This window comes from Saccharothrix sp. CB00851 (assembly GCF_001905065.1).
GTDB lineage: Bacteria > Actinomycetota > Actinomycetes > Mycobacteriales > Pseudonocardiaceae > Actinosynnema.
On record NZ_LWLC01000031.1, the window covers coordinates 1 to 57,400 of the forward strand.

General features: G+C 71.8%; 48 protein-coding genes and 1 pseudogene. 23 read left to right on the forward strand and 26 right to left on the reverse strand.

Annotation, left to right across the window (positions count from 1 at the left end):
• Positions 1-392: 392 nt before the first annotated feature.
• A complete protein-coding gene (locus tag A6A25_RS27450; RefSeq protein WP_241828946.1) occupies positions 393-1,700 on the reverse strand; it encodes a YncE family protein in 1,308 nt (435 codons plus the stop codon).
• A 139-nt stretch (positions 1,701-1,839) separates the two neighbouring features.
• Here A6A25_RS27450 and A6A25_RS27455 point away from each other — a divergent pair, with 139 nt between their 5' ends.
• From A6A25_RS27455 to A6A25_RS27465, 3 genes are read left to right on the forward strand one after another with little or no spacing between them, the layout of a single operon-like run.
• Entirely contained in the window at positions 1,840-2,121 is a 282-nt protein-coding gene (locus A6A25_RS27455) for a YbaB/EbfC family nucleoid-associated protein (protein ID WP_143193456.1), read from the forward strand.
• 21 nt (positions 2,122-2,142) lie between these two features.
• Positions 2,143-3,267, forward strand: coding sequence for a WXG100-like domain-containing protein (locus A6A25_RS27460; RefSeq protein WP_073895001.1), 1,125 nt, complete (start codon positions 2,143-2,145; stop codon positions 3,265-3,267).
• Complete coding sequence (locus A6A25_RS27465) at positions 3,264-3,596, forward strand: hypothetical protein (protein WP_073895004.1); 333 nt, start codon at positions 3,264-3,266, stop codon at positions 3,594-3,596. Before A6A25_RS27460 ends, A6A25_RS27465 begins: the two co-directional genes overlap by 4 nt.
• 4 nt (positions 3,597-3,600) lie before the next feature.
• Here the strand turns inward: A6A25_RS27465 and A6A25_RS27470 are convergent, their stop codons facing one another.
• Positions 3,601-4,836: a hypothetical protein gene (locus A6A25_RS27470; protein ID WP_073895006.1), complete on the reverse strand. Its 1,236-nt coding sequence runs from the start codon at positions 4,834-4,836 to the stop codon at positions 3,601-3,603.
• Entirely contained in the window at positions 4,833-5,681 is an 849-nt protein-coding gene (locus A6A25_RS27475) for a glycosyltransferase (protein ID WP_241828947.1), read from the reverse strand. Before A6A25_RS27475 ends, A6A25_RS27470 begins: the two co-directional genes overlap by 4 nt.
• Before the next feature lie 94 nt (positions 5,682-5,775).
• Between A6A25_RS27475 and A6A25_RS27480 the strand changes: the two genes are divergently transcribed.
• Genes A6A25_RS27480 through A6A25_RS27490 form a run of 3 tightly spaced genes read left to right on the forward strand, consistent with a single transcriptional unit; the run spans position 5,776 to position 9,511 of the window.
• Complete coding sequence (locus A6A25_RS27480; RefSeq protein ID WP_073895009.1) at positions 5,776-6,825, forward strand: glycosyltransferase; 1,050 nt, start codon at positions 5,776-5,778, stop codon at positions 6,823-6,825.
• Positions 6,810-8,297 (forward strand): lipopolysaccharide biosynthesis protein, encoded by a 1,488-nt coding sequence (locus tag A6A25_RS27485; protein WP_241828948.1) that lies wholly within the window; start codon positions 6,810-6,812, stop codon positions 8,295-8,297. Before A6A25_RS27480 ends, A6A25_RS27485 begins: the two co-directional genes overlap by 16 nt.
• Positions 8,294-9,511, forward strand: coding sequence for a rhamnosyltransferase WsaF family glycosyltransferase (locus A6A25_RS27490; RefSeq protein WP_073895011.1), 1,218 nt, complete (start codon positions 8,294-8,296; stop codon positions 9,509-9,511). Before A6A25_RS27485 ends, A6A25_RS27490 begins: the two co-directional genes overlap by 4 nt.
• A gap of 11 nt (positions 9,512-9,522) precedes the next feature.
• On the opposite strand, the gene A6A25_RS27495 is transcribed toward A6A25_RS27490, so the two are convergent.
• Positions 9,523-10,482: a TolB family protein gene (locus A6A25_RS27495; RefSeq protein ID WP_073895155.1), complete on the reverse strand. Its 960-nt coding sequence runs from the start codon at positions 10,480-10,482 to the stop codon at positions 9,523-9,525.
• A 93-nt stretch (positions 10,483-10,575) separates the two neighbouring features.
• Between A6A25_RS27495 and A6A25_RS44285 the strand changes: the two genes are divergently transcribed.
• A complete protein-coding gene (locus A6A25_RS44285) occupies positions 10,576-11,598 on the forward strand; it encodes a hypothetical protein (protein ID WP_073895013.1) in 1,023 nt (340 codons plus the stop codon).
• Positions 11,599-11,600: 2 nt separating this feature from the next.
• Entirely contained in the window at positions 11,601-12,941 is a 1,341-nt protein-coding gene (locus A6A25_RS27505; RefSeq protein ID WP_083668738.1) for an O-antigen ligase family protein, read from the forward strand.
• 675 nt (positions 12,942-13,616) lie between these two features.
• On the opposite strand, the gene A6A25_RS27510 is transcribed toward A6A25_RS27505, so the two are convergent.
• Both A6A25_RS27510 and A6A25_RS27515 read right to left on the reverse strand, forming a co-directional pair.
• Complete coding sequence (locus A6A25_RS27510; RefSeq protein ID WP_073895015.1) at positions 13,617-18,458, reverse strand: DUF4082 domain-containing protein; 4,842 nt, start codon at positions 18,456-18,458, stop codon at positions 13,617-13,619.
• 276 nt (positions 18,459-18,734) lie between these two features.
• On the reverse strand, positions 18,735-20,228 hold the full coding sequence (locus tag A6A25_RS27515) for a sugar transferase (protein WP_073895017.1): 1,494 nt from the start codon (positions 20,226-20,228) through the stop codon (positions 18,735-18,737).
• Positions 20,229-20,800: 572 nt separating this feature from the next.
• On the opposite strand from A6A25_RS27515, the gene A6A25_RS27520 reads away from it, so the two are divergent.
• The gene (locus A6A25_RS27520) at positions 20,801-21,328 is read left to right on the forward strand and encodes a hypothetical protein (RefSeq protein WP_073895019.1); all 528 of its coding nucleotides are present in this window, start codon (positions 20,801-20,803) and stop codon (positions 21,326-21,328) included.
• Between the two features lie 21 nt (positions 21,329-21,349).
• Here A6A25_RS27520 and A6A25_RS27525 read toward each other — a convergent pair whose 3' ends face one another.
• Positions 21,350-21,571 carry an RNA-binding S4 domain-containing protein gene (locus tag A6A25_RS27525; protein ID WP_073895021.1) on the reverse strand — a complete coding sequence of 74 codons (222 nt, stop codon included), beginning with the start codon at positions 21,569-21,571 and terminating at the stop codon, positions 21,350-21,352.
• A 290-nt stretch (positions 21,572-21,861) separates the two neighbouring features.
• Here A6A25_RS27525 and A6A25_RS27530 point away from each other — a divergent pair, with 290 nt between their 5' ends.
• Positions 21,862-22,377, forward strand: a complete 516-nt coding sequence (locus A6A25_RS27530; RefSeq protein WP_073895023.1) for a DUF742 domain-containing protein — start codon at positions 21,862-21,864, stop codon at positions 22,375-22,377.
• A gap of 38 nt (positions 22,378-22,415) precedes the next feature.
• On the opposite strand, the gene mug is transcribed toward A6A25_RS27530, so the two are convergent.
• Genes mug through A6A25_RS27545 form a run of 3 tightly spaced genes read right to left on the reverse strand, consistent with a single transcriptional unit; the run spans position 22,416 to position 24,207 of the window.
• The gene (mug, locus tag A6A25_RS27535; RefSeq protein ID WP_073895025.1) at positions 22,416-22,946 is read right to left on the reverse strand and encodes a G/U mismatch-specific DNA glycosylase; all 531 of its coding nucleotides are present in this window, start codon (positions 22,944-22,946) and stop codon (positions 22,416-22,418) included.
• 23 nt (positions 22,947-22,969) lie between these two features.
• Complete coding sequence (locus A6A25_RS27540) at positions 22,970-23,623, reverse strand: copper resistance CopC family protein (RefSeq protein ID WP_073895027.1); 654 nt, start codon at positions 23,621-23,623, stop codon at positions 22,970-22,972.
• Positions 23,624-23,634: 11 nt separating this feature from the next.
• Positions 23,635-24,207: a hypothetical protein gene (locus tag A6A25_RS27545; protein ID WP_073895029.1), complete on the reverse strand. Its 573-nt coding sequence runs from the start codon at positions 24,205-24,207 to the stop codon at positions 23,635-23,637.
• 212 nt (positions 24,208-24,419) lie between these two features.
• Here A6A25_RS27545 and A6A25_RS27550 point away from each other — a divergent pair, with 212 nt between their 5' ends.
• From A6A25_RS27550 to A6A25_RS27570, 5 genes are all read left to right on the forward strand, one after another.
• The gene (locus tag A6A25_RS27550) at positions 24,420-25,160 is read left to right on the forward strand and encodes a response regulator transcription factor (protein ID WP_073895031.1); all 741 of its coding nucleotides are present in this window, start codon (positions 24,420-24,422) and stop codon (positions 25,158-25,160) included.
• Positions 25,138-26,586, forward strand: a complete 1,449-nt coding sequence (locus A6A25_RS27555) for a sensor histidine kinase (protein ID WP_073895033.1) — start codon at positions 25,138-25,140, stop codon at positions 26,584-26,586. The genes A6A25_RS27550 and A6A25_RS27555 overlap by 23 nt, the downstream gene beginning before the upstream one ends.
• A gap of 69 nt (positions 26,587-26,655) precedes the next feature.
• Positions 26,656-28,443: a glycosyltransferase family 39 protein gene (locus tag A6A25_RS27560; RefSeq protein ID WP_073895035.1), complete on the forward strand. Its 1,788-nt coding sequence runs from the start codon at positions 26,656-26,658 to the stop codon at positions 28,441-28,443.
• A 38-nt stretch (positions 28,444-28,481) separates the two neighbouring features.
• Positions 28,482-29,690, forward strand: coding sequence for a bifunctional glycosyltransferase family 2/GtrA family protein (locus A6A25_RS27565; protein WP_241828949.1), 1,209 nt, complete (start codon positions 28,482-28,484; stop codon positions 29,688-29,690).
• Positions 29,691-29,719: 29 nt separating this feature from the next.
• Positions 29,720-31,516, forward strand: a complete 1,797-nt coding sequence (locus tag A6A25_RS27570; protein ID WP_073895039.1) for a glycosyltransferase family 39 protein — start codon at positions 29,720-29,722, stop codon at positions 31,514-31,516.
• Positions 31,517-31,520: 4 nt separating this feature from the next.
• On the opposite strand, the gene A6A25_RS27575 is transcribed toward A6A25_RS27570, so the two are convergent.
• The 5 genes from A6A25_RS27575 to A6A25_RS27595 form a co-directional block, all read right to left on the reverse strand.
• Positions 31,521-32,345 carry an SGNH/GDSL hydrolase family protein gene (locus tag A6A25_RS27575; protein WP_241828950.1) on the reverse strand — a complete coding sequence of 275 codons (825 nt, stop codon included), beginning with the start codon at positions 32,343-32,345 and terminating at the stop codon, positions 31,521-31,523.
• A gap of 51 nt (positions 32,346-32,396) precedes the next feature.
• Complete coding sequence (locus tag A6A25_RS27580) at positions 32,397-33,596, reverse strand: hypothetical protein (protein ID WP_073895043.1); 1,200 nt, start codon at positions 33,594-33,596, stop codon at positions 32,397-32,399.
• A gap of 112 nt (positions 33,597-33,708) precedes the next feature.
• Entirely contained in the window at positions 33,709-34,650 is a 942-nt protein-coding gene (locus tag A6A25_RS27585) for a DUF389 domain-containing protein (RefSeq protein ID WP_073895045.1), read from the reverse strand.
• Positions 34,651-34,654: 4 nt separating this feature from the next.
• A complete protein-coding gene (aspS, locus tag A6A25_RS27590) occupies positions 34,655-36,430 on the reverse strand; it encodes an aspartate--tRNA ligase (protein WP_073895047.1) in 1,776 nt (591 codons plus the stop codon).
• A gap of 65 nt (positions 36,431-36,495) precedes the next feature.
• Complete coding sequence (locus tag A6A25_RS27595) at positions 36,496-36,927, reverse strand: GtrA family protein (protein WP_073895049.1); 432 nt, start codon at positions 36,925-36,927, stop codon at positions 36,496-36,498.
• Between the two features lie 49 nt (positions 36,928-36,976).
• Between A6A25_RS27595 and A6A25_RS27600 the strand changes: the two genes are divergently transcribed.
• From A6A25_RS27600 to A6A25_RS27620, 5 genes are read left to right on the forward strand one after another with little or no spacing between them, the layout of a single operon-like run.
• Positions 36,977-38,320 (forward strand): FAD-binding oxidoreductase, encoded by a 1,344-nt coding sequence (locus A6A25_RS27600; protein ID WP_073895051.1) that lies wholly within the window; start codon positions 36,977-36,979, stop codon positions 38,318-38,320.
• A complete protein-coding gene (locus A6A25_RS27605) occupies positions 38,317-39,072 on the forward strand; it encodes a decaprenylphospho-beta-D-erythro-pentofuranosid-2-ulose 2-reductase (RefSeq protein WP_073895053.1) in 756 nt (251 codons plus the stop codon). The genes A6A25_RS27600 and A6A25_RS27605 overlap by 4 nt, the downstream gene beginning before the upstream one ends.
• Complete coding sequence (locus A6A25_RS27610; protein WP_083668739.1) at positions 39,069-40,769, forward strand: hypothetical protein; 1,701 nt, start codon at positions 39,069-39,071, stop codon at positions 40,767-40,769. The genes A6A25_RS27605 and A6A25_RS27610 overlap by 4 nt, the downstream gene beginning before the upstream one ends.
• A 44-nt stretch (positions 40,770-40,813) precedes the next feature.
• The gene (locus tag A6A25_RS45840; RefSeq protein ID WP_380735089.1) at positions 40,814-41,317 is read left to right on the forward strand and encodes a phosphatase PAP2 family protein; all 504 of its coding nucleotides are present in this window, start codon (positions 40,814-40,816) and stop codon (positions 41,315-41,317) included.
• Positions 41,314-42,213: a decaprenyl-phosphate phosphoribosyltransferase gene (locus tag A6A25_RS27620; RefSeq protein ID WP_073895055.1), complete on the forward strand. Its 900-nt coding sequence runs from the start codon at positions 41,314-41,316 to the stop codon at positions 42,211-42,213. The genes A6A25_RS45840 and A6A25_RS27620 overlap by 4 nt, the downstream gene beginning before the upstream one ends.
• 75 nt (positions 42,214-42,288) lie before the next feature.
• Here the strand turns inward: A6A25_RS27620 and A6A25_RS27625 are convergent, their stop codons facing one another.
• Positions 42,289-43,473 (reverse strand): S8 family peptidase, encoded by a 1,185-nt coding sequence (locus A6A25_RS27625; RefSeq protein WP_083668740.1) that lies wholly within the window; start codon positions 43,471-43,473, stop codon positions 42,289-42,291.
• Positions 43,474-43,705: 232 nt separating this feature from the next.
• Here A6A25_RS27625 and A6A25_RS27630 point away from each other — a divergent pair, with 232 nt between their 5' ends.
• Positions 43,706-44,191: a GNAT family N-acetyltransferase gene (locus A6A25_RS27630; protein ID WP_073895059.1), complete on the forward strand. Its 486-nt coding sequence runs from the start codon at positions 43,706-43,708 to the stop codon at positions 44,189-44,191.
• A gap of 4 nt (positions 44,192-44,195) precedes the next feature.
• Here the strand turns inward: A6A25_RS27630 and A6A25_RS27635 are convergent, their stop codons facing one another.
• Both A6A25_RS27635 and A6A25_RS27640 read right to left on the reverse strand, forming a co-directional pair.
• A complete protein-coding gene (locus tag A6A25_RS27635; RefSeq protein WP_073895061.1) occupies positions 44,196-45,320 on the reverse strand; it encodes a S8 family peptidase in 1,125 nt (374 codons plus the stop codon).
• Positions 45,321-45,355: 35 nt separating this feature from the next.
• Positions 45,356-46,474, reverse strand: a complete 1,119-nt coding sequence (locus A6A25_RS27640) for a S8 family peptidase (RefSeq protein WP_073895063.1) — start codon at positions 46,472-46,474, stop codon at positions 45,356-45,358.
• 491 nt (positions 46,475-46,965) lie between these two features.
• On the opposite strand from A6A25_RS27640, the gene A6A25_RS43380 reads away from it, so the two are divergent.
• Together A6A25_RS43380 and A6A25_RS27650 are read left to right on the forward strand one after the other, a co-directional pair.
• Positions 46,966-47,193, forward strand: coding sequence for a hypothetical protein (locus tag A6A25_RS43380; RefSeq protein WP_143193457.1), 228 nt, complete (start codon positions 46,966-46,968; stop codon positions 47,191-47,193).
• Positions 47,194-47,229: 36 nt separating this feature from the next.
• Entirely contained in the window at positions 47,230-48,192 is a 963-nt protein-coding gene (locus A6A25_RS27650; protein ID WP_073895067.1) for a hypothetical protein, read from the forward strand.
• Position 48,193: 1 nt separating this feature from the next.
• On the opposite strand, the gene A6A25_RS27655 is transcribed toward A6A25_RS27650, so the two are convergent.
• The 8 genes and pseudogenes from A6A25_RS27655 to A6A25_RS27690 form a co-directional block, all read right to left on the reverse strand.
• Positions 48,194-49,354 carry an acyl-CoA dehydrogenase family protein gene (locus A6A25_RS27655; RefSeq protein WP_198932890.1) on the reverse strand — a complete coding sequence of 387 codons (1,161 nt, stop codon included), beginning with the start codon at positions 49,352-49,354 and terminating at the stop codon, positions 48,194-48,196.
• Entirely contained in the window at positions 49,354-51,219 is a 1,866-nt protein-coding gene (locus tag A6A25_RS27660) for an acetyl/propionyl/methylcrotonyl-CoA carboxylase subunit alpha (RefSeq protein ID WP_073895069.1), read from the reverse strand. The genes A6A25_RS27655 and A6A25_RS27660 overlap by 1 nt, the downstream gene beginning before the upstream one ends.
• Before the next feature lie 7 nt (positions 51,220-51,226).
• Entirely contained in the window at positions 51,227-52,822 is a 1,596-nt protein-coding gene (locus A6A25_RS27665; RefSeq protein WP_073895071.1) for an acyl-CoA carboxylase subunit beta, read from the reverse strand.
• A complete protein-coding gene (locus tag A6A25_RS27670; protein WP_073895073.1) occupies positions 52,819-53,970 on the reverse strand; it encodes an acyl-CoA dehydrogenase family protein in 1,152 nt (383 codons plus the stop codon). Before A6A25_RS27670 ends, A6A25_RS27665 begins: the two co-directional genes overlap by 4 nt.
• Positions 53,967-55,525, reverse strand: a pseudogene (locus A6A25_RS27675) (acyclic terpene utilization AtuA family protein). The gene A6A25_RS27670 and the pseudogene A6A25_RS27675 overlap by 4 nt, the downstream one beginning before the upstream one ends.
• Positions 55,522-56,274: a TIGR03084 family metal-binding protein gene (locus A6A25_RS27680; RefSeq protein ID WP_073895075.1), complete on the reverse strand. Its 753-nt coding sequence runs from the start codon at positions 56,272-56,274 to the stop codon at positions 55,522-55,524. The pseudogene A6A25_RS27675 and the gene A6A25_RS27680 overlap by 4 nt, the downstream one beginning before the upstream one ends.
• Positions 56,271-56,870, reverse strand: coding sequence for a TetR/AcrR family transcriptional regulator (locus A6A25_RS27685; RefSeq protein ID WP_073895077.1), 600 nt, complete (start codon positions 56,868-56,870; stop codon positions 56,271-56,273). Before A6A25_RS27685 ends, A6A25_RS27680 begins: the two co-directional genes overlap by 4 nt.
• Positions 56,871-56,933: 63 nt before the next feature.
• Positions 56,934-57,314, reverse strand: coding sequence for a hypothetical protein (locus A6A25_RS27690; RefSeq protein WP_073895079.1), 381 nt, complete (start codon positions 57,312-57,314; stop codon positions 56,934-56,936).
• Between the last annotated feature and the right edge of the window lie 86 nt (positions 57,315-57,400).

Genomic DNA, 57,400 nt, shown 5'->3' on the forward strand with positions numbered 1-57,400 from the left:
GTTAAAGATCAAGGTAAGGGGCCCCATGTCAAATCGAGCCGGACTTGAGTGGCGTGCTGGTAGTTCTTAAGTGCAACAACCAAAAGCAAAAGCATGTCCTCGCCGGACGGGCAGATCAACAGGATGACATCCCCTGGTCCCGCCTCGCTCTTGTTGCATCGGGAACTCCCGACCCAGCGTGGTCCCGGACTCCGTGTCATCCCACCGACCTCCCTCCGGGTTACCACACGTGTCAAGGGCGGCGCGAGGTCCCAGTGAAGTAGCGGGCAAAGCCGCACGCGCCGCCCTTGACACGTGCGGTAAGGCTGCGCCAGGTCGGCGGGATGACACGAAGCCCTCCTATATGCGGAAGGGCGTGCCAGTGGAGGTGGAGGTGGGGTGGTGGGGTGGAGTTAGAGGAGGCCGATTGGGCCGTGGGCGGTGGAGCGGCCGTGGGTCAGGTCGCCGGGGTGGCTGGCGGTGTAGCCCTGGAGAAGGGTGGAGAGGCCGACCAGGAGTGGGACGTTGGCGTCGCATTGGGCTTTGCCGTAGGCGTTGGTGGTGGCGGTGCAGAGGGGGTGGCCTTTGATGGTGCGGAAGGCGATTTGTTTGCCTGCTACCGGTTTGCCGGTGTGGGATTCGGTGAGGGTGGCGTCCAGGCCTCGGGCGGTGAAGCCGAGGAGGCGCAGTTGTAGTTGGGCGTGACCCGCGGTGAGCTTGGTCGGTGCCGGCGGGACGGCGTGGATGGCGATGCCGACCGGGTTCTTGCCGACGGGGACGGTGTTAATCACGGCGAGGGTTGTGGTGTCCACAATGGACAGCGTGCCGCTGTTGTAGTTGGTCACGTAGGCCTTGTGGCCGTCGGGGGTGAGGGCGACGTTGATCGGCCTGCTGCCCACTGGGACCTGGGCGATCGAGGTCAGGGCGTCGAGGTCCACGACGGAGAGGCTGTGGCCTTCGCTGTTGGTCACGTAGGCGCGGTGGCCGTTCGGGGAGATGGCGATGCCGTGCGGGATGAAGCTCACCGGGATCGTGCCGGTCACGGTGTTGGAGGTGGTGTCGACGATGGCCACGTTGTTCGAGAACTTGTTGACCACGACCAGTTTGGTGCCGTCGGGTGTCACGGCGACGGCGGTCGGAGTGTTGCCGGTCGGGAGGTCGGCGAGCTCCGTGTTGGTGGTCGTGTCCACGACGGAGACGGTGCCGGCGCCGACGACGTCGTGTGCCACGTAGAGCCGCTTGCCGTCCGGGGTGATGGCGATTCCGTCGGCGTTCGCGCCGACCGGGATGGTTTCGGTGGTGGTCAGGGTTGCCGCGTCCACCACGGACACCGTGCCCGCCGCGTAGTTGGACACGTACACGTGGCCGCCGGATGGTGAGACGACGACACCGGCGGGGCCGTCGCCGACCGGTACGGCCGCGTCCACGGTGTTGGTCGGTGTGTCGATGACGGTCAGCGTGTCGTCACGGACGTTGGTCACGTAGGCGCGGGTGCCGTCGAAGGCGACGCCGACGCCGTAGGGCGAGTCACCGGTGGAGTCGACGAGGGTGGTGGTGACGGCGTTCGTCGCGGTGTCCAGGACGGACACCCCGCCGCCGTTGTTGGCGACGTAGCCGAGCACGCGCACCGGGTCCTGGGCGACGGCCGTTCCGGGCAGCAGTGCCGCGCCCAGCGCGACCGCGCCACCGACGGCGAGCACCTTGCGGATCTGTCTGCGCACCTTGGCCTCCGTGGGGTCGCCGGTCGCGGTGGGGTTCCGCACTGCTCCCATCGCCGGGTACGGGTGGGTCGTTAGCGTGCCGGTGGCCTGAACAGGTCACGGGTCTCCGCCAGGGGTGGTGCCGGTCGACACTGACGCCATGGACACCGCTCATGACCGGCTGGTCGAGGACTTGCGCGCGGCGCACCGGGAGATCACCGACGTCCGGGCCGATGGGGTTTCGCCGGACGGCCTGGTCGCCGCGACGGTGAACGGGATCGGGGACCTGGTCGCGCTGGAGGTGAACCCGCGGGTCTACCGGGAGCACGACAGTCGGGCGCTCGCCGCGCGCGTCGTGGCGGCGGTCGCGCAGGCCAATGCCGAGGCGCGGCGGCAGGTGACCGCGGCGGTGGAGCGGTTGGTGCCGAGCGGGCCGCGCTGAGGCTCGAGAGGAGTTCGACCCGTGGCGATCCCGGAGCCCGAGGGTGTGCTGTGGCAGTTGGTCAAGCCGTTGAGCGGTTGGCCGCAGACCGACGAAGTGGCCGCGGGTGGTCTCGCCGACGGCTGGCGGGTGGGTGGTGAGGCGCTGCACGCCGCGAGCCGGTTCGACTCGACGCCGCTGGCGACCGCGTGGCCGGATGACGCCGGAAAGGCGTACGGTGCGCGCCTCGGCGAGCACCTGGGGTGGGTCGACCGGACTTCGGTCGGGATGGGCGGGCTGTCCCGGCAAGCCGGCCGGTTGGCCGAGGTGGTCGGGCAGGCGAAGACGTCGATCCGCACGCTCATGTCGGCGGGCGAACAGCTGGTGTTCGGCAGACCGCCATCGCCGCTGGACCCCCTGGTCATGGCGAGGATCGTGGTCCACCTAGCCGGTGAGGTGAACGACATCCTCGCCCGGGCCGCGTCGACCGTGGGCGCGCCGCCCGACCTGCCACCGCCGCCACCACCGCCCGCACCCGATGCCGGCGCGGGTGAGTTCGGCTCCGACGCCTCCTGGCTCGACCAGTGGTTGCTGGAACAGGGCTACACCGAGGGTGCCAAGGGCTCGCACGTGCTCCTGCCGGACGGCGCCAATCACCTCGCGCACTACTTCGACGGCACCGGGACGCCGATGGACATCAACCCGGACAACCTGTTCGACGCCGTGCCGCGGTTGCGCGGCGCTGTCGAGCTGCAGCTCGGCAACGCGGCGCTGCCGCACATCAACCAGGCCATCGAGAACGGCGACTACGGCCGGCCGATCCCCTTCCAGTCCGGCTGGCAGACGTTCAACGTCACCCCCGGCGACAACGTGAACTGGCACCTGGGCGTCGGCGCGGGCGACCACTCGGTCACCGGTCTGGTGACCGTGCACCCGCCGGACGTGCCCGGCGGCGCGCACCGGGTCGAGGTGACCTACCAGTCGCACGTCTTCGACCACTACAACTGGACGGCGGGCGACTACGACAAGGGCGTGAAGTTAGGCCCGCTCAAGGTTCCCGGCACCAGTGACGGCTTCATCAGCGAGTTCCACCGAGCAGGTGTGGCGCAGGAGTACCAGACCAGGGGCAGCTCCGTGGTGCACACCGAGACCTGGGAGGTGCGATGAGCTTCGTCGAGATGGACACCACGGTGGCGGAAGGGGTGTTCGACGCGCTCGAGACAGCCGGCGCCACGCTGGAGACCGACTGGACGCGGGCCCGGCAGGCGGTCTCGGCCGGTGAGGCCGGCATCGGCGACGACGAGATCGCCCGCGCCTTCCGCACCCACTACGACCCGGCCCGCGACCTGGCCCTGCGCTCCGCCGACAACGCGCCCAGGATGTTCACCGCCCTGGTGGTCAACGGCCGGGCCATCGCCGCGGACTACCTCGCGGCCGACGCGCGCGGCGCGGCGGAGGTCCGCCGCGGCCTGCCACCGATCCAAGGACCGCGGTGACCGCTCAGAACCGGTAGACGTGGACCTGGTAGGGGCCGAAGTCGTCCACGATCCGGCCGTCCACGATCGGCACGGTCCGGTTCTCGTCGACGACGGTGGCCGTGCCCGAGGAGACCGGGACGGTGAGCGTGACGCGGGCGGAGCGGCTGCGGGGATGGTCCTTGGTGCCGTCGGTCTGGGCCAGCAGCCAGCCTTGCTTGTGCAGGACCGATACCGGGATACCGTTGTCGCTCGTGGCGGTCACGCCGGGGAGGTTGGGTGAGTTGAGGACCGGGGCGAGGGACTTCAGGAGCGCGTTGACGGCGGTGACGCGGTCCTTGATGTCGGGGCGGGTCAGGACGCTGGAGTACTCGCCGGTGCCGTCGGTGTGGAAGCTGTGCGCGAAGTAGTTGATGCCCGTCGCGCCGTGCAGGATGGTGTTCCAGACCGCCGACTCCAGCTGGTCCGGGGTGATCGTCTCACCGCGGTCGTGCGGGTGGCCGGTCTCCACGAACCCGTACAGCGGCTTGTCCGGACCGCACCACTTGCGCATGGTGTCGATGACCTGCCCGTAGCTGTACGCGCCGACCGTGTGGTTGCGGTCGGGGTGGGTCCAGCCGTAGTAGTCGGCCGAGGCGATGTCGGCGGCCGAGCAGTAGGTCCGCATGTCCTCTTCGTAGGACTGCTCGATGTAGCCGTAACCGACCTCGCCGGTGGGGGTGCCCATCCACGGGCTGAAGTTGAGGTAGGTCGGCCGGGTGGGGTCCTTGGCGCGCACCGCGTCGGCGGCCTTGAGGATCGCCGACGGCTGCATGTCGGGGTGGAACTCGTCGCCGTAGGCCTTGTTCATGTCCGGTTCGTCGGCGATCAGGTAACCGACGTAGTTGCGGGCGTGCGCGGTGTCGGCCAGGACCGTGTCGACGCGCGTGCCGTCGACGTAGACGCGCCAGTCGGTCTCGTGCAGGCCTTCCTGGCGGAGGTACCACCACTCGTCCTCCCACAGCCCGATGCCGGTGTCGATGCCGATCTTCGGGAAGGCCCGGCCGAGCTTCTCGCCGTGCTCGACGCCCGAAGGGTCCTGCATCCACACGGTGATCGGGAACACGGTCGGGTCGCCGGTGGGGTTCGGTCCGTTGGCCCACCGCTTGTAGTAGTCGACGGACGGGCCGGGAGGGGTGGGTGCGGGCTCCGGTCGCTTCGGCTCGGCCGTGCACGCGGTCAGCGCGAGGACGAGGGCGGCGAGCGCGGCCGTCCTGGTCACTTCGGCGTCCGGACCCGCCCGCGGGCGGCCAGCACCCGCTTCGCCTTCTCGAAGCCGCCCGGCCCGAGCAGCCGCTGGGCCGTGGTCTTGGCCAGGTACCGGGCGCCGTCACGGGCCGTGCGCAGCGGGTGGCCGACGAACCGGTCACGGGCCAGCAAGCCGCCCGCGGGTTCCGGCACGTCGTCCAGCGCGGCGCCGAACAGCGGCCGGTACGGCGCGGGCGAGACCAGCCTGCCGCGCGTGCGGTTGCTCACGTTCCCGCCGTGCACGACCTGCAGCCAGCCGGGTGGGCCGCCCAGCGACACCACCTCGGCGTGCCGGTGCAGCCGGTTGTGCCAGTCGGCCCAGCACGTCACCGGCGCGTCCCAGCTCTCCCGCATCGACGCGAATGCGTTGTCGCGGTCGTGGTGGGCGAACAGCCCGGTCGGGCTCTTGACCAGACCGTTCGCCAGGTAGAGGGCGGTGCGGCGACCGGTGGGGCGATCGGCCTGGAGCCGGGCCACGAAATCGGCGGCGAGGCCGTCGTCGTTGTCGAGGTTGGTGGTGATCAGCGCGTCGCCCTTGACCGGGAAGAGCTCCGAGATGTCCTCGACCAGCTCGTCGCGGCTGACCTGCGTGCGGAACACCGGCGTGTACGCGTCGCCGTGCGCCTTGATGCGGTCCTTGAGCCACTGGGGGCTCTCGGGGTCGAAGTAGATGAGCCACCGGAAGTTCGCCGAGGTCTGCGCCGCCACCGAGGGCAGGCAGTACCGCTCGAACAGCCCGACGCGTTCGGTCAACCACCCCTCCCGCGCCCGCACGACGCTTTCCGCGCCCACGGACGGCAGGTTGAAACGCGTCAGCACGACGTGGTCCATGGAACCCCTTCCCGTATGACCTTCTACATCGGGATCCGGGGCGCGCCGTTAACGATCCGCGGTCGAACACGATGAGTAGGGCGTGACCGATCCCCCGACACGTCCGACGGTCGACGTCGTCATCCCCTGTTACAACTACGCGCGGTTCCTGCGGGCCTGCGTGAACAGCGTGCTCGACCAGCCCGGTGTCGACGTGCGGGTGCTGATCATCGACGACACGTCGACCGACGAGACGCCCGAGGTCGTGGCCGAGCTGACGCGGGACCCCCGGGTCGAGGGCCGCAGGCACGAGGTCAACCAGGGGCACATCGCGACGTACAACGAGGGCCTGCTGGAGTGGGCCAAGGCCGACTACACCGTGCTGCTGTCCGCCGACGACCTGCTGGCGCCGGGTGCCCTGGCCCGTGCCGCCGAGGTGTTCGAGGCTCACCCGAACGTCGGCATGGTCTACGGACGTGTCGTTTATTACAGCGATCATGATGATCTGCCGTCGGTGATCGCCCCGCCGGGCGGCCGCACCGTTTGGTCCGGTGTGGACTGGATCGAGGCGCGCTGCCGCACGGGGCAGAACGTGCTGTCGTCACCGGAGGCCGTGGTGCGCACGTCGGTGCAGCAGCGGGTCGGCGGCTACCGGCCGGACCTGCCGCACGCGGGCGACCTGGAGATGTGGCTGCGCATCGCCGCCGTGTCGGACATCGGCTACGTGCGCGGCAAGCCCGCCGCCTACTACCGCGTGCACCAGCAGAGCATGATGCGCACGCAGTTCTCTTCGCTGTTCGCCGACCTGGAGCAGCGACAGGCGGTGTTCGAGCGGTTCTTCGCCGAGCACCCCGACCTGCCGCCGCGACTGCGGTCGCTGGCCGACCGGTCGATCGCCAAGGACGCGTTGTGGCGGGCGGTGCGCGCGTACGACCGGGACAAGCTGGCCGAGATCCCGGTGGACGAGCTGGAAGCGTTCGCGCGGCGGGTGTTCCCGGACGCCGGGCGACTGCCCGAGTACCGGGCGTTGCGGCGACGGCGGGCGTTCGGGCCGAAGGTGTGCAGCCGAACGCAGCTGTTCGTGGGCAGCCACCTGGCCAAGCGGGGCGCCGGCCTGGTGGGCAGGCAGGTCTGGAAGTGGCGCGGCCAGTGACCGCCGAGGTGGAGCCGACCGGGGTGGAGCCGACTCCGACCGAGCGGCCGGAGCTGCGGCGCAAGGTCGGTTCGGCGATCCGGTGGAGCGCTGTCAACAGCCTGGTGCAGCGGTTCGGCCAGGTGGGTGTCGGTGTCCTGCTGGCCCGGCTGATCGCGCCCGAGCAGTTCGGCGTGTTCGCCGTCGCGCTGGTGGTGCTCAACATCGTGATGAGCGTCAGCGAGATGGGTGTGAGCGTCGCCCTGGTGCGCACCGAGCGGCCGGTCGAGGAGCTCGCGCCCACGGTCACGACGCTGTCGATCGCGTCCGGTGCTCTGTTGGCGCTGCTGTGTGTGCTCGGTGCGCCGTGGTTCGCCCAGGCGATGGACACACCGCAGGCGACGGGCGTGATCCAGTTGATGTCGCTGTCGCTGGTGATCGCGGGCGCGTCGGCGGTGCCGGGTGCGTTGCTGCAACGGGAGTTCCGGCAGGACCACAAGTTCGTCGCGGACACGTCGGCGTTCGTCGTCGGCACGACCGTGGTGGTGGTGCTGGCGGTCCTCGGCTTCGGCGCGTGGAGCCTGGCGTGGTCGCGGATCGCCACGAACCTGGTCGCCGCCGTGGTGATGTTCGCCTACACGCCGAAGCGCTACCGGCCGGGGTTCGCCGCGGGTGAGGCGCGCGGGCTGCTGGCGTTCGGGCTGCCGCTGGCGGGCGCGAGCCTGCTGGTGTTCGGGGTGCTCAACGTCGACTACATCATCGTCGGCGGCGTGCTCGGAACCGTGCCGCTCGGCTTCTACCTGCTGGCGTTCAACCTGGCGAACTGGCCGGTCGGCGCGTTCTCGCAGCCGGTCCGCAGCGTGTCGCTGGCAGCGTTCTCGCAGGTCAGGGACGATCCGGAGCTGTTCACGCGGACGTTCGCGCGTGCGTTGCGGCTGCTCGCGCTGGTGACGGTGCCGGCGTGCGTGCTGCTCGCGGCGTTGGCGGACCCGCTCGTGCGCACGGTCTACGGTGACCGGTGGGCGCCGTCCGCGCAGGCGCTGGCGCTGCTGGTGCTGCTGGGCGCGCTGCGGGTGGCGTTGGAGCTCGGGTACGACTACCTGGCCAGCGCCGGGCGGTCGCGCGCGATCCTGGTCATCCACCTGGTGTGGCTGGTGGCGCTCGTGCCGCTGCTCGCGCTGGGCGCGCACCTGGACGGCATCCGGGGTGTGGCGCTGGCGCAGAGCGTGGTCGTGCTGGTGGTGATCGTGCCCGCTTACCTGATCGCGTTCCGGCCTTACGGGCTGCGGGCACGTGCGCTCGGTGCGGCGGTCGCGCGGCCGGTGGTCGGCGGTGTGGTCATGGTCTTGGTGGCGACGGGCGCGCAGTGGCTGGTCGACGGCGCCCTGTGGCGGCTGCTGGTGGGTGGCGCGGCGGCGTCGCTGGCGTACGCGGCCGTGGTGTTCCCCCTGCGCCACGAGGTGCTGGGTCTGTTGCGGAGGAGTGGCGCGTGAAGGTCGTCCAGCAGTTGCGGCGTCGGGCGCACCAGGTCACGCGCATCGTGCGCGACCAGGGTGTGCGTCAGGTGGGCGCGCGTGCGCTCGGCCGTGCGGCACGGAGGTTCGGCGCCGACGCCGAGGTGTTCCCGGTGCGCATGGAAGACGTGCGGGCGGCGGACATCGGCGCGCCGCGGCCGGTCGTCGTGCCGCCCCTGCCCGCGGACGGGCGGATGACCGTGAACTGGGTCAGCACGCCGCCGTCACCCGGGTCGGGCGGGCACACCACGATGTTCCGGCTGATCGAGCACCTGGAGTCGTTGGGGCACACGTGCCGGCTGTACTTGTACGACGTGTACGGCAGCCGTGCGGCGGACCACGAGCCGGTGATCAGGTCGGCGTTCCCGCGGTTCCGCGGTCCGGTGCACGACGTGGCGGACGGGATGGCCGACGCGCACGCCGTGTTCGCCACCGCGTGGATGACCGCCTACCCGGTGTTCAACGACCCGTGCGCGGGCAGGCGGTTCTACCTCGTGCAGGACTACGAGCCGTGGTTCTTCCCGGTGGGCGGGCTGTCGGCGCTGGCGGAGAACACCTACCGGATGGGGTTCCACGGTTTCACCGCCGGCCGGTTCCTGGCCGAGAAGCTGCGTGCCGAGACGGGGATGGCGGCGGACTCCTTCGACTTCGGCTGCGACGCCGACCGCTACCACCTGCGCGACGGTGTGGCGCGCGACGGCGTGGTGTTCTACGCGCGGCGGCTGGCGCCCCGGCGGGCGATCGAGATCGGGTTGCCGGCGCTGGAGATCTTCGCCGAACGGCACCCGGAGATCACCATCCACACGTACGGCGAGAAGATCGGGTCGCTGGGGCCCCGGCACGTCGACCACGGCCTCGTCACGCCCGACCGGCTCAACGAGATCTACAACCGGTGCTACGCGGGCCTCACGCTGTCGATGACGAACGTCTCGCTGGTACCGCACGAGATGCTGGCCGCGGGCTGCCTGCCGGTCGTCAACGACGCCGAGCACAACCGGGTCGTGCTGGACAACGACCACGTCCGCTACGCGCCCGCGACACCGCACGACCTGGCCCGCGCACTGTCCGATGTGGTCACCACGCCCGATTTCGGCGCGGTGGCGCTGGCCGCGTCCGCCAGCGTGTCCGGGCGGTCGTGGGACGCGGCCGGGCACGAGTTGGAGAAGGTGCTCAGGCGGGAGCTCTCGGCCTGAGCGGCAGGTGATCAGACCGGGGACGGTGAGGCGGCGTCCGGGATGATCGGCACGGCGGAGGAGGAGCCGTCGGCGGGGACGACGTGGATCGACGCGAGCTTGGCGTCCTTCGGCACGGCGGCGAACGCGAGCCGGCCGTCATCCAGCCAGGTGGCCTGGTCGTCCACGCCCGCCGTGCCCGGCAGCCTGCGCTCCTCGCCGGTCTTCAGGTCCAGCACGGCCAACTCCCACGGCCCCAGCCGACCGATGCGCTTCTTGTACGCCACCTTCGTGCCGTCCGGCGACAGGGACGGGCACTCCGCGTCACGGCGCAGCGACTCCAGGCGACGCGCCACCAAGTCGCCCTTCACCAGCCACGTGTACCCGCCCGAGGCCAGGGTCGCGTAGAACGTGCGGTCGTCGGCGGCCACGGTCAAGCCCCAGTAGTTCACGTCCTGCGCGGTGTGCGGCTTCCCCTCGACCACGGCGGCGAACCCCTCCAGCGACTCCACCGCCGCGCCGGTCCGCAGGTCGAGGTACCCGGTCCGGGTGGAGAAACCACCGGGCACCGCGTACGAGTCACCGGTCACGAACGACGTCCACGTGACCACTTGCCCCGACGCCGACACCTTCGCCCGGCTCGGCACGCCGGGCAGCGGCACGCGGTGCGCGACCGCGCCGTCCCGCGACACCTCGGCCGCGTACGTCGGACCCGGACCGGCCAGCTTCAGGCACACCGTCGTGCCACCGGCCCGGTACACCCGCTGGCACGTCATCGGCGTGGTGCCGCGGGCACCGGGATCGGCCAGGCTGACCTGCTCGACCCGGGCGCGACCGTCGGCCAGCGCCACGAACATCAGGTCACCGCCGACCGAGGTCACCGCCACGGGTGAGGTGTCCCGCACGACGGACGTCACATACGCCGCCGAGGCACCCACGACCAGTACGATGGCCGTGACGGCGAGCAGCACGCGCCGGTGGCCCAAGTCCATCACCACCTGTAACGACTAGGCGCGAGTCAGCCGATTTCAGAGTAGCAACACCCCGCGCGCACACCCGCGGGGTAAACGTGGATCGGGGAGCGGATGGACTTCTGGGGCGCCGTGCGAACGCTGCGCAGGCGGTGGTACATCGCCCTGCCGGCGGCGATCACGGCTGTCGCCGTGGCCGCCGGTGTGTTCCTGTCCATCCCGACGCGCTACCAGTCCTCCGGCGTCATGGTGCTCACGTCGCCCGCGGCCGGTGGCACGTTCTCGGAGAAGCTCTCGCCCGAGGACGCGGTCCAGGTCAACCCGCTGCTCGCGTTCGACGGCAGCCTCACCACCACCGCGCAGATCCTGGCGCAGATCCTGGCCGACCCGAAGACCCGCAAGGAGTCGCTGGGCCTGGACAAGGACTCGACGGAGAACTTCACCGCGGCCGGTGGCGGGATGAGCGGCCCGTTCCTGTTCGTGACCGCGGACGGCAGCACGCCCGAGTCGGCCGAGCGGCTGGTCACCACGGTGATGGAGTTCGCCACCCAGGAGCTGGACAAGCAGCAGACCGAGCTGAAGGCGCCGGCGTCGACGTTCATCACCTCGCAGGTGATCGTGAACCCGACCACGGCGGAGGCGCAGATCGGCGGCAAGGTCCGGTACGCGGGCGCGGCGTTCGTGCTGCTGATGCTGTTGACGACGGCGGCCACGTTCGGCGGTGACAGCGTGCTCAACCACCTGCGGCGCCGTCGTGAGGCGCGGGAGGGCACGGCCGGTGCCGTGGAGCCGGAGAGCGCCGCGCCCCAGGCCGCTCCCGCACCGAAAGCGGCCGCCGGTGCCCCGCAGACCGCTCCTCCGCAGTCCGTTGGCCCGCAGACCGCTCCCCCGCAGACCGCTCCCCCGCAGTCCGTTGGCCCGCAGTCCGTTGGCCCGCAGGCCGCGCCGCCGCGAGCGACCCCGCCGACGCAGACGCACACGCCGCCCAACGGGGTACCGCGCCGTCCGCCGGGCCCACCGGTCCGCCGACCGCAGCCCACGGCCAGCGAGCAGACGGTGAAGATCGCCGCGCCCGGCGCGCGCGACGCGGACGGCAGGCCCGGCCCGGCGTGGCCGACCAACGACGACAGACCCTGACCGTGACCGAGCCGTTCCTGCGGGAGAAGCCCGTGCGGCAGCGGGCGGACGGCGCCACGCTGGTCAGCCTGTTCCTGTTGGCACTGCTGATCATCCCGGCGCGGCTGGTGCTGTCGTTCGTGCCGATGACGCTGCCGCCCGCGCTGGTGGTGGCGTTGCTGCTGGGCGTGCTGTGGGTGTCGGGGCAGATGGTGGACAACGTCGGCATGGGCAAGGGGCGCAACGTCGTGCGCACCGCCGTGGCGCTGTACCTGGCGTCACAGCTGGCGACCTACGGCGTGGCGACCCGGCGGTGGCTGCCCACCGACGAGTTGACGGTGGCCGACAGCAGCATCATCCGGATCACGTCGATGATCGCGGTCGCGGTGTTCGTGTGCGACGCCGTGCGCACCAAGGAGCGGCTGGACCGGGTGCTCAGGCTGCTGCTGAGCTGCGCGGCGGTGATCGCGTTCGTGGGGCTGGTGCAGTTCGGGCTGGGGGTCGACCTGGCGTCGTACGTGTCGCTGCCGGGGCTGCGGGTGCAGGACAACGGGTACTCGGCGATGGAGTCGCGGTCGATCTTCCGGCGGCCGACCGGGACCACAAACCACCCGATCGAATACGGGCTGGTGTGCGCGATGGCCGTGCCGCTGGGCGTGCACTACGTGTTCAAGGCGCGGGACGACGGGACGCCGTACAAGCGGTGGGCAGTGTGCCTGGCGCTGGTGGGGCTGGGTGCGCTGACGTCGTTGTCGCGGACGGCGCTGCTGGGCATGGCGGTGGGCGCGGTGATCATGATCATCACGTTGCCGCGGCGGCGGAGGATCGCCACGGCGGTGGTGGGCGGTGGGTCGTTCCTCGGGGCGAGCCTGGTGGTGCCGGGGCTGTTCGGGACGTTGCGGGGGATGTTCTCCAACATCGAGGACGACCCGAGCGTGAAGGCGCGTACGGCCGACTACGAGGCGGCTTGGGAGCAGATCGACCTGAACCCGTTGCTGGGGCGGGGGTTCGGCACGTACCTGCCGACGAAGTACACGATCCTGGACAACCAGTTCCTGCTGACGTTGATCGAGAACGGCTACCTGGGGCTGTTCGCGTTGATCGGGATGTTCCTGGCGGCGGCGTTCGCGGCGATCCGGGTGCGGATGATCAGCCGGGACGAGCAGTTGCGGAGCTTGGCCAGCGCGCTGGTGGCGGGTGTGGTGGCGGGCGGGATCGCGTCGGTGACGTTCGACCTGCTGGGCTTCGGCGTGGCCACCGGCCTGGTGTTCACCATGATCGGCGTGACGGGGGCGTTGTTGCGGGTGGCCAAGGAGGAGCGTCGTCGTGAGGCGGCGGTGGCGGCGGTGGCGCCAAGGGCTTGAAAGCCTTGAAAGCTTGAAAGATCAAAAGCGTCCTCGCCGGACGGGCAGATCAGCAGGATGACATCCCCCGGTCCCGTCTCCCTCGTGTTCCGTTGGGAACTGCTGACCCAGCGTGGTCCCGGACTCCGTGTCATCCCACCGACCTCCCTCCGGGTTACCACACGTGTCAAGGGCGGCGCGAGGTCCCAGTGAAGTGGCAGGCAAAGGTGGACGCGCCGCCCTTGACACGTGCGGTAAGGCTGCGCCAGGTCGGCGGGATGACACGAAGCCCTCCTATTGGGGAGAAGGACGTGCCCGTTGCACAGCGCGCGGGTGTCGCCGACGAGCGCGGGGACGAACGGGCCCGGGGCGGGGGGCAGCCGCTTTGCAGAGGTAGGGGTTCGTGTCATCCCGCCGACCTGGCGTAGCCCTACCGCACGGGTCAAGGGGGCCTCGTGCCAGCGTTGCCTGATACTCCAACTTCGGGGCCCCCTTGACGCGTGTGGTAGCCCGGAGGGAGGTCGGTGGGATGACACGTACCCCGGGACCACCAACCCAACCGGCGTTCCCAACGGGACAAGAGGGAGACGGGACCGGGGGATGTCATCCTGCTGATCTGCCCGTCCGGCGAGGACGCTTTTCGGGGCTTTCAGGGCTTTCAAGGCCTTCCAAGCTTTTGATCGTTCGGCCGCGTGATCAGTCGGTGGTGAAGAGGACGTCGACCCAGTAGTTGCTGCCGGCGTAGGACGACTCCGGGAAGCCGGGACCGGAGCGGTAGACGCCGTTGCGGGCGCCCTCGGCGGTGGCTGGGGCGCTCAGTGGTGGACTGGTCACGGAGTTGCCCATGAAGTACCCGGTGTCCACGGAGTACCGGCCGTTCGGCGCGGTGTAGGAGGCCACGTAGGTCGTGCCGGCGCTGACGGTCACCGGCGAGGTGAACGTGAGAGTCTGCCAACCGGTGGCGGTCTCGTTGACGAACGTACCGGTGGCCAGTGGGTTGCCTGCCGCGTCCCACAGGGTGCCGGTGTGCGTACCGGTGTTGCCCGCGCCCTTGTAGAACTTCACCCCGGTGACGGACCCGGCGACCGACGGCACGAACCGGACGCCCAGCTCGTACGAGCCGGTGTCGTCGGCCGATGCCACAGTCGGCACGGTCGCCGTGCTGAAGAGCGAGCACGGGCACCCGCCTTCGGTGGTCGTGGTGAACGACCACGTGGTGGGCGCGGTCATCACGTTGCCGTAAACGTCGGCGACGCGCACGCTCGCGGTGTAGGTCATGCCGCCGCCCAGCGGCGCGGCCGGGGTCCAGGTCACCTGCTGCTGGTTCGCCGACAACGACAGCGTGCCCGCGACCTTCGCGCCGCCGGAGTCGGCGAGCGCGAACTGGGCCGTGCTCAGGTCGACCGGCTCGTCGAAGCTCGCGGTCAGCGGCGACGTGCGGGACACCTCGCCCGCGCCGTCGAGCGGCGTCCGCCCGTTGACGACCGGTGGCACGTTGTCGTCGTTGGGCAGGAAGACGACGTCGACCCAGTAGTTGCCGCCCGCGTAGGAGTTCGTCGGGTGGCCCGCCCCCGACCGGTAGACGCCGTTGCCGCCGTCCAAGCCCGATGGCGCGGTCAACGGCCCGCTGGTCACCGCGTAACCGTTGAAGTACCCGGCATCGACGGCGTAGTGGCCGGTGGTCGTGGTGTACGACGCGGTGTAGGTCTGGCCCGCCGACACGAAGACCGGCGTGGCGAACGTCAACGTCTGCCAGCCGCTCGCGGTCTCACCGGTGAACGTGCCGGTGGCCAACCGCTGGCCGCTCGGCGACCACAGCGAGCCGGTGTGCGTGCCGGTGTTGCCCGCGCCCTTGTAGAACTTCACGCCGGTGATCCGGCCGCCTGCCGTCGGGGTGAACCGCACGCCCAGCTCGTACGCACCGGCGTCGTCCGCCGAGGTGACCGTGGGCACGGTCGCCGCGCTGAACAGCGAGCACGGGCAGATGACCTCGGCGGAGGTGGTGAACGACCACGTCACCGGGTCCGGCATCGGGTTGCCGTTGACGTCGGCGATCAGCACGCTCGCGGTGTACCGGGTGTTCGGCGCGAGCTTGCCCGACGGCGTCCAGGTGACGGTCCGCTGGTCGGCGGACAGCGACACCGAGCCCGTCAGCTGCGCGCCGCGCGGGTCGGTCAGCCAGATCTGCGCGCTGGCCGGGTCGACCGGCTCGCTGAACGTCGCGGTCACCGGCGTGGTGGCGACGACGTCGGTGGCGTCGACCGCCGGGGTGCGGTCGGTCAGCGTCGGCGGGGTGGTGTCGCCGTTGAGGCCGTTGCGGTAGACGACGTCGACCCAGTAGTTCGTGGCGTTGTACGTCGAGGTCGGGGCGAAGCCGCCGCTGCCGTACCGGTACACGCCGTTGGGTCCGTCGACGCCGTCGGCGAGCGCGCGCAGCCCGGCGTAGCTCGCGCCCTGCCCCGCGAAGTGGCCGCTGCTGACCGAGTAACGCCCGTTGGGCGCGTGGTAGGACACGATGTAGGTGGTGTTCGCCTGCACGACCACCGGTGAGGCGAAGGTCAGCTTCTGCCAGCCGCTCGCGGTCTCGTTGGTGAACGTGCCGGTGGCCAGCAGCAGGCCGGTGGACGACCACAGCGAGCCGGTGTGCGTGCCGGTGTTGCCGGTGCCCTTGAAGAACCGGACGCCGAGCACCTCGCCCTTGCCGTTGAAGCGGACCTTGGTGCCGACCTCGGTCGGCGTGGTGTCGTCCGCCGCGTACACGGCGGGCCGGGCGAAGTCGTCCCAGATCGTGCACGGGCACGTCGCGGGCCGGGTCGCGCCGGTGGTGAACGACCACGTCGACTGCGGCGTCTGGTTGCCCGCCGCGTCCGACACGCGCAGCGCCACCGTGTACCCCGTGTTCGGGGTCAACGCCTGGCTCGGCGTGAACCTCACGGTCTTGTTCTCGTTCGACAGCGCCGTCGAGCCGGACACCGCGCCGTTCGGCCCGGTCAGCGTGAACTGGGCGGAGCCGGGCGCGATCGCCTCGTCGTAAGTGGCGGAGACGACGGGGTCGAGCGCGACCGTACCCTCGCCGTCGACCGGCGTGGTGGACACGAGCAGCGGGGCGCGCTGGTCGGGGCCGGGGTCCGGCGCCCACACCACGTCCACCCAGTAGTTGCTGCCCCAGTGGGACTGGGTCGGGAAGCCGGGGCCGCCGAACCGGAACAGGCCGTTCGGTCCGTCCTCGCCGTTCTTCAGGCCGGTGAGCGGTTCGAGGTAGCGGGGCTGCTGGAAGAAGTACTCCAGGTCGTACGAGTAGTGCCCGTTGGGCGCGAAGTACGACACGACGTAGGTGGTGCCCGCGGACACCGGCACGGGTTGCGCGAAGGTCAGCGTCTGCCAGCCGCCCGCGGTCTCGTCGGTGAACGTGCCGGTGGCCAGCGGTGTGCCGTCGCGGTCCCACAACGTGCCGGTGTGCGTGCCGGTGTTACCCGGTCCTTTGTAGAACTTCACGCCGCGCACGTAGCCGTCGCCGTTCGCGCGCCACTTCACGCCCAGCTCCAGCGGCGAGGCGTCACCGCTGTCGGGCACCTCGGGGCTGTCAGCGCCGGTCCACAGGCCGCACGGGCAGGTGCGCGGGCCCACGCCGGGCGTGGCCACCACGGGGGTGGACAGGTTCGCCGAGTCGTCCACCGCGCGCACGCGCAGGCTCGCCGGACCGGACTGGCTCGGGGTGTAGGTGTAGCTCCACCCGGTCTGCCCGGCCTGCCACACCGCCGGGTGCCAGCGGTCGCCGCCGTCGGTGGACACCTCGACGCCGCCGACCTGGCCGCCCACGTCGGTCACCGTGCCGCCGAACGTGTAAGCCGCGCCCACGGTCGAGATCGGCGGCACGTTGGTGAACGCCACCGTCGGCGCCAGGGTGTCGGTGCTCTTGGTCGCCTGCACCAGACCGGCCTGCAACGTCGACGCCTGCACGCCCATGTCGGCCAGGAAGTTGACCGTGGCCTGCTTCATCCGCACGTCGGAGGTCGGCGTGTTGGTGAGGAACGCGTGCTCGTCGTCCACGCCCCACGCCCACTGCACCGTGCCGGCGCCGAACACCAGCGACCCGCTCGGGTGCTTGTAGTAGGTGATGGCGTGGGTCTTGGTGTCCGGGGTGTAGAGGTCACCGTGGTTCTGCAGCACGTACGGGCCGTCGGGCATGGTCACGGTGGTGCGGGACAGCTGGGCGACGCCGGCCGGCTGGAAGCCGTTGTCCTCCACCGAGTTCCACTCGTAGCCGAGCGTGCCCGGCTGGAACGTGTACGTGGCGTCGGCGGCCATGCTCTGCAACGACGTGTGCCGCCACAGCCGCATCCTGCCGTAGGCGGCCGGGACCTGCAGCGAGTCCTCGCGGCGGCCGTTGACCGTGAAGATGTTGCCCAGTAGCGCGTTCTCCGGCTTGCCGCCGTCCTGGTCGGGGTAGCGCGGGTCGCGCCAGGTGCCGGTCCAGTCGGCCAGGCCGTCGTTCTGGGTGCCCTTGGTCTCCTTGTAGCAGGCGATGGTGCGCCAGTCGGTCTGGGAGGAGTCGATGCTCTTCTCCCACCGGTGCTTCCAGAAGATCTCGTTGCCGGTCAGGAACGCCAGGTGCACGCCGGCGTCCCGGGCGGCTTCCACGTTGGCGCGCTGCTCCTCGGACCAGTACTCGTCGTGGCCCACGGCCATGAACACCTGGTGGTTCTTGATGAGGTGACCGCGCCGGGCCGAGTCGGCGTCGGTGGTGTAGCTCACGTCGTACCCGTTGGCTTCCAGGAAGCGCAGCATCGGGTACTCGGCGTTGAAGATGAAGTTGTCGTCGCCGTCGCCGCCGGTGTACGGGCGGTTGTAGCTGACCTTGTAGGCCTGCCCGCCCTGGCCGGGGCCGTCGCCGAAGTACAGGCTGTTGCCGCCGTAGCGGTTGTAGGCCACCCAGGTCGAGTCGGAGGTCTGGAACAGGATCTTCGAGGTGCTGGTGTCGTCGCGGACGACGAACACGATCTCGTTTTCCGCGCCGTTGTCGTTGCGGTGCGTGCGCGCGTAGTACAGGCCCGAGACCGCGGTGGTCGGCACGTTCCAGCTCAGCGACACCGCCCAGTTACCGCAGTCGATCAACGCGCTGCCGTCCGTGCCGCGCAGGCACGGCGGCTGGTTCTGCGGCGTGGTGCGGGTGATCCGCTCCTGGAACCGGGCACCGACGCCGCCGTACCAGCCGAGTCGGTAGATGTCGATGTAGTACGACGACGCGCTGGTGAGCATCTTGAAGTCGACCCGGCCGCCGGGGGTGGCGCTGATGTCCGTGGTGAAGCCGAGGATGCCGTCGTCCCGGTAGGACACCTGCCAGTCGGGCGTGCCCGGCTTGGTGTTCTCGCACGCGACCTTGTTGACCACGGGCACGTCGCACGGTGCGGCGACCGCCTCCGGCGCGCGCAGCAGACCGACCACCGCGATCGTGGACGCCACGAGGGCGGCGACGATCACGAGGCGCGTCAGCGTTGTCGCGAGAGCAGGCCTGACCCGCGTCCGGTCGGCGGTCATGGGGTTTCACCTTTCGAGCACAAGCTGTCGTGACGGGTGGTGATCGCGTGAGCACTGCATCGACCAGCGGAGCCTTGTTGCTCCGATCGTCGCTGGGAACGAGCTTCGCGTTACACCACAACGGAAGGATCCGTACCGCCGAACGCAGGCTGTGCCCGGGCCGCCCCTAGCGGGTGATCCTGTCCGGTGTGGACGATCGCGCCAGGCCGACGGCGGTGCGGAGACGGGTGACCCTTCGGTCGGTCGTCGGTGAGCCGAAAATCGGTGAGCCGGTCATCAGTAGGCCCCCTGGCCGCCGAACACGGCGCGGAAGGTCTTCCACAGGATCAGCGCGTCCAGGGCGAGCGACCACTCCTCCACGTACCGCAGGTCCAGCCGCACGGACTCCTCCCACGACAGGTCGCTGCGCCCGGAGACCTGCCACAACCCGGTCAGGCCCGGCTTCACCAGCAGCCTGCGGCGCATGTCCGGGCCGTACTTCGCGCTCTCCTCCGGCAGCGGCGGCCGCGGGCCGACCAGCGACATCGGGCCGCCGAGGACGTTGAACAGCTGCGGCAGCTCGTCCAGCGAATAGCGCCGCAGGAACCGGCCCACGGTGGTGACGCGGGGGTCGCGGCGCATCTTGAACAGCACGCCCGCGCCCTCGTTCACCGCTTGCAGCTTGGCGCGCAGCGCATCCGCGTTGGTGACCATGGTGCGGAACTTCAGGATGGTGAACGGCACGCCGTCCTTGCCGACGCGGCGCTGCCGGTAGAGCACCGGTCCCCTGGTGTCGACCATGATCGCCACCGCGACGGCCAGCAGCACCGGGCTGAGCAACGTGACCAGCAGCGCCGCGCCGACCTTGTCCACGGCGGTCTTGACCACGCGGCGGAAGCCGGTGAACGACGGCTCGCTCACCCGCAGCAGCGGCATCCCGAGCACGCCGGTGACGTGCAGCCGCGGTCCGGCGAAGTCCATGAGGGCGGGCGCGACGACCATCTCGGTGCCGGTGCCCTCCAGGTCCCAGGCGAGTTGCTGCAACCGGCGCGGCGTCCAGTAGGCGTCGGCGGTGACCGCGACGATCCGGTAGCCGCCGCGGCGGACCTGCTCGCCGAGGTCGCCGAACCGGCCGACGACCGGCACGCCCTCCAGTTCCAGGCCGATCTCGGCGCGGCCGTCGACCGTGCACACCGCGTCCACGCGCCAGCCCAGGTGCGGCGCGCGGCGGGTGCGGCCGATCAGGTCGGCGACGGTGTCGAGGTTGCCCGCCGCGAGCACCGGCAGCAGGCAGCGGCCCTCGCCGCGGGCGCGGTGCAGCGGGCGGCGCAGCAGGTAGCGGACCGGGAAGGCGACCAGCGCGATGGCCGGTCCGACCACGAACACCCACAGCCGGGCACCGGGCAGCCCGGCCGCGAGCGCGGCCAGGCCCAGCGCGACGACGGAGCCGAACAGGCCGCGGCCCAGCCGGCGGAACTCCTCCGCGCCCTGGCCCAGCACCATCGGGTTCCACACCCGGTTGAGGAACAGCGATCCCACGACCACCGCGACGGTGACCGCTTCCAGTCCCAGCAGGGGCAGCGGGCCGAAGGACTCGTGGCGGGCGGACAGCACGACGCCCGCGAGGACGACGACCAGGACCGTGCAGAAGACGTCGGCGGCGATCACGCCGTAGCGGTAGGCGGGTTCCCAGCTGCCGACGGTGGGGCTCGTGGTGCGCTGGGTGGTGCGGTAGGTGGTGCCGACCCCCGCGACCGGTCTGTGTCGCGTGGGCTGGACCTGCTCGCTCATCGTGGTACTCCCCGGGTTGGGCCGGTTCGGACGTGCACGTTCGCAGGCATCCCCGACGGACCCGCGTGGTGTACGGCAAATGTTCGGCCGGCGATTTCTCGCCTCGCCAAACCGTCATTCGTCGGCTCGGGGGCGCGCGTTACACGGTCGGCGGACTTCCACCGGGCGACATTCCCCGGTGCGCCGGTCGGCGCACACCGACCCGTCTCGCCAGGTGACTTCGGGTTACCGACAACGTTCCCGGAAAAGGCTTGCCCGGCTCCCGGGGCGTACGGTCCACAGTGGCCGGTGCCCGGTCGCGCAGGCACGCGGACACGTCCATCGAATCTGGGACGGCTTCCGTTACAGCGAGTTTTCGACGTCGGTCGAAGCTGCCCCGGAATGCGCCCGAAAAAGGACTTGTGACCCTATCGGCGAGACCGCACCGTGGCGGGTTGCGATCACCCATTCACAGGGCGGCAGCAGCTATTCGGCGCAACGGCGCGGACACTTCGGGTGAGGAGTGGCGGACATTTCCCACCCCTTGGCCGATCGGGAGTGACCGTCGCCACTTTTCCGGTCACAATGGTCCGGTGGTCGTCCTGTCGGTGATCGGCGGGCTGCTGGGCGCGTTCCACGGGGCGTGGGCGTGGCGGACCCGGCTGTACCCGCGCGGCCGCCGCGGCGTCACGCTGGCTGTGGTGGACGCCACGTGGAGCCTGCCGAACACCCTGGCGGGCGCGGTGTTCCTGGCCTACGCGCTGGCGCGCGGCAACGAGGTCGACCCGGAGTTCAGCCGGCACCGGGGCACCCTCGGCCTGCGCAACGGCGTGATCAAGGGCTTCGCGACCACGGTCGGGCCCGTGCAGGCCGGGATCGCGAAGGACGTGGACGATCACGAGGCCGTGCACGTGTTCCAGGCCCGCCTCTTCGGCCCCTGCTACCTGCCGCTGGTGGTGCTGAACTGGGTCGTGGCCACCGTCCTGCCCTACTGGCTGCTCTACCACGACCGCGCGGCGGCCCCGATCGACGGCGTGGGCGCCTACTTCCGGCGCGGCGTCTACCCGCACTGCTGGCACGAGGAGTGGGCCTACCGCCGCCAAGGCTCGCCACCACTGTGAGGACTTCTCACGTGAGGGACGCTAACGTCCGGTAACCAGCCGCGCCTTCTCCTGGCCCACGGCGACCACGTCACCGTGGTGCAGCTGGGCGCCACGGCGGGTCTCCAGCCGGCCGTTGACCGTGACCTCCTCGGATTCGACCAGGTCACGGGCGTGCGCGCCGTTGTCCGCCAAGCCCGCCAGCTTGAGGAACTGACCCAACCTGATCATGTCGTCGGAGATCTCGACCTCGCGGATGCGCATCGTCCCATCATCCTCCAAGCCGCCCGAAGCCGCGCATGTGCGGTGATTAACGAGGATTGCACGCACTCGAAACACGCCCGACATCCGCCGAACGCGGTTCGGTCTACGGTTCCCGGAATGTGAGCACAGGCAGCTCTGACCCGGAGCCGACCGGCGGCGAGCGCAGACGCCGCCGGTCCCTGCGCGGAGACGTCGGCACGACCGGCGCCCGGTTCGGCTCCCCCTCGCTTCGGCGCAGTCTGGAAGAACAGCCTACGGAACAGCCCAAGCCGCCCCGACGGCGGAGGTCGTTGCGGGGCGAGGTCGGCGCCACGGGCGCCCGGTTCGGCTCGGCGGCGCTGCGGCGCAGCCTGGAGGAGGAGCCGCTGGAGGAGACCGCCCCGTTCGACCGAGACCTCTCCTTCGACGCACCGCCCATGCCGACCGTCCGCGAGCCCGAGCCGCCGCCGGCGGTGGAGGAGTTCTCCGGTCCCCTGGTCCGCCCCTACGCGTGGACGGGTGGCCGCACGTCCTCCGGCTACGACCTGAGGCTGGAGACGCTGGTCTCGCTGGAGGAGGACGGCATCGCGATCGCCATGCGCGAGAGCACCGCAGAGCAGCGGTCGATCGTGGAGCTGTGCGCCAACTACCCGAGGTCGGTCGCCGAGGTCTCCGCGCTGCTGTCCGTGCCGCTGGGCGTGGCGCGGGTGCTGCTCGGCGACCTGATCTCGATGGGCGTGGTCGCCGTGCACGACAACGCCACCGCGCCCAGCGGCCCTGATTTCACGCTGCTGGAACGGGTGCTAGTCGGCCTGCGCAATCTCTGAGCTGTGTTGGATTGCCGCTGCTCCGCAGACGGCGGGCGCTAGGACTGCGCAATCTCCGACCGCAGGCGGCCGAAGACCTCGGCCAGGGCGGGCAACTGGTAGTGCGCGTTGAGCCCGCTGGGGTTGGGCAGCACCCACAGCCGCGACGACGCGATCGTCTCCTCCTGCGGGCCGATCGCCGCCGCCTTGCGCCCGAACGCGGCCCGGTACGCCGTCACGCCCACGACCGCCACCACCTTCGGCCGGTACCGCCGCGCCAACGCCGTCAACCGCACACCGCCCGCCAGCAGCTCCTCCGCCGTCAGCTCGTCGGCCCGCGCGGTCGGCCGGGCGACCAGGTTCGTGATTCCCAGCCCGTACCGGAGCAGCTCGTCCTGCTCGGTGGGCGTCAGCAGCCGCGGCGTGAAGCCGGACCGGTGCAGCGCGGGCCAGAACCGGTTGCCCGGCCGGGCGAAGTGCTGCCCCTTGGCCGCCGACAGCAGACCGGGGTTGATACCGCAGAACAGCACGTCCAACCCCGGCCCGACGACGTCCGGGACGGGAAGTCGCGTCGATCGCTCGTGACTCATGCTCAGCCGACCGCGGCCGTCGGCTACTCGGCCGGCGTCGCGGCGTCGTCGCCCTTCGCCCGCCGGTTCAGCCCGACGCCGACCGCGATGCCGATCACCGACAGCACGGCCGCGATCAGGATCCACACCCACAGCGGCACGCCGCCGTCGTCACCCGAACCGGAGGTGGCCGCCGGGGTCGACGTGCCGGTGGCCACGGCGGTGATCGTGGCGACCGAACCGGTCGCGGCGGCGGAGGACGAGGTGGGTGCCGCGTCCGCCGACGTCACGGCGGGCGGTGCGGCGGGCGTGGTGGCCGGCGGCTGGGCCACCGGCGCGGTCAGCGTGAAGGCGAACGTGCCGTCGACGAAGTCGCCGTCCAGCGACTCGACCGTCCACGACACCGTGTACGGCCCGGCCGGTGCCGCGTTCTCCAGCACCGGCACGGTCAGCGTCGCGCCGTCGGCGGTGATCTCGCCCGTCGGCCACGCGGTGCCGTCGGCGCCGGTGACGGTCACCGTGGCGCTCTCGGCGGGCACCGGCTCGGTGAACGTCAGCGTGAGCCGGGTGGGCCGCTGCGGCACCGAGGCGCCGTTCGCCGGGTCGCTGGACACCAGGTCGGTGTGGGCGAGCGCCTGGGGCGCCGCCCCGAACAGGGCCAGTGCTGCCAACAGTGCCGAGAGCGCCAGTCTGGTCATACCGGATAGTTCTACCGGGTCGGCGGGGTACCCCGCTGGTCGGTCGAGTCCTGGTCGACCGGCGGTCGGCCGTCGCCCTGCTTCTGCCGCGGCCCGCCGCGCTGCACGTCGCCATCCATGATGGTGTCCACGGTGGCTTCGCCGTCGGCGCCCTCGGCCGCGATGACGGTCACGACGTCGCCCTTCGCGATGTCGTCGAGGTCGCCTTGGCCGCCGTTGACCCGCGTGTCGTCGTCGATCCGGTAAGTCCGGCTGAACCCGTCCGGGCTCTTCACCGTGATGGACGTGTCGCCGACCTCGGTGACCTCGCCGTTCTGGAACTCGCCGTGCTGGGTGTCGCCGAACGGCCCGCCCATGATCACGAGCCCGCCGCCGGCCCGGCCGTAGCCGCCGGGCCCGCGCATGCCCTGTGCCGCGTCGGAGTTGCTCGCGGCGTAGATGACACCACCGCCGACGGCGGCGATGCCGACGGCGATCGCGACCGCGGCGAGGGTCTTGCGGCCGTTCCAGCCGGTTCCCGCAGCGGCGGGCCGCGGCGGCGGCTCGTCACCCCACGTCGGTTGCTGCTCGGTTTCGGTAGTCATGGCGACCACCGTCACGGGCGAGCCTGTGAGCGGGCTGTGCGGCCCTTGGGCGGCGGCTGTGCGTGCGGTCGCGGCGGCTGTGCGTGCGGTCGCGGCGGCTGTGCGTGCGGTCGCGGCGGCTGTGCGTGCGTTCACGGCAGGTCGTGCGGCTTCACAGGTGGTACACAGGATCGGCACAGGTCCGGCTCATGGGCCGCGGCCAGGATGGGAGCATGCGACCGGTGTCCGCTTCGGGGAACCCCCCTGAGCTCCGCCGCCCGGACGGCAGTCCGGTGCGGGTCCTTGTGGTGGACGACGAGTCCACGTTGGCCGAGCTGATGTCCATGGCGTTGCGGATGGAGCGCTGGGAGGTCCGCACCGCGCTGGACGGCACGTCCGCCGTGCGCACCGCGCGCGAGTTCCGGCCCGACGTGGTGGTGCTGGACGTGATGCTGCCCGACTTCGACGGGCTGGAGGTGCTGCGCAGGCTGCGCGCGGACCTGCCCGGCCTGCCGGTGCTGTTCCTCACCGCGAAGGACGCGGTGGAGGACCGGATCGCCGGGCTCACCGCGGGTGGCGACGACTACGTGACCAAGCCGTTCAGCCTGGAGGAGGTCGTGCTGCGGCTGCGCGCCCTGCTGCGCCGCACCGGCGTCACCGAGGCGGGCGCGGGCACCGAACTGGTGGTCGGCGACCTGGTGCTGGACGAGGAGACGCGCGAGGTGCGCCGCGGCGGCACGTCCGTCGACCTCACCGCGACCGAGTTCGAGCTGCTGCGGTTCCTGATGCGCAACCCCAGGCGGGTGCTGTCGAAGGCGCAGATCCTGGACCGGGTGTGGAGCTACGACTTCGGCGGGCAGGCCAACATCGTCGAGCTGTACATCTCCTACCTGCGCAAGAAGATCGACGCGGGCCGGGCGCCCATGATCCACACGATGCGGGGCGCGGGCTATGTCCTCAAACCCGCGCCCTGACCGCCGGCGCCTGCCGCTGCGCACGCGGCTGGTCGTCGCGCAGGTCGTCATGCTGGCGGTGGTGTGCGCGATCACCGGGGTGGCGACGGGGTTCGCGCTGCGGGACTCCCTGATCCGCCAGGTGGACGGCCAGCTCGTCGAGTCGGCGGCCAGGGCGAGGCGGGAGGCGCCGCCGCCGATGTCCGACGCCCTGCCCGGCCCGCTGGACGGCCCGGGGTTCCGGCCCGGCACGCTGCTGCTGATCAAGAGGTACGACGGCGGCACCAACGCCGGGCGGCTCAAGTCGGACACCGGCGACCCGACCGCGCTGTCGACCGACGTGATGGCGCGGGCCGAGGACGTGCCCGCGGACGGCAAGCCGCGCACCGTCTGGCTGGGTGAGGAGCTGGGCGACCACCGGATGATCGCGACCACCACGCGGTTCGGGGACAAGCTGGTGACCGGCCTGCCGCTGGACGAGGTGGACAGCACGGTGTGGCGGATGGGGTGGATCGTCGGTGGGGTGGCGCTGGCCGGGTTGATCGCGGTGAGCCTGGCGGGCGCGCTGATCGTGCGCCGCACGCTGCTCCCGCTGGAACGGGTGGCCGCGACCGCGAGCCGGGTGGCCGAGCTGCCGCTGCACGAGGGCGAGGTGGCGCTGGCCGAACGCGTGCCCGACGAGTACGCCGACCCCGACACCGAGGTCGGCCAGGTGGGCCTCGCGCTGAACCGGATGCTCGGGCACGTCGGCAGCGCGTTGGAGGCACGGCACGCCAGCGAGACCAGGGTCCGGCAGTTCGTCGCCGACGCCAGCCACGAGCTGCGCACTCCCCTGGCCGCCATCCGCGGCTACGCCGAGCTGACCCGCCGCACGTCCGACGAGGTGCCACCGCGGATCGGGCACGCCATGCGGCGGGTCGAGTCCGAGGCGGTGCGGATGACGTCGCTGGTCGAGGACCTGCTGCTGCTGGCCCGCCTGGACGCCGGGCGCCCGCTGGCCCGTGCCCCGGTCGACGTGTCGCGGCTGGTGGTCGACACGGTCAGCGACGCGCGGATCGCCGGGCCCGACCACGAGTGGCGGTTGGAGCTGCCTCCCGACGCGGTGCAGGTGACCGGTGACGCGGACAAGCTGCACCAGGTGCTGGCCAACCTGCTGTCCAACGCGCGCACGCACACGCCGCCGGGCACCACCGTCACCACCTCGCTGTCCACTGTGGAGGGAGGGGTGCGGGTGTCGGTGAGCGACGACGGCCCCGGCATCCCGGCCGGTCAGCAGGCCGAGGTGTTCGAGCGGTTCAGCCGGGGCGAGGTGTCCCGGTCCCGCGCCGCCGGGAGCACGGGCCTGGGCCTGTCGATCGTGGCCGCCGTCGTGGCCTCGCACCACGGGTCCGTGCGGCTGGCGAGCAGGCCGGGCCGGACCACGTTCACCGTGCACCTGCCCCGCTAGATCACGCGCACAGCGGGCTCACAGGCAAGGCACAAGGACCGCCCAGGGTCCGCCGACACGCTCGGGTCCATGCGAGTGAGACTCCCCCTGTTGCTGCTGTTGGCCGGGACGGCGGTGCTGTACCTGTGGCGGTTGGGCGACTCCGGTTGGGCCAACGCCTACTACTCCGCCGCCGCGCAGGCCGGTGCCGAGAGCTGGCACGCGTGGTTCTTCGGCGCGACCGACCCGGCGGGCGGGATCACCGTCGACAAGACACCCGCGGCGACCTGGGTCATGGGGTTGTCGGCCCGGCTGTTCGGCGTCAACGCCTGGAGCATCCTGGTGCCGCAGGCGTTGATGGGCGTGGCGAGCGTGTGGCTGTTGTACGCCACGGTGAAGCGCACGGCCGGTGCAGCCGCCGGGTTGGTCGCGGGCGCGGTGCTGGCGTTGACGCCGGTGGCGGTGCTGATGTTCCGGTTCAACAACCCGGACGCGCTGATGCTGCTGCTGTTGGTGGCGGGCGCGTACTGCACGGTCCGCGCCACGGAGAAGGCGTCGGTGCGGTGGCTGGTGTTGGCCGGTGTCGCGGTCGGTTTCGCGTTCCTGGCCAAGATGCTCCAGGCGTTCCTGGTGCTGCCCGCGTTCGGGTTGGTGTACCTGGCGTTCGCGCCCGCCCCGGTGCCGCGCAAGGTGTGGCACCTCGGCGCGGCGCTGGCCGCGGTGGTCGTGGCCGGTGGCTGGTGGGTGCTGGTGGTGGAGCTGGTGCCCGCCGCGTCACGGCCCTACATCGGGGGTTCGCAGTCCAACAGCGTCCTGGAGTTGGCGTTGGGCTACAACGGGCTCGGCCGGTTGACCGGTGAGGAGACCGGCAGCGTCGGCGGTGGCGGGTGGGGCTCGGGAGGGTGGGCCAGGCTGCTCGGCGACGAGATGGGCGGTCAGATCGCCTGGCTGCTGCCGACCGCGCTGGTCCTGCTCGCCGCCGGGTGGTGGGCGGGTCGGGCCGCCGAACGGGTCGGGCTCGCCCTGTGGGGCGGCTGGCTGGTCGTCACCGCCGCGGTCTTCAGCTACATGAACGGCATCATCCACGCCTACTACACGGTGGCGCTGGCACCGGCGATCGGCGCGCTGATCGGTATCGGCGCGGTCGCGTTGTGGCGCAGGCGGCACGAACCCGTCGCGGCGGCGGCGCTGTCCGGCGCCCTGGCCGTGACCGCGCTCCAGTGCTACCTGCTGCTGCTGGACTGGTCGACCGCGCTGGCAGCGGTCGTGCTGGTCCTCGGCCTGATCGCCGCGGTGGGGTTGTTCCTCGCCTCGACCGTGCCCTCGGCCGTCGTCGTGCCGGTCGCCGTGGTCGCCGCGCTGCTCGGACCGGGCGCCTACTCGGTGGCCACCGCCGCGACACCGCACTCGGGCGCGATCCCCAGCGCCGGACCGGCGTTGACGAACCGACCCGGCGGGCTGGTCCTCATGGGACCCGGTGGCGCCACGAAATTCGGGCGCGGTGGCGGGATGGGCGGCCTGCTCGACGCGCCGACGCCGGGTCCCGGCCTGGTGGAACTGCTGCGCGACAGCGAGGGGTTCACCTGGGCGGCGGCGGCCGTCGGCTCGAACAACGCCGCCGGGTACCAGCTCGACAGCGGCGCGCCGGTGCTGGCCGTCGGCGGGTTCAACGGGACCGATCCCGCGCCCACGCTGGAGCAGTTCCAGGAGCTGGTCCGAAGTGGACGGATCCACTACTTCCTCGGCGGTGCCCTGATGCCCGCGGAGACCGGCAGTGACGCGTCCCAGCGGATCGCCGAGTGGGTGGCGGACACGTTCACCCCCACGACCGTGGACGGCGTGGACGTCTACGACCTCACAGCGGGTGCACAGCGATGACACACGAGCCGCCCAGCCGAGCGCTCGAAGGTGAGCTCATGACCACGCTCACGACGACCACCGTGCTCGACGTGGTGGTGCCCGTGCACAACGAGGAGCGCGACCTCGCGCCCTGCGTGCGCAAGCTGCACGCCGACCTCACGCAGACGTTCCCCTACACGTTCCGGATCACCATCGCGAACAACGCGAGCACGGACGGCACGCGGGCCGTCGCCGACGAGCTGGCCCGCGAGCTGCCCGGGGTGGCCGCGGTGCACCTGGCGGAGAAGGGCCGCGGCCGGGCGCTGAAAACGGTGTGGACCGCGTCGGACGCCGCCGTGCTGGCGTACATGGACGTGGACCTGTCCACCGACCTGGCCGCCCTCGCACCGCTGGTCGCGTCACTGATCTCCGGGCACTCCGACCTGGCGATCGGCAGCCGGCTGGCGCGCGGCGCGCGGGTGGTGCGCGGGCCGAAGCGGGAGTTCGTCTCCCGCTGCTACAACCTGATCCTGCGCGGCACGCTCGCGACCCGGTTCACCGACGCGCAGTGCGGGTTCAAGGCGATCCGGGCCGACGTCGCCCGGCGGCTGCTGCCGCACGTCGAGGACACCGGGTGGTTCTTCGACACCGAACTGCTGGTGCTCGCCGAACGCGCGGGCGCGCGCATCCACGAGGTGCCGGTGGACTGGGTCGACGACCCGGACAGCCGGGTGGACCTCGTGTCGACCGCCGTGGCCGACCTCAAGGGCGTCGCCCGGGTGGCCCGCGGCCTGGTGACCGGGCGGATCCCCATGGGCGAGCTCCGCGCCCAGCTGGGCCGGGAACCGCTGGAGCCGCGGACACCGGGCGTGCCCGCCGGGTTGTTCAGGCAGCTGGTCCGGTTCGCCGCGGTCGGCGTGCTCAGCACGCTGGCCTACCTGCTGCTGTTCGTGTCGCTGCGCGGCGGGCTCGGCGCCCAGGGCGCGAACCTGGTGGCGCTGCTGGTCACCGCCATCGCCAACACCGCCGCCAACCGCCGGTTCACCTTCGGCGTGCGAGGTCGGCGCGGCGCGGGCCGCCACCAGTTCGAGGGCCTGCTCGTGTTCGGCCTCGGCCTCGCGCTGACCAGCGGCTCGCTGGCCCTGCTGCACGTGTTCGCCGCACCGGGCGGCCCGGCCGAGCTGGTCGCGGTCGTCGGCGCCAACCTCCTCGCCACCGTGCTGCGCTTCCTGTTGCTGCGCAACTGGGTCTTCCGGCCCAAGCGCACCGCGGAGGCCACCCCATGACCACACCCTCGACCCTAGGGACCCCTTCCATGACCACCGCAACCCTGACGGTACCCGCACCAGGCACGGCCGCGCCGCCGTCGGGCCGGAACTGGACCACGCCCGCGCTGGTCGTGCTGCTCGTCGGCGCGGCGGTGCTGTACCTGTGGGACGTCACCGCGTCCGGCTGGGGCAACGCCTACTACGCCGCCGCCACCCAGGCCGGTGCGCGGAGCTGGACCGCGTGGCTGTTCGGCGGCCTCGACGCCGGTGGTGTGATCACGGTCGACAAGCCGCCCGCCGCGCTGTGGGTGAGCGGGCTGTTCGCGCGGGTCTTCGGGTTCTCCAGCTGGACCGTGCTGGCGCCGCAGGCCATCGAGGGCGTGCTGGCCGTGTGGTTGCTGTACGCCACGGTGAAGCGCACGTCCGGTGCGGTGGCCGGGTTGATGGCGGGCGCGGCGCTCGCGGTGACGCCGGTGGCCGTGCTGATGTTCCGGTTCAACCTGCCCGACGCGTTGCTGGTGCTGCTGATGGTCGCGGGCGCCTACTGCACCGTGCGGGCGCTGGAGAAGGGTTCCGGGTGGTGGCTGGCGCTGGCGGGCGTGGCGGTCGGGTTCGCGTTCCTGGCCAAGATGGGGCAGGCGCTGCTGGTGCTGCCCGCGTTCACCGCCGCCTACCTGCTGGCCGCGCCCGTGACGCCGGTCAAGCGGTTGCTGCACCTGCTCGGCGCGGGCCTGGCCCTTCTCGTGTCCGCCGGGTGGTTCATCGCGCTGGTCGAGCTGTGGCCGAAACAGTCACGGCCGTACATCGGCGGGTCGTCGAACGACTCGCTGTGGGAGCTGGCCATGGGCTACAACGGCCTCGGCCGGATCTTCGGCGGTGGCCGCGGCGTCGTCGCGGGCGGCGGCAACGCCAACCTCGGTTTCGGTGGCGAGACCGGCATCGGCCGGCTGTTCGGGGCCAGCATGGGCGGCGAGATCTCCTGGCTGCTACCGGCCGCCCTCATCGGGATGGTGGCGGGACTGTGGTTCACGCGCCGACTGCCGCGCACCGACCGCACCCGGTCCGCCCTGGTCCTGTGGGGCCTGTGGGTGCTGGGCAACGGGATCGTGTTCAGCTTCATGAGCGGCATCACCCACCCCTACTACACCGTCGCCGTGGCACCGGGCGTCGCCGCGCTCGTCGCCATCGCCGGCCGTGAGCTGTGGCGCGGACGCGGGCACCTGCCGGTGCGCGTCGCGTTGGCGATGATGGTGGCCGGCGCCGGGTTCTGGGGTTTCGCGCTGCTCCAGCGGTTCGGCGAGTGGGTGCCCGCGCTGCGATGGGTCGTGGCCGCGCTGACCGTGCTGGTGGCCACGGCGATCGTGATGGGCGTGCGGCGGGTGGCCGCGCTCGCGCTGGTCACGTCGGCGCTGTCCACCGCGGCCTTCGGCGTGGCCACCGCCGCCACCCCGCACGCCGGGTCCATCCCGATGTCCGGTCCCCCGTCCTACGCGGGCGACGGCGGCATGGGCGGCCCGATGGGCGCGACGTCCGACGAGCTGACCGACCTGCTCAAGGCCACCACCGGGACGTGGGCCGCGGCGACGGTGAGCGCGCAGAGCGCGGCGAACCTGGCGCTCGACTCGGGCAAGGCGGTGATCGGCATCGGCGGCTGGAGCGGCGGTGACCCCGCGCCCACGCTGGAGGAGTTCCGGCAGTACGTCGCGGACGGCCGGATCGGGTACTTCGTCACCGGCGGCATGGGCGGTGGCATGCGCGGCGGCGGCAGCGAGATCGCCGAGTGGGTCGAGGCCAACTACGAGGCCATGACCATCGGCGAGAACACCGTCTACCGGCTCGGCTGAGGCGTCACCCGGTGGAGGCGGTGGTCGACGTGGCCACCGCCTCTTCGGCTTTCACGACGTACCGGGGTGGTTCCGGCAGGCCCGCCCACGAGCGGTACACGATCGCGGCCGCGTACGGGACCAGGTCGCGGCCACGCCGCCAGAGCCACGGGATCCCCTTCACCACCAGCCACCCCACGTGGTGCAGCGGCGTCACCTTCAGCCCACCCGTGCACACCAGCGACACCCGGCCGGGCACGTCACAGCCCGCCCGCGCCAACCGCTCCGCGAACGCCGCCGCCAGCCGCCGGTGCCCCGACTCCGACGGGTGCAGCCGGTCCACCGCCCAGGTGGCCGGTGCGTACGCGCCTTCCATCAGGTCGAGGTCGACGCACTCGATCCCGTGCCGCCGCACCACCGCGTCGATGATCCCGTTCAGCTCCGCGATCCGCCCCCGCAACGCCCGCCGCAACGCGCCCGGCAGCCGGAACACCCGGCTGTGGTCGTGGAACCGCACCGTGACGACGGCGGCGCCGGCCGACACCAACGCGCCCACGATCGCGTCCAGGTCCCTGTGCAGTCGGCGCCCGTCGAAATCGGACCGCAGCGTGTCGTTCATGCCGACCAGCAGCACCGCCGCGTCCGGCCGCGCGGCCAGCGCCTCCGACAACTGCTCGTGCCGCACCGACGTCACCCTGGCACCGGTGACCGAGAAGTTCAGGTACCGCGCGTGCGGCAGCGCCGCCGCGAGCAGCGGGCCGACGCCACGCCACCCACCGGGCACGGGATCGCCCACGCCCACCGTCGTCGAGTCACCCAGGACCACCAGGCTGCGCACCGTCTTGGCCACACCGGAACGATCGCGCAGCGACGTGACGTGCCGAGAACGAACAGCCCAACGCTAACGGAATGCCGGGTACAGCGGCAGTTCCGCGGCCCGCGCACCGTACCTGGCCACCAGCGCCGCGATCACGTCGTCGGCGTGCTCGGCGACGTGCTTCACGCCCGCCGCCATCGCGTCGGCCCGCAGCCGCACCCACCGCGAGGTCAGCACGACCACCCGTGGCGGCGAGTCCAGCGGCCGGTGGCCGGACGGCAGCGCCGAGTCCAGCCCCGGCAGGCCGCGCCACGTGCCGAGCCACACCCACAGCAGCTGCGCCTCCAGCAGCCGGGGCAGGAACACCGCGTCGTCGTCCAGGTCCGGCCACACCGACGACACCTCGGCCCGCCACGCCGCCACCATCGCCTCCGACATCCCGGCGGGCAGCCCGTAAGCGCACCAGCACGACGGGAACGGCACCCGCAGGCACGCCGCGTCGAACACGATGTCGCGCACGCACCCGCCCTCGAAGTCGAGGAACCGCACGCCCTTGCTGGTCACGAGGTGGTTGTCCGGGCACGACGTGGACGGGCTGAACGCACGCCGGCGGGACGTGACGAACCCGCGCACCGCCTGCTCGGCGAACGTGCGCACGGAGTCGGGCGTGTCGACTTCCAACGATTCAAGCAGCAGCTCGGGCAGCCCGGCCAACGCCGTGTGCACGTCCACCACGATCGGGTCGGCGCAGCACTGCGAGCCCTGCCGGCGCATCAACGCGTCGAAGTCCGCGTCACGCCCGGCGGTCGTCGCGTGCAGCCTGCCCATGGCGTGCGCCCACGACAGCAGCCCCCGTTCGGCGGCCCGCGCGTCGGAGCCCAGCAGCTTCTCCGCCAGCCGCGGCGCCTTGCCCAGGTCCTCCAGCACGACCAGCCGCTTGGCGTTGTCCTGCGCGACCAGCTCGGGGGTGAGGCGTTCCTCGGACGGCAGCGCGGTGAGCAGCTTGTGGCTCACCACCTCGTGCGCGAACGGGTCGCGGTCGGCCACCGGCGACGGGTAGCGCTTGACCACCAGCGTGCGGGGCAGGGAGAACGGCGTGTGCGCCACCCGGACGCGCGCGACCACGGACCGGCCGGCACCCCCGAGGTCTTCGGGGTCGGCCAGTCGGACCGGTGCGCCGAACCTGCCGCTCAACACCGATTCGGCCGCTGCCACCGCGTCGTCGAGCTCGGAGGGGGCAGCGTCGTCGATGTCCTGCGGGCCGGCGGTGATCTCCACGCTCATCCCCTCCGACCCTACTCCCGGTGCCCACCGTCCTGACAGAACCCGTCCGGGCACCGTGACGGTAGTGCTCACGCAACGCCCGGCTCCACCTTTTGCGGAAATCCGCCGCCGGTCAACCGTTGGCGAGAGGTCGGCCCAGGTCACGGACCTTGCTCCGCCGGTTGCGCAACGCCAGGACCAGCGACGCGGCCATCACGATGCCCACGAGATTCACCGCGAGCTGTGCAACCGACTGGAGGCATATGTCCCACTCGGCGAGAACGGCGGCGACCGCGGCGTAGCCGGCGGCGGGCACCGTGGTGACCGAAATGAACACCCCGACGAGCGCCGCGGACTTGGCCGACGTCATCGACAGCATCCCGGCCGCGCCCGCGAGCAGCGCCACGATCAAGGAGAACGGCCCCACCTGGAACACGAAGTCGACCTCGTGCGCGGCCAGCACCATGTCCCGGTCGAACAGGTCGGTGTACGAGCCCGCGAACGCCGCCACCGCCGTGATCGCCATGGCCACCGGGAACCCGGCCGCCAACGCCAGGGCGGCCCGCCGCACCAGGTCCCAGCGCCGCAGCACCAGCCCGACCGCGATCGCCGCGAGCGGGCCGAACTCCGGCCCGACGACCATCGCGCCGACGATGGTGATCGGCGAGTTGGTCACCACGCCGACCGCCGCGAGCAGGCACGCGATGGTCAGGAACGACAGGAACGTGGCGTTGAGCCGCGACTCCTCGCCGGTGCGGGACAGCAGCTCCTCCCACACCACGGCGTCGGCCGCCTCACCCGGTGCGGCCTCCTCGGCGCGGTCGGCCGCGTCGGACAGCGCGGTGTCGACCTGCTCCAGCGTGACGCCGCCGTCGCGGTCGACGCCGAGGTCGCACAGGGAGGCCACCACCTGGTCGGTGGCCTCCCGCGCGACGTCCGCCTCCACCACGTCGCCCACCGGGTCGACGGCCGCGCCGCGCAGCAGCACGACGTGCGTGACGCCGGGTTGGGCCTTCAGCGCGGCCAGCACCACGTCGGTGCGCTCAGCCGGGCAGATGGCCCGCAGGTGCAGCACGGTGCTACTTGGTCTCGGGCGCCGGCTTGAAGTCGACGCCCGCCTCCTTGCGCTGCTGCGGGGTGATCGGCGCGGGCGCGGCGGTCAGCGGGTCGTAGCCGCCGCCGCTCTTGGGGAACGCGATGACCTCGCGGATCGAGTCGTACCCGCCGAGCAGCATGGCGATCCGGTCCCAGCCGAACGCGATGCCGCCGTGCGGCGGCGCGCCGTAGGAGAACGCGTCGAGCAGGAAGCCGAACTTCTCCCGCGCCTCCTCGGGCGTGATGCCCATGACCTGGAACGCGCGCTGCTGCACGTCGGCGCGGTGGATACGGATCGACCCGCCGCCGATCTCGTTGCCGTTGCAGACGATGTCGTAGGCGTAGGCCAGGGCGTTGCCCGGGTCTTCCTCGAACCGGTCGATCCACTCCGGGGTGGGCGAGGTGAACGCGTGGTGCAGCGCGGTCCACTTGCCGCTGCCGACCGCCACGTCGTCGCCGATCTTGTCGACCGCCTCGAACATCGGGAAGTCCACGACCCACACGAACGACCAGGCGTTGGGGTCGATCAGGCCGACCCGGTGGGCGATCTCCACGCGGGCCGCGCCGAGCAGGGCACGTGCGCCGTCCGGGTCGCCCGCGCCGAAGAACACGCAGTCGCCGGGGTTCGCGCCCACGGCCTTGGCCAGCCCGTCGCGCTCGGCGTCGGAGAGGTTCTTGGCGACCGGGCCGCCGAGCGTGCCGTCCTCCTGCACCAGCACGTACGCCAGGCCCTTGGCCCCGCGCTGCTTGGCCCACTCCTGCCAGGCGTCGAGCGTGCGACGGGGCTGCGACGCGCCGCCGGGCATGACGACCGCGCCCACGTACGCCGCCTGGAACACCCGGAACGGGGTGTCCTCGAAGTACTCGGTCAGCTCGGTCAGCTCGAGGTCGAAGCGCAGGTCCGGCTTGTCGGTGCCGTACTTGGCCATCGCCTCGGCGTAGGAGATGCGGCGGAACGGCCGGGGGATCTCGTGGTCCGCCAGGTCCTTCCACAGCGCCGAGATGATCTTCTCGCCGAGCGCGATCACGTCGTCCTGCTCGACGAAGCTCATCTCGATGTCGAGCTGGGTGAACTCGGGCTGCCGGTCGGCGCGGAAGTCCTCGTCGCGGTAGCAGCGGGCGATCTGGTAGTACCGCTCCAGGCCGCCGACCATCAGCAACTGCTTGAACAGCTGCGGCGACTGCGGCAGCGCGTACCAGGAGCCGGGGCGCAGCCGCGCGGGCACCAGGAAGTCGCGGGCGCCCTCGGGGGTGGAGCGGGTCAGGGTCGGGGTCTCGACCTCGACGAAGTCCTCCGCGTGCAGCACCTCGCGGGCGATCCGGTTGGCCTCGCTGCGCAGCCGCATGGCCTTGGCCGGGCCGCTGCGGCGCAGGTCGAGGTAGCGGTGCCGCAGGCGGGCCTCCTCGCCGACCTCCAGGTGCTCGTCCAGCTGGAACGGCAGCGGCGCGGCCTCGTTGAGCACCTCCAGCTCGGAGGCGTAGACCTCGATGTCACCGGTGAGCAGGTCGGGGTTCTCGCTGCCCTCGGGGCGGCGGGTCACCTCGCCGACGACCTTGATGACGAACTCGGAGCGCAGCTTGTGCGCACGCTCGGCCATCTCACCCTCGCGGAAGACGACCTGCGCCACGCCGGAGGCGTCCCGGAAGTCGATGAAGATCACGCCACCGTGATCGCGCCTGCGGGCCACCCACCCGGTCAGGGTGACGGACTGCCCGGCGAGCTCGGCGCGGAGCTTCCCGGCCTCGTGCGTGCGCATCACGGGAACTGCTCTCCTCGGTGTTCGCTTCTTCTGGGGTCGGGTCGACCGACGACTGGTCGTCAAGGCTAACCAACGACCCGGTGCCCGACGCCACCAGGTTTCCCCTCGTGGAAGACGACCGCGCGCAGGCCGGCGAAGTTGACCGCCGTGGCGACGCCCTGGGCCACCAGCCAGGCCACCGCGAATTCCACTCGAAAGGGTGGCAACAGGTGCAATGCGAGCGCGTTGACCAATACGTTGGCGGCGAATGTGCTGAGGTACAGCAGGGCGAACCCCGCGACCTGCCGCACCCCACCCGCCGAGACGCCGAACGTGAACCGTCGATTGAGGAAGAACGCCGCCGTGGTGCCGAGCGTGAAACTGGCCGCCTTGGCGGCGTGCACCCACACCCCGAATGCGAGCAAGGCACTGTAACTACCGTAGTCGAGAAGCGCGCAGAGGGCTCCCACCAGCACGAACCGCGCCATCTGGCGGGTCACGCCGCCGTTGTGCACCACCGTTTGACACCTCGCGAATGGAAATGACCGTGCCCGTCAGTGTGTGCCGATGCTAGTCAGTCTCTCCGGGTGGGGACGCACCGCGCCGACGGTCGCGCAGCTCGTTTCGCCGCGCGATTTCGAGACCGTCGCGAATACCGTGAAGAAGTCCCGCGATCGGGGCGTGATCGCCCGGGGCCTCGGCCGCAGCTACGGCGATCCGGCGCAGAACGCGGGCGGTGTCGTGCTGGACATGACCCGATTCGACCGCATTCGCCGGGTCGACGTGGACGAGCACCTGGTCGACGTCGAGGCGGGGGTGTCGCTGGACGCCCTGATGCGGGCGCTGCTGCCGTTCGGGCTGTGGCCGCCGGTGCTGCCGGGGACGCGGCAGGTCACCGTGGGCGGCGCGATCGCCGCGGACGTGCACGGCAAGGGGCACCACGTCGTGGGCAGCTTCGGCGACCACGTGCGGTCGCTGGACCTGCTCACCGCGGACGGCTCGATCCGCGAGCTCACCCCGGACGGCGCGGGCTCGGCGTTGTTCTGGGCGACCGTCGGCGGCATGGGGCTGACCGGCGTGGTGCTGCGCGCGACGCTGCGCGTCGTCCCGGTGCAGACCTCGTACTTCGTGGTGGACACCGAGCGGGTGGACAACCTGGACGACCTGCTGGCCCGGCAGTCCGCCGACGACGACCGGTACGCCGAGTCGGTGTCCTGGTTCGACGCGACGGCCACCGGGCCGCGCCTCGGCCGCGGCGTGCTGACCAGGGCGAACCACGCCCGGCTCGACGACCTGCCCGCGAAGCTGCGGCGCGACCCGCTGGCGTTCGACGCGCCCCGGCTGCTCACCGTGCCGGACGTGCTGCCGTCCGGGCTGCTCAACCGGGCGACCGCCCGGGCGTTCAGCGAGCTCTGGTACCGCAAGTCGCCGACGAGGTCCGGTCAGGTGCAGAACATCACGCAGTTCCTGCACCCGCTCGACGTGATCGGCGAGTGGAACCGCGGCTACGGCCCGCGCGGGTTCCTGCAGTACCAGTTCGTCGTGCCGTTCGCCGCGGTCGACGTGCTCCGGCGGGTGGTGGAGCGGATCGCCTCGTCCGGCCACGTGTCGGCGCTGAACGTGCTCAAGCGGTTCGGGCCGGGCAACCGCGCGCCGCTGTCGTTCCCGATGCCGGGCTGGACGTTGTGCGTCGACCTGCCGGTGCGGCCGGGTCTCGGCGAGCTGTGCGACGAGCTGGACGAGCTGGTGCTCGGCGCGGGCGGGCGGCACTACCTGGCCAAGGAGTCGCGGACCACGGCCGAGGCCGTCCGCCGCGGCTACCCCCGATTCGCGCAGTGGCGCGCGGTGCGCGCCTCGGTCGACCCGGACGGCGTTTTCGCGTCCGACATGTCCAGGAGGTTGGAGCTGTGATCGACGCGGTGGGCAATCCGCAGAGCGTGCTCGTGCTGGGCGGCACGTCCGAGATCGCGCTGGCGGTGGTGCGGCGCTACACCGGCGCCCGCAAGCCACGGGTGGTCCTCGCCGCCCGGCCCTCGCGCCGCCGTGACGCGGCGGTGGCGGAGCTGACGGCGCGGGGCGTGCCGGTGACGGCGGTGGACTTCGACGCGCGTGACGTCGGCGGCCACCCGGCCGTGCTGGACAAGGCCTTCGCCGACGGCGGGATCGACGTGGCGCTGGTGGCGTTCGGGGTGCTGGGCGACGCCGAGCGCGCCTGGCAGGACCACGAGGCGGCGGTCGAGCTGGCCGAGGTCAACTACACCGGCGCGGTGTCGGTGGGCGTCGGGCTCGCCGAACGGCTGCGCGAGCAAGGCCACGGCGTGATCGTCGCGCTGTCGTCGGTGGCGGGCGAGCGGGTGCGCCGGTCGAACTTCGTCTACGGGTCGACCAAGGCCGGGATGGACGCGTTCTACCAGGGGCTCGGCGAGGCGCTGCGCCCGCACGGCGTCACCGTCACGGTGGTGCGGCCGGGGTTCGTGCGCACCCGGATGACCGACGGGCTGCCCCCGGCGCCGTTGTCGAGCACCGCGGACGAGGTCGCCGCGGTGGTCGTGAACGCGGTGCGCGACCGGCGTGAGCTGGTGTGGGCGCCCGCGCCGCTGCGCCTGGTGATGTCGGCGCTGCGGCACCTGCCGCGCGCGGTGTTCCGGCGGTTGCCGGTATGAGCGCGACGACCGCGCCCGAGCGCGTCACCGACCCGGCGCCCCCGTCCCGACGCGCGCGCCGGTCGTGGCCCGCGACGGTCGCCGCCGTGGCGGGCGGCACGGCGCTTATCGCCGTTCACGGCGCGCTGTACGGCAACTGGGTGGTGGACGACGCCGCCATCACCTTCGCGTACGCGCGCAACGTCGCGGACGGCGGGGGTTCGGTGCTGCAACCGGGCCAGATCCCCACCGAGGGGTACTCGAACCCGGCGTGGCTGGCGTTGCTGGTGCTCGGCAAGCTCGTCGGCCTGTTCGACCGGGGCACGTTGTTCGGCGTGCCGGACTACGTGGTGTTCCCCAAAGCGGTCGCGGTGCTGTGCTGCGCGGGCGTGCTGTCGGCGTGCCACACGGCCGCGCGGCGGGTGTTCCGCCGTCCTGGTCTGGTGACGGTGGCGTTCGGTGCGGTGCTGGCGGCGATCCCGTCGTTCGTGGTCTGGGTGTTCTCCGGGTTGGAGAACCCGCTGTACGCGCTGGTGATCTGCTGGTTGGCGGTGACGCTGTTCGTCGCGGTGCTGGACGACCGGCTGCTGTCCGGGCGCGTCGCGGTCACCGCCGGGCTGCTGGTCGCGCTGGCCGCGCTGACCCGGCCGGACGGGCTGGTCTACGCCGGGGCGTACCCGCTGCTGGTGCTGCTGGCACTGCGCCGGGCCGGGCTCGCGGCGGCCGTGCGGTCGACCGCGTTGTCCACGGCGGTGTTCCTCGTGCCGTTCGGCGCGTACGTGCTGTGGCGGCGGGTGGAGTTCGGCCGGTGGTTGGCGCTGCCGGCCGTGGCGAAGAGCCAGGGACCGCCCGAACCGGCGCAGTTCGCGCGGGTCGGCGAGGTGGTGCACTACACGGGGGCGTTGGCCGTGCTGGTGGTGGCGGTGTGCGTGGGGCTGGTGCTGGCCCGGGGCTCGCGCCTGGCCTCGGGGCTGGTCGCGCTGCTCGTGCCGCTGGGGTTGGCGCTGCTCGGGTTCGCGGTGCTGGCGCCGGACTGGATGGAACAGCTGCGGTTCGCCACGCCCGTGTGGGTGCTCGGCGCGCTGACCGCCGTCTTCGCCGTCGCGCGGGCACTGGGTCGGTGCGGGGCACGGCGACGCGCGGTGTTGTCGGTGGCCCTGGTCGTCGCGATCGTGCCCTCCGCCGCGCAGTTCGCGACGGCGGCACGGCAGTTCCGCGGCCAGCCCACCGTGCCGATGTGCCTGATCGCCGAGACGTTCGGGCGCGGGTTCAACGGCCCGGCGGACATCCTCGGCGTCGAGCGCGCCACCCTGCTCCTGCCGGACGTCGGCGGCACCGCGTTGACCTCCAGGCTCACCGTGGTCGACCTGGCGGGGCTGGCCGAACCCCGGCTCGCCGACCTGTGGGGCGCCCGCGACATGACGGGGGTCCGCGACTACGTGTTCGAGCGGGTGAAACCCACGTTCATCCACTCGCACGGGGCGTGGTCGCAGGCCACGGGCATCGCCGAGGACCCGCGCATGGCGGCGGACTACCACGTGATCTCGGCTGGGCCGGTGGCCGAGGACTGGGTGCGCCGGGACGCCGTGCCGGACGCGGCCCGGTTGACCGCGGTGCGCGACTACCAGCGCGAGCGCGTGACGCGTGCGCACAGCGAGCAGGTCAAGCGCCCGCTCGGCCGGTGCGGCCCGACGCTGCGCCCCGGCCAACTGCCGTGACGGCCTCCCGACACCCCCGAACCGCCGAGCACAGGAGGACCGCCGTGCCCGCCGAGATCACTGTTCTGAGCCGGTTGCAGGGCGTGCTGGGCCACCGGCTGGTGGTGGCGTCGGCGCGCGGGCTGTCGTGGTTCGGCGAGCACGGCGCCGGCTGGTTGGCGCTGGGGCTCGCGGGTGCGGCGGCGGACCGGGAGCGGCGGCGGGACTGGCTGGTCGCGACCGCCGGCGTGGCCGGGTCGCACGCCGTCGCCATCGCGGTCAAGCGGGTGGTCCGGCGGCAGCGCCCGGACGACGGGTCGGTGCGCGTGCTGGCCGGGACGCCCAGCCGGCTGAGCTTCCCGTCCGCGCACGCCGTGTCGACGACCGCCGCCGCGGTGGTGTTCTCGCGGCTCACCGGGCGGCGGCTCGAACCGGTGCTCGTGCCGCCGATGGTGTTGTCCAGGCTGGTGCTCGGCGTGCACTACCCGACCGACGTGGCGGCGGGCGCGGCGCTGGGCGCGGTGCTCGGCAGGCTGGTCCGCCGCGAGTTGGACGGAGGCGCGAGGTGAGCGACACGATCGCCACGCGCCCCGCCGGCGCGATCGCGGGCCTGGTCCGCGCCACCCGACCGCACCAGTGGGTGAAGAACCTCCTCGTGCTGGCCGCGCCGTTCGCCGCGAACCGGCTGGGTGAGCCGGCCGTGCTGCTGGACACCGGGCTGGCGCTGGTCGCGTTCTGCGCCGCCGCCTCGGCGGTGTACCTGGTCAACGACGCGATCGACGCGGACGCCGACCGCGCCCACCCGACCAAGCGGCACCGCCCGATCGCGGCGGGCGTGGTCTCCACGCGCACGGCGTACGTCACGGCGGCGGCCCTGTTCGCCGGGTCCGTCGGCGTCGCGCTGTGCTCCGGCCCGCCGCTGGTGGTGGTGATCGCCGTCTACTGCGCCGCGCAGCTGGGTTACTGCCTGGGGTGGAAGCACCAGCCGGTGATCGACCTGTGCATCGTGGCGTCGGGGTTCCTGCTGCGCGCCATCGCGGGCGGCATCGCGGCCGGCATCCCGTTGTCGCAGTGGTTCCTGCTGGTGACGGCGTTCGGCTCGCTGTTCATGGTGGCGGGCAAGCGGTACGCCGAGATCGTGCTGTACGAGCGGACGGGCGCGGAGATCCGCGCGTCGCTGCGCCGCTACTCGGCCAGCTACCTGCGGTTCGTGTGGGCCACCGCGGCCGCGATCATGATCCTGGCCTACGCGTTGTGGGCGTTCGAGATGCGCGAGGGCGCCGACTACAACGCGAACTGGGCGATGCTGTCGATCGTGCCGTTCGTGGTGGCCGTGCTGCGGTACGCGGTCGACGTGGACAGCGGTGGCGCGGGCGAGCCGGAGCGCATCGCCCGGCGCGACCACGTGCTCCAGGTGATCGGTGTCTGCTGGGTGGCGTCGCTGGCGTTGTCGCTCTACGTGTGAGGGCGGCGGGCCCACCCCGCCCATGGCGAGGGGCCGCCCCTCAGGTGAGGGACGGCCCCGGGTGCGGTGTTCCGATCAGGCGCTGGGCGACAGGTAGAGCAGGCGGTTCGGGGAACCGGAGCCCGGGCTGGTCACCACGCCGGTCGTGGCCTGGCCGACCAGGTAGCTCGCCACCTGCGCCGGCGTGGCCGAGCGGTTGTTCTGCAGGTAGCGGGCGGCGGCGCCGGCGACGTGCGGCGTCGCCATCGAGGTGCCGCTGATGGTGTTGGTGGCGGTGTCACCGGTGTGCCACGCCGAGGTGATCGACGAGCCCGGCGCGAAGATGTCCAGCACCGAGCCGTAGTTGGAGTAGCTGGCGCGGGCGTCGGTGCTGGTGGTGGCACCGACCGTGATGGCCTCGGTCACCCGGGCGGGCGAGTAGTTGGAGGCGTTGCGGTTGCTGTTGCCCGCCGCGATGGCGAACGTGACGCCCGCCGAGATCGCCCGGCGCACGGCCGCGTCGATCGTGGTGGACGCGCCGCCGCCGAGGCTCATGTTCGCCACGGCCGGCTTGACGTGGTTGCGGGCCACCCAGTCGATGCCCTCGACCACGTCGGCGGTGGTGCCGGAGCCGGAGTTGTTCAGCACGCGCACGCCGTAGACGGTCGCGCCCTTGGCCACGCCGTAGGTGCTGCCGGCGATGGTGCCCGCGACGTGCGTGCCGTGGCCGTTGCCGTCCTGCGAGGTGCTGTCGTTGTCGACCGCGTCGTAGCCGTTGCGGGCCCGGCCGCCGAACGTGGTGTGGGTGTTGCGCACGCCGGTGTCGATGACGTAGACGTTCACGCCCGAGCCGGTGGAGGTGTAGTTGTAGGTGGTGCTCAGCGGCCGGTTGCGCTGGTCGATGCGGTCGATGCCCCAGGTCGCGTTGCTCTGCGTGGCCTGGATGCTGAAGACCTGGTCCTGCTCGACGTACTCGACGGCCGGGTTGGCCGCGAGCCGCTTGGCCGCCTTCTCGGGCAGCGACACGGCGAAGCCCTTGAGGGCGCTGCCGTACACGGTGTCGACCTTGCCGCCGTACTGGCCCGCCAGGCTCTCGGCGGACGCGGTCGAGCCGTCCTTGAGCTTGACGATGAAGTGGTTCTGGACCTTGTTCGCGGCGTCGGCGGCGCGGATCTCGCCCTCGGCGGCCTGCGCCGGGGCGGCCAACAGGGAGGACGCGGTGACGGCGAGCGCCGTCGCCCCGACCCCGGCCAGGAACCGGACCTGTCGTGACTGTCGCATGCGGATTCCGTTCTTCGAACGGTGACCCCACCTCACCCCGAGGAGCTGTGCAGGGCTCGGGGGTGACGGTGGGCCACCTTGCCCTCGCTGACTGTCACAACGTAGGCAACCACAGCGTTAACTCGGAAGTGTGAACATTTGCCAGTTGCACGCACAGCGTTAATAAAGCGTCTGACCTGCGGGTTCTCATAATCCGGGCGCGGTGCCGTGACTGCGGCGCTACCGTCCCGGCATGCGCTTGGAACCGGTTACCGAGGACAACTACCGGGCCGTCATCGGCCTGGAGGTCCACGAGGAGCAGCGGGCGTTCGTCGCGACGAACCTCAAGTCGATCGCGGACGCCTGGATCCACCGCCCGAAGTTGCAACCCCTTGCGCTGTTCAGCGGAGAGGAGCTGGTCGGGTTCACCCTCCTCGAACGCGACCGGCCGCAGGCGCTGCACATCGCCCGGTTCATGATCGACCGGCGGGCACAGGGCCGCGGCCTGGGCCGCAAGGGCCTGGCCGCGATCGCCGACCTGGCGCGCTCCGAGGGCCGCACCGAGCTGGTGCTCAGCGTGGTGCCGGGCAACGCGGTGGCCCGCGGCCTGTACGCGGCGTTCGGCTTCACCGACACCGGCGAGGTGGACGGTGGCGAGCTCGTGATGCGCCACGAACTCGCCCCGTCCGACCCCGACCAGGTGCCGCCGGGTACCCAGCCTCACCTGGCCGAGCAGTAGCCGGTCAGCGGGCCGGCGACCAGTACAGCAGCCGGCCCCACGACAGCGGCGTGGCCTCGGAGACGACCGCCGAGTGCACCCGCGCGGGCGTGGCGCCGGGGTTGAACTGGAGGAACCGCAGCGTCACGCCGGTGACGTACGCGGTCGCCAGCGACGTGCCGCTGAGCGTGTTGGTGGCGGTGTCGCCGGTGTGCCAGGCGACGGTGATGTTCATGCCGTACGCGTAGACGTCGACCACCGGGCCGTAGTTGGAGAACGTGGCCCGGGTGTCGGTCCTGGTGGACGCGCCGGACGTGATCGCCTCCGTGACGCGGGCCGGTGAGTAGTTGCCGGCGTTGGAGTTGCTGCCACCCGCCGTGACCGACGCCGTGACGCCCGCCGCGATCAGCCGCCGCACCGCGTCGTCCATCGCGGTCGACGCGCCGCCGCCCAGGCTGAGGTTGGCCGAGGCCGGCTTGACGTGGTTGCGCGCCACCCAGTCGATCCCCGCGATCACGCCCGCGGTCGTGCCGCTGCCGGCGCCGTTGAGCACCCGGACGCCGCACACCAGCGCCTCCTTCGCGACGCCGTTCACGCGACCGGCGATGAGGGACGCGATGGCCGTGCCGTGCCCGTTGTCGTCCTGCGGCACGGTGTCGTTGTCGACCGCGTCGTAACCCGCGCACGTGCGGCCCGCGATCTCGGTGTGCGTGGTCCGCACGCCCGTGTCGATCACGTAGGCACGGGTGCGCAGCCCGGTCGACGTGTAGCTGTACCGGCCGTCGCCCGTCGCACCGCGCTGGTCGATCCGGTCGAGGCCGAACGGCGCGTTGAGCTGGGTGGTGTGCGCCCGCACGACCTGGTCCTGCTCGACGTACGCCACCGCCGGGTCGGCGGCGAGGCGTCGGGCCTGCCGCGGGGTGAGCGACGCGGCGAAGCCGTGCAGCGCCGGGAACGAGCGGGTGACGTGGCCGTCGAGCCGGGAGGTGACCGCGTCGGCGGCGGCGACGTCCTTGAGCTTGACGATGTAGCTGCCGGGCACGGCGGTGGCCGAGCCCGCGTGGAGCACCGCGCCTTCGGCGTGCGCCGGTGCGGTGAGGGTGACGGCGGCCAGGGCGGCGACGCCCAGGCCGGACAGCAGTGTGCGCATGGCGTGATCCTTTGCAGGGAAGGGGAACGGGACTTCTACCGCGTGGGCGACCAGTGCAGGAGCCGGCCGCCCCACGGCACCGGACCCGGCTTGGTGAGTTCGGTCTGCACCAGGGCCGGGGTGGCGGTGGGGTCGAACTGGAGGAACCGGACGGCGACACCGCTGACGAACCCGGTCGCCATCGACGTGCCGCTGAGGGTGTTGGTGGCCCGGTCGCCCGTGTGCCACGCCGACGTGATGCCGACGCCCGGCGCGTACAGGTCCACGCCCGGGCCGTAGTTCGAGAACGGCGCCCTGGCGTCGGACTGGGTGATGGCGCCCGAGGTGATCGCCTCGACGACCCGGGCGGGCGAGGTGTTCGCCACGCCGCCGTTGGCGCTGCCCGCGCTGACGGAGACCGTGACGCCGGAGGCGATCAGCCGCCGCACCGCGTCGTCCAGCGCGGTCGACGGGCCACCGCCGAGGCTGAGGTTCGCCACGGCGGGGCGGCGGGCGTTCAGGCGCACCCAGTCCAGGCCTTGGACGACACCGGCGATCGTGCCGCTGCCCTGGGCGTTGAGCACCCGCACGCCGACCACGCGCACACCTTTGGCCACGCCGTACGTGCTGCCGGCGATGAGGCCCGCGACGTGCGTGCCGTGCCCGTTGTCGTCCTGGGCGACGGAGTCGTCGTCCACGACGTCGTAGCCGTGCGCGGCCCGACCGCCGAACTCGACGTGCGTGGCGCGGAGGCCGGTGTCGATCACGTAGGCGGTGACGCCCGCACCGGTGGACGTGTAGCTGTAGGTCGTGTCCAGCGGCAGGGCGGGCTGGTCGATCCGGTCCAGGCCCCACGGCGCGCCGGGTTGCGTCGAGTCGGCGTGCACGACCTGGTCCTGCTCGACGTACTCCACCGCCGGGTCGGCGGCGAGCCGTCGTGCCTGCCGCGGGGTGAGCGACGCGGCGAAGCCGCCGAACGCGGCGAACCTGCGGGTCACCCGCCCGGCGAGTGCGTCCTCCACGGCCGCGGCCGGGTCCTTGAGCTTGACGATGTAGCTGCCGGGCACGGTGGTGGGTGAGCCCGCGTGCCGGACGGTGGCCTCGGCGTGGGCGGGCGTGGCGACCAGGGTGGCGGTCAGCGCGGCCACGACGAGGCCCGGTAAGAGCTTGCGCATACGGCTTTCCTTTGCGGGGTAAGGGATCCCCGGCGCGGATCACGCGCGGGGCTGCCAGTGTGCCCAACCACGCCCGACCGGAGGACGCACGGGCGCGGAGTCGGTTCGGGTAACCACCCGCCGGCACCGTGACCGCACTACGGCGGAGAGGCGCGAAGCGGACGCGGACAACGTGATTGAGAAGCGATTCAACGCTGTGGAGAAAATACGGCCGAGGACCCCGTCGAATCGAGAGTCGAACGCGTCCGCGACCATCGCGGAGAAGTTCTTCGGGGTGACTATGTAACCGTCGGACCCGCGCCCGGCGACCCGACCGGGGCGGATGACACCCCCGCCGCCCGCGGCGAGGCCCGCCACCAGCGAGAACACCGGTGCGACCGGCATTGCCCCGGCGGTCAACGTGAGCTTCGGCATAGGGGTTCCACCCTTCCCGGCGAACGGCCGCCCGCGCCGGATTGCGACAGGCGTCGAAGCCCACGACCGCGCGAGGTGTGCTGCGCATCACCCCACGTACCCGAGGCTATGGGCTGGTCCGCGTACCGGGAAGCGACCAGACGACCGAGCGCGATGCGGCGATCGCCGGTACCGGGCTCTTCACACCACTGCTGTTAATGAGAATTCAAACGTTTCGCGTCGGACCGGATTTTGCCCGCCGATTGGTTAAATTCACCACGGGGAAACCCGATCGGCTGTACCGCGCCGGCGATTTCGCACGATAACGTCGCTCGCCTTGTCCTTGGGAGAACGGAGCGAAGATGCCTACGCCAGTCGTCGGACCGGAATCGCGGACGCGCGATCCCCGACGGATCGACGCGGGGGCCGACCCCTTCGCGGACGCATTGCGTGCGGCGATCCGCGCCAAAGGGCTCAGCCTGGAACGCATCCAGCACAAGCTGCGGGCGCGGGGCGTGGCGGTGAGCATCGCCGCGCTGAGCTACTGGCAGTCCGGTCGCAGGCGGCCGGAACGACCGGACTCGCTGACCGCCGTCAGCCACCTGGAGGAGATCCTGGACGTCGGCGCGGGCGGGTTGAGCTCGCTGCTCGGACCGCCGCGGCCACGCGGCAAGGCCCGACCCCGGTCGCGGGTGTCCGGGCCCGAGGGGTGGGTCGGCGAGAACGACTACGCGACCATCGCGGAGCTGCTCGCCGACGTCGACACCAGCACCGACCAGGACCTCACCCGGCTCAGCCTGCGCGACCAGGTCGAGCTCGCGATGGACGGCAGCACCCGCCGGGTGCGCTCGCGGCAGGTGCTGCGGGCCGAGCGCTCGGGCGTGGACCGCGTGCTGCTGGGGTACGACACCCGGCTGCCCGGCGACCCGCTGCCGGTGATCGGCACGCTGCGCTCGTGCCGACTGGGGCGGGTTTCCGCCGACCCGCGCAACGGTTTGATGGTCGCCGAACTGCTCCTCGACCGCCCGTTGCGCCGGGGTGAGCGAACCGCCGTCGAGTACGAACTGATCCACGTCGCACCACACCACCCGACGTTCGACAACACGCACTCGCGGCGCTTCCGCCACCCGGTTCGCGAGTACGTCCTGGAGGTCCGGTACGACTCACGGTGCCGACCCGTGCGTTGTGAACAATTCACGACCGGTTTGACCGGTGGAGAACCAACCGACGTCCGCGAGACCCCGGTGGACACTTGGGGCTACGCGTACGCGGTCGCGCTCGACTTCGGACCCGGCGTGGTCGGCTTGCGCTGGGAATGGGCCTGACTCAATAGGAGCGCGGCAACTTCAACGTGTGCTGCGCCACGAAGTTCAGGATCATTTCCCGGCTGACCGGGGCGATGCGGGACAACCGGGACGCGGCCAGCATGGCGCCCAGTCCGTACTCGGACGACAGCCCGTTGCCGCCGTGGACCTGGATGGCCTGGTCCACCGCCCCCGCCACCGCCTCCCCCGCCGCGTACTTGGCCATGTTGGCCGCCTCACCAGCAGCCCGGTCCTCCCCAGCGTCGTAGAGAGCCGCGGCCTTCTGGGTCATCAGCCTCGCCAGCTCGACCTGGATCGCGCACTGCGCCAACGGGTGCGCGATGCCCTGGTGCGCGCCGATCGGCGTGTCCCAGACGGTCCTCGTGCGGGCGTACTCACTGGCCTGGTCGAGTGCGCGGCGGGCCATGCCGGTGGCGAAGGACGCCGCCATGATCCGCTCCGGGTTGAGCCCGGCGAACAGCTGGGCCAGCCCCGCGTCCTCGGCGCCCACCAGCGCGTCGGGCGGCAGGCGCACGTCGTCGAAGAAGCAGGTGAACTGCTTCTCCGGCGACAGCACCTCCATCGGGATGTGCTGGTAGGTGAAGCCGGGCGCGTCCGTCGGAACGATCACCAGCGAAGGGAGCAGCCGCTGACCCGTGGCGTCGACGTGCCGGGCCACCACCATGACCGCCTCGACCTCGTCCACGCCCGAGATGAACGTCTTGCCGCCGCCCAGGACCCACTCGTCGCCGTCGCGGCGCAGCGCGGTGGACAGCTTGTGCGAGTTGGAGCCCGCGTCCGACTCGGTGATGGCGAAGGCCATCTTGGTGGTGCCGTCGGCGAACCCGGGCAGCCACCGCCGCTTCTGCTCGGCGGTGCCGAAGCGGGCGATGACCGTGGCGCAGATGGCGGGCGAGACGACGGTCAGCAGCAGCGGGCAGCCGGCTCTCGCGAGTTCCTCGCACACGGCGGCCAGGTCGCCGATCCCACCGCCACCGCCGCCGTACTCCTCGGGCACGGCCACGCCGAGGTAGCCGAGCCTGCCCGCCTCGGCCCACAGCTCGTCGGTCTTCTCCCCCGCCTTGGCCTTGGCGGTGAAGTACTCCTGGCCGTACTTGCCGGCGAGGTCGGCGACGGCCTTGCGCAACGCCTGCCGCTCTTCGCTCTCGGTGAAGTTGATCATCACGACGCCTCCACAACCGCGAGCACGTCGCCCGCGTCGACCTGTTGACCCGCCCGCACCAGCACTTCCGCGACCGCGCCGCCGGTGGTGGCCAGCACGCGGTGCTCCATCTTCATCGCTTCCAGCACGAGCAGTTCCGCGCCCGCCTCGACCCGTTGCCCCGCCTCGACCGCGACCCGCACCACCGTGCCGGGCATCGGCGCGACGGTGGCGCCCTCGGCGACCGTTACCCCCGGCTCGGGGAACCGGGGCCGCAGCTTCAGCGACACGGCGCCCACCTCCACCCGGTCGCCGTACACCGCGACCGGGTGGGTCGTGCGCACCCCGTTCCGCTCGAACGTGACCGCGTCCGGCGTGGCGGCGACGACCGTCAGGTCCAGGCTCGTCTCCACGCCCGCGCGGGTGTGCCGGTAGTCGACCTCGACCGTGTCGTCACCGTGCTCGAACACGGCCCGCTGTGGTTGCGACGCGAGGTTGCGCCAGCCCAGTGGCAGTCCGGTGCGCCGCCGTTCGGCCAGCGCGAGGGCGGCGGCCAGCGCGGCGGGCCGCACGTCGACCGGTTCCGGCGTGGTGAGGCCGTGCTGGTCGAGGAAACCGGTGTGGGTGTGTCCCGCGCCGAACTCCGGGTGCCGCAGCGTGCGGACCAGCAGGTCGCGATTGGTGACCAGGCCGTGCAGCTCGGCGCGCTCCAGGGCGGCGGCCAGCTTGCGGATCGCGGCGTGCCGGGTGGGCGCCCACGCGATCACCTTGGCCAGCATGGGGTCGTAGTGCACGCCGACCTCGCTGCCGTCCTCCACACCGCTGTCCACCCGCACGCCGGCCGGCACGGCGAACCGGTGCAGGGTGCCGCTCGCGGGCCGCCAGTCGTGCGCCGGGTCCTCGGCGTACAGGCGGGCCTCGACGGCGTGGCCGTCGGGGGTCGGCGGCTCGGCCGGGAGGCGCGCGCCCTCGGCGATGGCCAGCTGCCAGGCCACCAGGTCGACGCCGAACACCTCCTCGGTGACCGGGTGCTCCACCTGCAGCCGGGTGTTGACCTCCAGGAAGTGGAACGAACCGTCGTCGGTGAACAGGAACTCCACCGTGCCCGCGCCGACGTACCCGATGGCCTCGGCGGCTTTGGTGGCGGCCTCGAAGAGGCGCTCGCGGGCCCGCGGCGTCACGGCGGGGCTGGGCGTCTCCTCGATGATCTTCTGGTGGCGGCGCTGGATGGAGCACTCCCGCTCGCCCAGCGCCCACACCGTGCCGTGCGCGTCGGCCAGCACCTGCACCTCGACGTGCCGCGCGTGCTCCAGCAGGGGTTCGCAGAACACCGTGCCGTCGCCGAACGCCGACTCGGCCTCCCGGCGCGCGGCGGCCACCTGACCGGCCAGCTCGGCGGCGGACCGCACCACCCGCATGCCCCGCCCACCGCCACCGGCGGAAGCCTTGACCAGCAGCGGGAACTCGTCGGCCGACTCCGGGTCGAGCTCCGGCAGCACCGGCACACCGGCCGCGGCCATCCTCTTCTTCGCCGCGACCTTCGACCCCATCGCGTCGATGACGTCCGGGTCCGGCCCCACCCAGGTGAGTCCGGCGGCCCGCACGGCACGCGCGAAGGCCGCGTTCTCGGACAAGAACCCGTAACCCGGGTGCACGGCGTCCGCGCCGGCGGCCAGCGCCGCGGCCACCAACGCGTCACCGCGCAGGTAGGTCTCCCCCGGCGTGGCCCCGGGCAGCCGGACCGCCGCGTCGGCCTCCCGCACGTGCGGCGAGCCCGCGTCCGGGTCGGAGAACACGGCCACCGGCGACACGCCGACCTCGCGGCACGTCCGGATCACCCGGCGGGCGATCTCGCCCCGGTTGGCGATCAGCAGCTTGCGGATCATCGCGCCCTCACATCCGGAAGACGCCGTAGCCCTCGGCGCCCTTGATCGGTCCACTGTGGATCGCCGACAGGCACAGGCCCAGCACGGTGCGGGTGTCGCGCGGGTCGATCACCCCGTCGTCGTAGAGCCGGCCGGACAGGAACGCGGCAAGCGACTGCTGCTCGATCTGGCCCTCCACCATCTCGCGCATGGCCGCGTCGTGCTCCTCGTTGTAGTCCTGGCCCTTCGCCGCGGCGGCCTGCCGCGCCACGATCGACAGCACACCGGCCAGCTGCTTCGGGCCCATCACGGCCGACTTGGCGTTGGGCCAGGTGAACAGGAACCTCGGGTCGTACGCCCGGCCGCACATGCCGTAGTTGCCCGCGCCGTACGACGCGCCCATCACGACGGTCAGGTGGGGCACCCGGCTGTTCGACACCGCGTTGATCATCATCGCGCCGTGCTTGATGATCCCGCCCTGCTCGTACTGGGCGCCGACCATGTACCCGGTCGTGTTCTGCAGGAACAGCAGCGGGGTGTCACTGGAGTTGGCCAGTTGGATGAACTGGGTGGCCTTCTGCGCCTCCTCGCTGAACAGCACGCCGCGCGCGTTGGCCAGCACCCCGACCGGGTAACCGTGCAGGTCGGCCCACCCGGTCACGAGACTGGTGCCGTAGTCGGGTTTGAACTCGTCGAACCGCGACCCGTCCACGATCCGGGCGATCACCTCGCGCGGGTCGAACGGCACGCGCAGGTCCGTCGGCACCAGCCCGAGCAGGTTCTCCTCGTCGTGCAGCGGCGGTTCCACGGCCTTCGGCGCGGGGCCGAGCTTGCGCCAGTTGAGCCGGGCCACCACGCGCCGGGTCAGCCGGATCGCGTCCACCTCGTCCTCGGCCACGAAATCGGCCAGCCCGGAGGTGGTGCCGTGCATCCGCGCGCCGCCGAGCGACTCGTCGTCGGACTCCTCGCCGGTGGCCATCTTCACCAGCGGCGGCCCGCCGAGGAACACCTTCGAGCGCTCCTTGATCATCACCACGTAGTCCGACATGCCCGGCACGTACGCCCCGCCGGCCGTCGCGTTGCCGAACACCGTGCTGATCGTGGGGATGCCGGCCGCCGAGAGCCTGGTCAGGTCGCGGAACGCCCGACCGCCCGGGATGAAGATCTCGCTCTGGCTCGGCAGGTCCGCACCGCCGGACTCGACCAGCCCGATCAGCGGCAACCGGTTCTGCAGCGCGATGTCGTTGGCCCGGAACGTCTTGCGCAACGTCCACGGGTTGCTCGCGCCGCCGCGCACGGTCGGGTCGTTGGCCACGATCACGCACTCGACGCCCTCGACCACCCCGATCCCGGTCACCACGCTCGCGCCGACCGGGTAGTCGGTGCCCCACGCGGCCAGCGGCGACAGCTCCAGGAACGGGCTGTCCGGGTCGACCAGCAGCTCGATCCGCTCCCGCGCCAACAACTTGCCGCGCTTGTGGTGCCGCTCGGTGTACTTCGGCCCACCGCCCGCGAGCGCCTTGGCCTGCTCGGCGTCCAGCTCCGTGAGCCTGGCCAGCAACGCCTCGCGGTTCGCGGCGTACTCGGGCGACCGGCTGTCGACCGCCGTGCGCAACGTAGTCATGCGGTGTACCCCAATCGCCGTGCCGCCAGCTCCGTCATCACCTCGGTCGCACCGCCCCCGATGCCGAGGATCCGCGCGTCTCTGTAGTGTCGTTCGACCTCCGTGACGCGGAGATAACCAGCGCCGCCGTGCAGTTGGACCGCCGCGTCCACGACGAACGAACACGCGTCCACGGCCGCGTTCTTCGCGAAGCACACCTGCGCCACGACTTCCTCGCCGGCCAGCACCTTCACCGCCACCTCGCGCGTGTACGTGCGGGCGAGGTCGATGCGCTGCGCCATCTCCACCAGCCGGTGGCGGACCACCTGACGCGCGATGAGCGGCTTGCCGAACGTCTCGCGCTGACGCACGTACGCCAGCGTCAGGTCGAGGCAGCGCTGAGCCGTCGCGTAAGCCTGCACCGCCAACGAGATCCGCTCCACCTGGAACTGCCGCATGATCAGCGCGAAACCGGCGTTCTCCGGCCCCACCAGGTTCGCCGCGGGCACCCGCGCGTCCACGAAGGACAGCTCGGCGGTGTCCGAGCAGTGCCAGCCCATCTTCTCCAGCCGCCGGTCCACGGCGAACCCGGGCGTGCCCTTCTCGACCACCAGCAGGCTCACGCCCTGGTAGCCCGGACCACCGGTCCGCACGGCCGTGGTCACGAAATCCGCCCGACCACCCGAAGTGATGAACGTCTTGGTCCCGTTCACCACGTACGAGTCACCGTCGCGACGGGCCGTGGTGCGCAACGCCGCCACATCCGAACCACCACCCGGTTCGGTGATCGCGAGCGACCCGATCAGCTCACCCGCGAGCGTCGGCCGCACGAACCGGTCGATCAGGTCCGGATCACCTGCGTCGACGATGTGCGGCAGCGCGATGCCGTGCGTGAGCAGCCCGGCGACCAGCCCGGACGACCCACCGGCCTGGATCAGCTCCTCGGTGGCCACGATCGTGTCGAGCAGGTCGCCCGCGCCACCCACGCCCTCCGGGAACCCCAGGCCCAGCAACCCGACCTCCGCCGCCTTGCGGTGCAGCGAACGGGGCAGCTCACCGGCGCGTTCCCAGTCGGACAGGTGCGGCACGACCTCCTGCTCGGTGAACTCGCGCACCATGGCCCGCAGGTCGCGGCGCTCCGGCGTGTCGAACAGCTCGGACGTGGTCACCGCAGCTCCTCCGGGATCTCGACGTGCCGGGAGCGCAGCCACTCGCCCAACGCCTTGGCCTGCGGGTCGAAGCGGGTGGAGGAGGACACGCCTTCGCCGAGCAGGCCGTGCAGCACGAAGTTCAGCGCCTTGAGGTTCGGCAGCTCGTACCGGTCGACCTCACCGGCCTCCGGCAGCAGCTCCTTGAGCCGCTCGACGGTCAGCTCCGCGCGCAGCCACTCGTACTGCGCGTCCGTCCGCACCCACACGCCGAGGTTGGCGTCACCGCCCTTGTCGCCGGAGCGCGCTCCGGCGATCGTTCCGAGTGGGACCCTCATACGTCGACCACCTCCCCGTCGGGCAGCACGGCCCGGTGCGGCACCGAAGAACGCGGCACGTACGCGGCCCGGTAGACCCCGTACGGCGTGCCGTCGCCGGGCGGTGCGGTGACGTGGAAACCCGGGTACGACGCCAGCGCCAGCTCGATACCGGCCCGCGAGAACGCCTTGGCGCGCTTCGGGTCCGAAGTCTTGATCGTCACGTGGAGCAGCGCGCTCGCCGTCTCCTCGGTGTCCGCATCGGGGTGGTCGGTGCGCGCCAACGTCCAGGTCAGGTCCTCCGCGCCGATGGCCGACTCCAGCTGCCGGCGGACCAGGTCCGCCTTCGCCTCGACGTCCAGCCCGGTCAGCACGAACGTGGTGGAGTCGCGGAAGCCGCCCAGCTGGTTGAGGCACACCTTGAGCGTGTCCGGCGGCGGCGAGCCCCGCACCCCGGAGATCCGCACGCCCCGTTCGTGCGGGTCGAGCCGGATGGTGTCGAAGTGGCTGACCACGTCCGGCCCAAGGTAGGCGGGTGGGCCGATCTCGTACAGCAGTTGCGCGGTGACGGTGTCGACGGTGACCGCGCCGCCCGTGCCGTCGTGCTTGGTGATGACCGACGAGCCGTCCGCTTCGATCTCCGCGATGGGGAAACCGGGCCTGGTCGCGTCGATCGACGTGAAGAACGAGTAGTTGCCGCCGGTGGCCTGGGTGCCGCACTCCAGCACGTGACCGGCGACCGTCGCGCCCGCCAGCGCGTCGAAGTCGTCCCGGCGCCAGCCGAAGTGCGCGGCGGCCGGTCCGACGACCAGCGACGCGTCCGTGACGCGGCCGGCGACCACGACGTCCGCCCCGGCGTCGAGGCACTCCGCGATGCCCCACGCGCCGAGGTAGGCGTTCGCGGTCAACGCCTCCGGGAACCGGTCGCGCACGTCGTCACCGGTCACGTAGGCGACTTTCGCGCCGAGCCCGAGCCGGTCGATCGCCTCGGCCAGCCCTTCCGGGTTCAGCCCGCCCGCGTTGGACGCGATCTTCACGCCGCGGGCCAGCGCGTCGGCCAGGTTCTGCTCCAGCTGGCGCAGGAACGTGCGGGCGTAGCCGAGGCTCGCGTCCTTCGCCCGGTCGCGGCCCAGGATGAGCATGGTCAGCTCGGCCAGGTAGTCGCCGGTGAGCACGTCGAGGTCGCCGCCGGTCAGCATCTCGCGCACGGCGGAGAACCGGTCGCCGTAGAAGCCGGAGGCGTTGCCGATGCGGATCACGGCCGCTCCCGCTGTTCGCGTCCCGTGCCGGGAGGACCAGCGAACGCCTGCGCGATCGGCAGCCAGGCGACGGCCGCCTCACCGACCGCCGTGACGGCCAGGTCGTCGCGGTGCCGCCGCTGGGTGGCCAGCAGGCAGAAGTCCAAGGCGGGGCCGGTGATCCGGTTCTCCGCGTCCTCCGGTCCCCACTCCCACCGCCCGCCGTCCGGCGCGACCAGCTCGACCCGGACCGGGACCTGCGGCACGGGCAGGCCGTTGACCAGGAACGACCAGCCGAACGTGCGCACGGCGATGTGCGCGACGTGCTTGAGCCGGTGCGTGGGCTCGCGGGTCACGCCGAGCGCGTCGGCGACGTCCTGGCCGTGCGCCCAGGTCTCCATCAGCCGGGCGGTGGCCATGGACGCGGCGCTCATCGGCGGCCCGAACCACGGCATCTTCACGCCCGGTGGCAGTGCCGCGAGCGCTTCGGCCAGCTCGGCGCGGGCCGCCCGCCACTCGTCCAGGGTGATCGGCTCTTGGGCACCTTCGTCGACCATGTCGGCCGTGGCCCGGGTCAACGCCTCGGTGAACGCCTCCGGGTCGCGGGCGGCGAGCGTGGCCACGCGGTCGGTCCAGCGCAGGTGGCTGATCTGGTGCGCGATCGTCCAGCCCTCGGCGGGCGTCGGGACGGTCCAGTCGGGCAGCGTCGCGACCAGGTCGTCCAGCACCTGGCTCTCGGCGCGCAGGTCGTCCAGGAGTTCGGAGATCACAGCGAGTCCTCCAGCATCCGCGCCCAGTGCCGGATGATCCGGCTCCGCCGCTTGCCGTCGTCGGTGAGCTGGTTGGCCAGCGCCAGGCCGCGCACCAGGTCCAGGGTGAGCTGCACGGTCTCGCGGACGCCCGGCTCGGTCTCGTCGGCGCCCAGCAGTTCGACGGCCAGGCGGTGCGTCTCGCGGCCGAGGCGGGCCTCCAAAGGCACCACCACGGTCTTCAGCTCGGGGTCGGTGCGTGCGGCGACCCACAGTTCGAGCGCGGCGGTGAACAGGTCGCTGGCGTAGAAGTCGGCGATCAGCTCGACCACGGCGACGACGCTGCCGTTGACCTGCCGCGCGCGCTCTTTCAGGTCGAGGACGCTCTCCGCGCCCAAGTGCTCGACCGCGGCGGCGACCAGTTCACCGCGGGTGCGGAAGTGGTGCAGTTGGGCGCCGCGCGACACGCCGGCGCGCTCGGCCACCACGGTCGTCGTCGTGCCCGCCCAGCCGCGCTCGACCAGGCACTCGACGGTGGCCTCCATCAGCTTGCGCCGGGTCTCGCGGCTGCGGTCGGCCTGGCGCCTGGTTTCCCGCTGCCCGGTGTCGGTGGCCATGACACGAGTGTTCCGCGCCAACTAACAAACAGTCAAGACTGATTGTTAGTTGGCGCGGACCCGCTACCAGCCGCCCTGGACCATCGTCTGGAACAGCCACTCGCCGTCGACCTTCACCAACAGGTCGCCGTACCGGACGGCCTGCGTGGACTCCCCCGCCGTGATGGTCGCGTCGGTCACCACGAACACCAGGTCGGCGTTGATGAACACCGGCGTCCGGACGGACTCCATGTGCACATCGCCGCCGTCACCCAGGGTCGCCGCCATGTCGTCGAGGAACCGGGCCCGGTCCCACGACTGCGCCGACCCGTCGGTCACCGCGTTGACCGGGAACAACGCCATCCCGGCCATCGCCTCGACATCCTTGGCCACGGTCAAGGCGTCCCACTGCTCGAACCAGGCGAGCACACCCGCCACGTCTTCGTCGGTCGGCACGAACGTCATGCCGTACAGTGTACCGTACGTCGTACGGTGGTGTGTCGAGCACGTCCGAACAGCGGTTCTGCTCCGATTCAGCGCCTTGTTGGATG

What these genes read in the sequence shown, in the direction of transcription:
- A6A25_RS27465 (WP_073895004.1), top strand. Translation starts at nt 3,264, where the DNA reads ATGAGCTTCGTCGAGATGGACACCACGGTGGCGGAAGGGGTGTTCGAC.
- A6A25_RS27655 (WP_198932890.1), bottom strand. Translation starts at nt 49,354, where the DNA reads ATGATCAACTTCACCGAGAGCGAAGAGCGGCAGGCGTTGCGCAAGGCC.
- A6A25_RS27635 (WP_073895061.1), bottom strand. Translation starts at nt 45,320, where the DNA reads ATGCGCACACTGCTGTCCGGCCTGGGCGTCGCCGCCCTGGCCGCCGTC.
- A6A25_RS27600 (WP_073895051.1), top strand. Translation starts at nt 36,977, where the DNA reads ATGCTAGTCAGTCTCTCCGGGTGGGGACGCACCGCGCCGACGGTCGCG.
- A6A25_RS27650 (WP_073895067.1), top strand. Translation starts at nt 47,230, where the DNA reads ATGCCTACGCCAGTCGTCGGACCGGAATCGCGGACGCGCGATCCCCGA.
- A6A25_RS27580 (WP_073895043.1), bottom strand. Translation starts at nt 33,596, where the DNA reads ATGAGCGTGGAGATCACCGCCGGCCCGCAGGACATCGACGACGCTGCC.
- A6A25_RS27515 (WP_073895017.1), bottom strand. Translation starts at nt 20,228, where the DNA reads ATGAGCGAGCAGGTCCAGCCCACGCGACACAGACCGGTCGCGGGGGTC.
- A6A25_RS27690 (WP_073895079.1), bottom strand. Translation starts at nt 57,314, where the DNA reads ATGACGTTCGTGCCGACCGACGAAGACGTGGCGGGTGTGCTCGCCTGG.
- mug (WP_073895025.1), bottom strand. Translation starts at nt 22,946, where the DNA reads ATGAGTCACGAGCGATCGACGCGACTTCCCGTCCCGGACGTCGTCGGG.
- A6A25_RS27685 (WP_073895077.1), bottom strand. Translation starts at nt 56,870, where the DNA reads ATGGCCACCGACACCGGGCAGCGGGAAACCAGGCGCCAGGCCGACCGC.
- A6A25_RS27455 (WP_143193456.1), top strand. Translation starts at nt 1,840, where the DNA reads ATGGACACCGCTCATGACCGGCTGGTCGAGGACTTGCGCGCGGCGCAC.
- A6A25_RS27550 (WP_073895031.1), top strand. Translation starts at nt 24,420, where the DNA reads ATGCGACCGGTGTCCGCTTCGGGGAACCCCCCTGAGCTCCGCCGCCCG.
- A6A25_RS27540 (WP_073895027.1), bottom strand. Translation starts at nt 23,623, where the DNA reads ATGACCAGACTGGCGCTCTCGGCACTGTTGGCAGCACTGGCCCTGTTC.
- A6A25_RS27565 (WP_241828949.1), top strand. Translation starts at nt 28,482, where the DNA reads ATGACCACGCTCACGACGACCACCGTGCTCGACGTGGTGGTGCCCGTG.
- A6A25_RS27560 (WP_073895035.1), top strand. Translation starts at nt 26,656, where the DNA reads ATGCGAGTGAGACTCCCCCTGTTGCTGCTGTTGGCCGGGACGGCGGTG.
- A6A25_RS27510 (WP_073895015.1), bottom strand. Translation starts at nt 18,458, where the DNA reads ATGACCGCCGACCGGACGCGGGTCAGGCCTGCTCTCGCGACAACGCTG.
- A6A25_RS27625 (WP_083668740.1), bottom strand. Translation starts at nt 43,473, where the DNA reads ATGCGACAGTCACGACAGGTCCGGTTCCTGGCCGGGGTCGGGGCGACG.
- A6A25_RS27660 (WP_073895069.1), bottom strand. Translation starts at nt 51,219, where the DNA reads ATGATCCGCAAGCTGCTGATCGCCAACCGGGGCGAGATCGCCCGCCGG.
- A6A25_RS27610 (WP_083668739.1), top strand. Translation starts at nt 39,069, where the DNA reads ATGAGCGCGACGACCGCGCCCGAGCGCGTCACCGACCCGGCGCCCCCG.
- A6A25_RS27570 (WP_073895039.1), top strand. Translation starts at nt 29,720, where the DNA reads ATGACCACCGCAACCCTGACGGTACCCGCACCAGGCACGGCCGCGCCG.
- A6A25_RS44285 (WP_073895013.1), top strand. Translation starts at nt 10,576, where the DNA reads ATGGACTTCTGGGGCGCCGTGCGAACGCTGCGCAGGCGGTGGTACATC.
- A6A25_RS27630 (WP_073895059.1), top strand. Translation starts at nt 43,706, where the DNA reads ATGCGCTTGGAACCGGTTACCGAGGACAACTACCGGGCCGTCATCGGC.
- A6A25_RS27665 (WP_073895071.1), bottom strand. Translation starts at nt 52,822, where the DNA reads ATGACTACGTTGCGCACGGCGGTCGACAGCCGGTCGCCCGAGTACGCC.
- A6A25_RS27525 (WP_073895021.1), bottom strand. Translation starts at nt 21,571, where the DNA reads ATGCGCATCCGCGAGGTCGAGATCTCCGACGACATGATCAGGTTGGGT.
- A6A25_RS27495 (WP_073895155.1), bottom strand. Translation starts at nt 10,482, where the DNA reads ATGGACTTGGGCCACCGGCGCGTGCTGCTCGCCGTCACGGCCATCGTA.
- A6A25_RS27555 (WP_073895033.1), top strand. Translation starts at nt 25,138, where the DNA reads ATGTCCTCAAACCCGCGCCCTGACCGCCGGCGCCTGCCGCTGCGCACG.
- A6A25_RS27640 (WP_073895063.1), bottom strand. Translation starts at nt 46,474, where the DNA reads ATGCGCAAGCTCTTACCGGGCCTCGTCGTGGCCGCGCTGACCGCCACC.
- A6A25_RS27545 (WP_073895029.1), bottom strand. Translation starts at nt 24,207, where the DNA reads ATGACTACCGAAACCGAGCAGCAACCGACGTGGGGTGACGAGCCGCCG.